Source organism: Planococcus glaciei (assembly GCF_900099655.1).
Classification (GTDB): Bacteria; Bacillota; Bacilli; order Bacillales_A; family Planococcaceae; genus Planococcus; species Planococcus glaciei.
On the sequence record NZ_FNDC01000004.1, the window covers coordinates 1 to 56,551 of the forward strand.

The following is a 56,551-nucleotide window of genomic DNA, read 5'->3' on the forward strand; positions in this document are numbered from 1 at the left end:
ATATTCAACTGCTAATTTTAGATGAGATGGGTTACGTACCTTTCAGTAAGGAAGGCGCCGAAATTCTCTTTCAACTCATTACCGAGTTTTATGAAAAGAAGAGTTTGATTGTCACCTCGAACCTGGAGTTCAGCCAATGGAACCGCATCTTTATCGATAGCCGGCTAACGGCAGCACTAGTGGATCGACTGATCCACCATGCGCACATCATCACCTATACGGGCGAAAGCTATCGTTTAACCAATGCATTATCACGCATTAACTAACACCCCACCTTTGGCGGCAACACTCTGTAAAAAACGTTGCAACACTCTGCACTTTTCTATTGCAAAATACAGCTATAAAATTGATGTGCATCAAACCCTTTTTCTTGCCTGAATTGAATAGGGTTTTTAATGGATATAGGACCTACTATATCGAAGTCAATCTCCCATATTTTTTTGTTCATTTGAAAATCTCCTTACATAGAACATTTAGTCTTGTATATATTATACCTATAATATCCAATTAAAGGAGATTTTAATGAGAACTATAAGAGCTTTAACCGAAAGCTATGATGAAGCGTTCGGTACAAAGACACAAGTAAAACATTTATATAAATATTCAAAGACGGCCAATTGGAAAGTGAAAACGGTATTTCTTCTTCTCCCACTTTTACTAATGACAGCTTTTGTTTTCTTTCTTTTAGAAAAACCAACTTATTCTACATTAACAATAATCTTTGTTTATATACTTCCAAACGCTAGCAAGGTATTAATTGAGAAAGATATACAACAGAATGAGCTTTTAGATTTCAAAGATTTTGATAAAGGACTCAAGCAATGGAAAGTTTTAATAAAAGAAAAGTCTACAATTAATTTGGATATACTTGAAAATATTTTAGCAGTTGAAGAGATTGTCAGGTATGAAATAGAATACGAAGTAAACAAGCCAACCTTTTTAAGTTACGTGGCAATTCCAACTAAAAATCTTATGTTTCCTATTGCATCATTTGTTACAGGACTTTATATTTCAGAGTATGTTACCGATACTATGATTTCTAACGTAGTGATGCTACTAGTAATAGGTTTTTTGGGTGTTTTTGCTGTCAATTATATGAGATTTAGCTACTACGATTTTACGAAAATATATAAGATCCAAGATATATTAGCACTAATTCACGAGTGTAAAGTTCGCAATAGTATAGTTTGATAAAATTGTGCCTTTATGCATTTAACGATTCAGTTTATAAAACGTAATTAGATGGAAGAAAGCCACCTTCGAAACCGATTGGTCTCGAAGGTGGCTTTCGTTGTTTCTAGCAGTTTCTTGAGTGCAAAGCCTTTAAAAAGGGTATGTTAAAATCAGGTAGTCGTAAGAGAAAAACCATAATAGAAATATTTCTAAGAAAGAGATGAGGAGAAGAATATGGAGTATGTTTTTCCAGTGGCAGTAATTTTATTGATTTCGGCAGCTCTACTATTATTTTATTTCAGCAGAAAAAAATCGTCCACTCCACTTGCTGATAACATAACTGATCAAGAAAGCGTTACGAAAACCATAGATAGTGAGCCACAACCAGAAGCGAATCCTTATGTTGACTTGATGCCGCACGTTTCGGAAGTGCAAAACGAAGAAATAGTGAAAAGACATTATAAAAGGATTGAAGTTCCTGCTATTCTGAAATCCGATGTCCTAAGAACTCTTGCATCTGGGGCAATGGTGATCCGCGATAGTAAAACGTATAAGGTGGAATTCAGTCCGGACGTTGTAAAAGGCTTGAAAGATAAAAGCATGAAGCTGATAGAACGAGTGGATGGCAAGGGATTTCTGCCTGTAGTGAAAAAAGATGGGGTGTCTGGCATCTATAAACAAGCCGTGCTAGTGAAAAACGTAAATCCGGCGCTTGTGGTACACGCCAGTACCAACCTGCTAACTGCAGTTGTTGGGCAGCAGCAGCTGGTCGAAATCCAAAGATCCTTAAAGAACATGGAAGAAAAATTGAATACGATCATCCAGCACAGGGATAACGACTTTTTCGGCAGCATTGAATCGCGGTTTACGTATTTCAAGGAAATAATCGAGCGGTTCAGAACCAACGGTATCATCCTTGGAGGCGTGGAAGATCAGAAAATAGAAGATTTTTACGCGGCGACGCTTCAGGATTTAAAGGTGCTAAACAAAGACCTTAAAGACATTGGCGACAGCATTGACCGGTTAAAGGAACACGAAACGATTCGCAAATGGGGCGAAGCAGCCGTCATAAAGGACTATCGGAAACTGATCGAAGCGTTCAACAGCAAGCAGGAACTCGTGCTGCTGAACATCAAGTTTATTGAAGAGTCCTACGAGCCTTATTTGACGGCTATAAGAAATTATCAGGAAGAGGCTTCAAAATCCCGGACATTGGACGAAATCGTTGCTGACAACGAAAATATCATTAGTGCGATTGAAACGAAAGTGAAAAACATCGAAGAAAACTATAAAGTAAAAATGAACTTTGGCGTGAAAGCTCTGAAATACAGAAATCTGGAGAGTTTAAAAGAAGCGGCTCCGTTGAGAATCAGCCAACAAAAGACTGCCACAAAAGAGATTCCTTCCGAGCTGCTGTTTGAAATCACGGATGATGAGAAAGTGTATGCGTATGTACCTGAATAAGGAGGGTGACCACTTAATATTCAGAGTTAAAAACATAAAAAACCCCGATCTAGTTGGAATCTTCCACACTAGATCGGGCTCTTCAAATTAAACCGTAATCCTCGATTTTTGAACAGTGAAATCGGTTTCCGGATAATAGGCATCTTTCACTAATAAATTTGGCCCCAGGCATTTTGCCGCCGGGCAATGGCAGCCGATCGTCTTCGCTAACGGTCGTTCCAGCCAGCGGTCAAGCATGGCGGGAAGCGAATCGTTTTGGATATTGCCCATCGCAGGTGTATCGCCAAAATCGGTTACGATGACTTCGCCGGTGAAAATATTGACGTTTAACCGGGAGCGGCCGTCCGGATCATTGCGGACGGTGACATTTTTGCTTGAGTGGATGCGGTTCAGCAGTTTGGTATCTTCTTCGTTTTGGCTGCACGGGTAAAACGGCAAGGTACCGAATAACATCCAGACATTTTCATCACGCGCATCCAAGAGGTCATGAATCGCTTTTCTCGTTTCATCGAGCGATAACACTTCCAATTGGCTGGCAAAATCGCTTGGGTACATCGGATGCACTTCATGGCGCGCGCATTTCATTTCTTCAACAATCTGCTTGTGGATGCTCTTCAGATGAGGCAATGTCCGTTTGTTCAGCATCGTTTCTGCCGACACCATAACGCCTGCTTCCGCCAGCGCGCGGCTGTTGTCGATCATGCGCTGGAACTGTTCAGCCCGGCGCTCCCTGGAAGGCTTGCGTTCCATATTGGCAAATCCGCCGTCGACAAAATCATCGATGGTACCCCAGTTATGGGAAATATGCAGGACGTCCAAGTAAGGCGCGATTTCCATATAGCGGTCAAGCGGCATCGTCAAATTCGAATTCATCTGGGTGCGGACTCCGCGTGCATGGGCGTATTTTAATAGCGGCAATACATAATTGGCGACCGATTTTTTTGAAAACATCGGCTCTCCGCCCGTCAAACTAATCGTCCGCAAATGCGGTATTTCATCCAACCGCGCAAAGAGCAGCTCGATCGGCAACGCATCTGGATCTTTATGCGCCAGCATATAGCCGACAGCGCAATGCTCGCAGCGCATATTACATAAATACGTCGTGGTAAATTCGATGCTGGATAAGGTCAGTTTCCCATGTTCCTGAATATCCATATACGCTTCCCACGGATCGTACATTGGGGTGATTTTGCTGAGTGTTGTTGCAGTGTTTTCCATATATACCGAACTCCTAATAATTTTCTCGACTATTAAGTATGCGCTTTTCGATTTGCTTGCGCAAGGGCAGGTTTTAATTCTTGATCTAGTTGATTATTGCGTACCGAGATGGAATCTTTAAAAGGTTCTAAAAATTAATGGTAATTGTACAAAAAGAAAACCCATTCGAATGAGAATGGGGTCTAGGTAATAGAGCTATGATAGTTATGAAAAAATCGAAATCACCGTGAACTGCGCCATGCCCAGAGAAGCTAAATTTATTCTTACAAATTTTTTGAAATTGTGATGTCCAAAAGGAAAAGAAGTCTAAGACAATTTATCAAGATTTTAGAGCATTTTTGAGGCTGGTAATTAGCCTAAGCTATTTATCATTCCTCTTAAACCTTTTCATCAGATTTTCTTCAGCTTCTCTCACGATTTTTTGCTGTGCTGGAACGGCAAGAGTTAATAAGGCGATAAATATTGATAAAAGTCCAATTGTATTAGAAGTATTAATAAAACCCATATTGATTAAATAAAATTGCATGTCAGCAAACTGAGGAATAGCAGTGAAATTAGCATTTTTTAAAATCATTAAGCAAAGATAGAAATAAAATCCATAGAAAATTGTTCTTGTACCGTAGCTAATAATGAAATATGCTTTTTGTTTTTCTATAGATATATAAGGAGATAGTTTTTTTAGGGAAAATTCTAATGATTTTTTTTCCTTTCCTTCAAAAGGGAAAACACTTTTTAAACGCCAATAAAATAACATTTTTAATGGGAAACTAAAATTTATATAGCTCATTATAAATAAACAGATTAACCAACAGATTCCTATAATCTCAATATAGAGGTTTAAGGACTGCATTCTATACAAGGAAAAGATAAAAGAAATAAATGAGAAAATTTGGAGAAAACTAATTAATATGTATGACTTATATTTACCTGAATATAAGATTTTTTTATGACGTGAGCAAAAAATAAATAGTTGGATAAAAATTATAATAGTCACTAGCAAAATCGTAACTGATCTTATTCCTTCAAGAAAAAGAGAAGTGCTAACCAAAAGTACGATCAGTAAGGTTTTAAGGAATAAAAGTCCTATTTCAATATTAGTTAAAAAGGCAACATCACTGAGTTTTAAAATTTTTCTTTTTAATTTCAATATCTTTCGTCCCTTAATTGAGTTTTAAAATCATTTCACTATGTGGCATCACAAATAGTAATTGTCCTTGTATCAAATACTATTCAAACTAAAACTAAACCCACCTAAAAATTCCGTCCAATATTGACTATTGAGCGGATTTTTTGGCGTTAATATTGAAAAAATAATAGAAATCTGATTTATTTAGAAAAATCAATGCAACGTATCTATATAAAGCATTGCTGAATGAATTGATTGTCTCATTCGCTATTACACAGTATATTTACAGCATGCAACAAATAAGATGTTAGTGTTTTATCATTCTTACACCGAGACAAATTGATACCCTCTCGACCGACCTGGCTGGGAGGACTCTATATTTACAGGGCATTTTCCAATTCTTTTTCCGTATACCCAAACATGTAATCTTCATCTTTCCCGTTTGAAACCCAAATCTCTGCAGCTTCGTAAACACTTAAAGATTCAGAACTATCGTCATCATCATCTAAACCAAAGTTACAATTTGTACAATATGTGTCACTATATTCATATTTTTTAGTTAGCGCCTCTCCACATCGTGGACATGGTGGAGTATCACCTGTATAAGCATTCTTTTCTTCCCAACTTTTCCCTTTAAAGATATCAAATATTCCCATCCTGACTTCCTCCTTTATTACATAACTTAACATTAAATAGCTAGTGTTTATTCTGATTTGTTAAATTATACCACGTTTAAAGATTGAATTTATACGCAAATATAAAAAATCTTACAGTACAAGAAATCAAGAAGGAGAAACCAAGTCCCAGGGAAAGAAGAAATTCTAAACGATTCTTACTACATACGACAGTTCATACTTTAATCGCTGTATTGAAATTTTGTCACACGCTGAAAACAAATTCTATTTTAAATAAAATGAAAAAAAGAGCTGCCATCCGAAGTTGGATGGCAGCTCTTAAATTTCCCTTATTTGAATCTATGTGATTAATTACTGATGAACACCCGTAATCTCTTCCATCAATTCAATCCAGTCTTCTCGCTTGAAATCATACATATCCAGTTCAATCTTCCGCAGAACCAAATGGATGCTATCGAACTTTTCGTCTGACCGGAATCTCCACCAGCTTTTCACATTTGACGCCTTTGTACCTGGCTCATAATACATCAAGGTGCCTTCCGGATTGATGACTTCCTCGACCCGGTCAACGTCCAAAAGATTATGCGGGAAATCAATGTAAAGGCCGAGGGACGCTTTATGAGGCGCGATAGATCCGATTTTGTGCATCGATTCCGCGTCCGTTTTTTCAAGGGAATCGCTCCAGGGAACTGGGTTGGGGCTGGCAATCAAGATCTTGCCTTCTGCATTCGTTTCAATCTTGCAGTTCGGAAGACTGTTAAAGACTTCGAGCATTTCGTCCATTTTTTTCGTTACTGATTTGTTCACTTTGCCACTCCTTCAACTAACCTATTCGTCCTATCATAATTCAAAACTCCACTGCTGTAAATATGAACAACATCTTTCGCATTTTCGTCCCGCTGTGTAAAAATCAATTCCGAACGATTTAATGATCCGCTGCACAGGTAACAAGGAGGACTACTAGAAATTAAGACTGCGCTGATATGCAATCACTTTTAGAGCAATATTTTTTATAAAAAGCCGATGGGTGTCCAGCACCCATCGGCCTTCTTACTGAGGACTATAAATTATAACAACTGCTGTGCCAACAACCGATAGACATCCAGCCGCTTTTCCTGGGAATGCGGGATGCTGCAGATCATGGCTTCTTCAAAGCCGTATTGCATTTGCTCCTGCTGCAATTGATCGGCGACGTCTTTTGCAGAACCGACCAAATGGATGTTTCGGCTTGCCTGGATTTGCATGCGGTCCATTTCCGTCAGTGCAGAGTTTTGCGCTTCTTCCGGGGTCATGAGCGGCATGATGCGGCCCTTCATGAGCATGAGGCGCGAAATGTCCTGCGGCAACGCTTCGTATTCCGCTTCTTCGGCCGTCTCCGCCGTAGTCACTAAATACGACACCGAGATTTCAGGTTTCTCCATAAAAGAGGAAGGGACGAAATTTGCCCGGTAGGAATCCAGAATGTCTTTTGTCATGCCGCCGTTAAAGAACTGGGCAAACGAATAGCCGACGCCCATGCGTCCCGCTTCCAAGGCACTATTGCCGCTCGAACCGAGCAGCCAGGCTTCCGGCAGTTGGATATTTGTCGGAGAAGCGATGGTTTTATTGTACAGATCGTCTTCCGGCGCTTCGTCATTAATCAGTTTCAGCGCAGTGTCGAATTTGCCGTACATGTCGTCCATCATGGCCCGCCGTCCTTCAGACAACGCGTAGATGGAACTGTGGTCGCCGCCCGGTGCACGTCCCACGCCGAAATCAATGCGGCCCGGCGCCAGTGCACTGAGTGTTTTGAACACTTCGGCCAGTTTCAACGGCGAATAATGCATCATCATCACGCCGCCCGTGCCGATCCGGATGTTTTCCGTTATGGCGCTTAAGTACGCGGCAGTGACTTCAGGAGCGGAGCTGGAAAATGCGCCGGAGCCGTGGTGTTCCGCCATCCACATCCGGCTGTAGCCTAACTGATCTGCGAGAACCGCGAGTTCCACCGCTTTTTTCATGGCAGCTTCTGCCGTGTTTCCTGTCGTTACAGGAGCTTGGTCCAATACACTTAACTTCATCTATATAACTTCCTTCCTTATATTGCAAGTTTGCACATTAAGGAGTATAGCAGTCGGGCATTGTGAAATCACTCTATCTGCCTGTACTTGTATTTAAGGTAAGTGCCGGCTGCAAATCTTTCCTTGCCGGTCTTGCGGAAGCCCGGTACGATGGAAGAAAGACTGAAGAAATGGAAGGGGCGAACGACTTGAAGGAAAAGAAGCAGGAAGTAATTGATGGCTTGACGATTAAGTATCACGCGAACGGGAAGACGATCTGGTCAAAAGGCAAAATCGCCGACGAACAAGCAGAAGGGTACTGGGAATGGTACCGGACAGATGGGACCCTCAAGCGCTCCGGCCATTTTGAAAAAGGAGAACCTGTCGGGGAATGGGTGACTTATGACAGCGAAGGGAAGACGTATAAAACGACGAACCGGGATAAGTGAAATCGCGCCTATGAAAATCTTGAATCTTTTCAGCAAGTGTTCCGTATAATTAAAGCAAGCTAGAAAAAGCTTTCACTTATTCTTTTCGAAAGGCATGATTTAATGGGCACCGTTGCACTTGTCATCTTACTCTTTTTTCTTCCATACGCCTGGTTTCTCTGGTCCAGCCTGAGTTCAAAAACCAGGAAACCACACTGGAAAAAACCTTTGACTGTTCTTTTGGCATTGGTACTAATCAGTGCGGCTTTAAACTATTATTTTTCCGATACATATCAGCTTTCTTTTTTCCAAAATGGATTCGAAACCAAAGTGGCCATCATTGTTTCGTTGGCGTTTCTGCTAGTTGTTTCAATCATCAACGTGATCACAAGGATCCTTTTCAAAGGGGCGCCGAAGTCTTTCCATAACCCGAAAGTGGCCTGGGTTGTTACTGCGGTGCTCTGCGGGACCATCCTGTTTTTCACCCTATGGGTGTATCCCTTGGCAGAGAAAGCATCTTATATCAATAAAGTCGAGAATGCTTTAGCGCAGTCCGAGAAGCAGCAAGCCGATGAGGAAATCACCGTCCTGTTTATGAGTTCTGAAAAAGAGTGCTTCCGGACTTCCACGAATAATTGCACCAACGATACGTACAAAAACGCATTTTTCCTCAAAAACAATTTGGATACACAAAAAGAGGTTCAAGTGCGGATTCGGGCACTGGATTCCGACGAAAAAGAATTGAAGGTCATCGAATCGGACATCATGACGCTGGAAGCAGGAGAATTGAAGCTGGTCGAGACGGAGGAATCGTCTGATCTGGAAAGCATCTGGAGCCGGACTTCTTTTGAAACGGATAAACGGGTTCGTTCCTATGAATCGTTGTTCCGGTACCGGGATGCCGAGTAAAAACCTTTCCTTGTGTCAAACCGCATTCCATCTATACAAAAAATCCGCCCTCTTCAACGAGAGGGCGGATTTCTTTTTGACTATCAGTGTATTCGTTTCGGGCTTACTCACCGACCATACCGTCATGGTCGTTATCCCGCATATACGGATATAACCAGTGGTCGCTCATGATTGGCATAGAGAAACCGGCATCTTTTGCTTCTTTGATTGTCACTTGGCCGTTGCCGTTTGTATCCACACTCGAAACATCTCCGCCTGTGTTGGCAGGAACTGACTCCACAGGGGCACTCTCGGTGGCTGCAGGGCTTGATTCAGCAGGTTCACTGTCGGTCAAGCCGAGTGATGCGTTGACTTCATCCGGGTTCACGTTGTCGAACGTATCAACGACTTCATTGCCCGCTACCGTGTACGTGTACTGGTAGCTTGAAGGAATCTGTGTGTCTGTATCCGGGTAGGTGATGATGGCTTCGAAATTCGTCGCTCCGCCAGCATCGCGGATGACGTCTTCCATATAAGCCTGGTCACCATGGCGGTTGAGCGTGCTTTCCTGCGGGGTGATGTTATAGGCATTCGATACCCCGCCGAGCGAATCCGCAATGACATGCCCTTCGTCTAACATGTCGCTTTCGACGCCAGGAACCTTCGCTTCATCCGAGTAATACCTGCCGTCCGATGTTACAGGTTCGCTGTTATCGTCCTGTAGAATGATTTCGGCAGCCACGACACGTTCCAGTTGCCCGTGTTCGTTCGTGAAAGCCCAATATTCCCGGTCTCCAAACCCGATATCAACAACAACGTTGGCTTCGCGGGTTCCAGAGAGATCACCGCCGTCCACTTCGATAAGAGAGTATCCTGCGAACAGATCATTCTTTTGTTTGGCCGCGGCTTCCGCAGCTGCTTTTTCTTTGGCTGCCAGTTCCTGCGCAGCTTTCTCTTTCGCAAGCTTCTCGGCCTTCGCTTTTTCTTCGGCTGCTTTCTCTTTTGCCAGCTCTTCAGCCGCCGCTTTTTCCTGGGCTTCTTTCTCGGCCGCCAGACGTGCTTCTTCTTTTTCCTTTTCCAGCTCCGCCTGTTTCTCAGCTTCTTCCTGGGCAATCCGTTGTTCTTCAGCTTTTTCCACGGCCGCTTTTTCTTTCTGTGCTTCCATCTGTTCGCTTTCGACGTCAGCAGCAGTTTCAACTTCTTCCGCTGTCATTCCTACGCCGACAAAAGAGCCAATGATCACGATAAATGAAGCACCCGCCGCTAAAGCATTTTGCTTAACCGTCAGCCCTTTTTTGAACAAAGCGCTGAACAGTAACATAACGATGCTTGCAGCAAAAGCAAGCATAGCCAGCAGCAACAATACTAAAAATAAATTGCTCATTTTGTATTTCCCCCTATTTTCTAACTAGATCAATATGACTATTTTACAAAGTTGACTATAACATGATTGAGAAGGTAAATACTAGGGGGTGATAAGTTTTTGTATGGAATTATTTGGATTTATTAATTTAAACGACTTACTCTTTATAAAATGTTTGTTGTTAAATGAAACTCATTTTATCTAACAAACGCTAAAAAATCCGCTCTAGTGTTGAATAGAGCGGATTTCTTCAGGAATAGGAAATATATATCGGGTGTTTTCGAACTCGATCGCATTCTCATGAGCCAATTATTTTTCCGCTTCCAGTCCAGCCTTCACGCTGTTCGGATCAAAAAACTTATCCACCAAATTGTAGATCGTGATGAGCTCGTAAAGAATCGTAAACTCTGGCGGGAACAGGGTGGGCTCAATAGCATCGCTAGCCGTGACGCCTTTGCTGTTCTCCCAAAACAGATCGGTAATCCGTTTTAATTGGTGCTGATGCGTTTCATGGTCGTAGTCGAGGGAATGCTGCAAGTCGTCCGCAAGCTCCGCAACGGCCTGCATAATGGTATTGCGCTCAGCTGGTGTCCACTCCAAATCATGCAGCGGGATCCGAAGCAAAGCGTCCAAATGGAACTCGAGGTTATGCAGAAAAAGCAATTGCCTTTCTGCCATCTGAAGCTCGGCTTCCCGGTTGCGAACCCACGGGTATAAGCTGAAATCGTCCCGCTGGTAATGGATCAATTTCTCCGTCTTTTTGATTTCTGTTGTCAGCCCTTTAACTATCTCCCGGTCTTCTTGAAGATCCGCATCTCCTTCAAAGAGGATCGTATGGAATGTGTGTTCCAACAATCTTCCTGCACGTTCGCTGATGCTTTGGATGCTGCGTAGAATATCGGCCCGGTAATTCGGCGGGAACACGAGCATGTTGACAGCGGTAGACACGAGCAGGCCGATTGTTGTGGTGCCTAAGCGGATGAAGAACGCAATCAGAAAATGGTCGTGGATGACTTCGACCATCGCGACGGAAGTCAATGTCGCGACGAGCAATCCCGCGTGCAGATTGAGTCGATAACAGACGGCAATCGTGGCAACCGCGGCGAGTGTATAGGTGATCGGGGAATTCCCGAAGAAAGTAATGAAGAGAACCGCGAACGCAGAACCGATCGCAGATGCCGGGAACCGGACAAGCCCTTTTTTGATCGAATCGCTGACGGTCGGCTCAATCGTCACAATGGCCGTGATGACCGCAAAGACAGGCGGCCAGCCGAACCATCCGCAAATAATGGCGGTTAAAAAGATCGCTATCCCGGTTTTCACAATCCGGCTGCCGTTGAAATGAAAGGATCGCATCATTTGTTAACCATCCTTTCTTTTATGAAGTATTTTGCCGTAGTTTAGTATATCATCCATTTCTAACTGGATTCCACGGCAATTCTGGTGACGGAGCCAATGAAATCTAGGTGCACCGGGAATTTGAGTGGCTGGAGAAGCAGCTGGGCAGCGGCCAAAAAGGCATGGAAAAATGCCCATCCATTTTCGGGTGGGCATTCCTTATGGCAGACATTGCATATAAATTTAAGAGAGTTTCTTCCATTAACAAGTTCTACTGATGTTCCCCGTATATCGCGACCCATGTATTGACGCCGACAATGCCATCGACTTTCAAACCTTTGTCCCTCTGGTATTGCCGAACATTTCTGTTGGTCTCGGGTCCAAAAACTCCATCAACCGCTGTTTTTAATCCGTACTCGTTCAATGTCCATTGGAGAAGCAGCACTTCCATGCGGTTCCTTCCTTCGCGCAGGATGAACTGATGCTCCGGTGCAATGTCCATCAAGTTTCTGAGTTCGGCCGGAAGTTCACCGTCTGGATCTGTTGGTTTTTTATGCTCTGCGTAGATGGCGACCCACGTATTCACGCCGACGATGCCATCGGCTTTCAAGCCTTTATCTTTCTGGTACTGCCGGACGTTCTTGTCGGTCGCAGCACCAAACACGCCATCGACCGCTGTTTTTAATCCGTACTGGTTCAACGTCCATTGGAGGAGTTTCACTTCAATCCGTGTGCTTCCTTTGCGCAGCGTGTACTGATGTTCCGGGGCGACGGTCATGAGCTTCGCAAGATTGGCTGGCAGCTTGTCTTCCTTGACTGCAGTTGCATAGCTTACAGCCTCCACCGGCTGAGAGGAGAAGGGAGAGGCAAGCAATAACCCGAATACCAGCAACATGGGAACCCATTTTTTCTTCACGGCTGATTCCTCCTGAATTTGTAGTTGCCCCCTGTGTACCCAGTTTTTGGCTACATGAAACAGCCGGGCAGAAAAATAAAATCCATCAAAATTACCGCTTTTTTGGCCAGCCGAAAAAGGAGACGGCTTCCCAACTATGGAGGCATTTATTATTTCTAATACTTTACATTTATAGGGAACTGCTGTCATTGTGACTACCGTGAAGGTATACTTTAGAAAAAGAAGCATCTAGGGGGCGAAGGTTTTGGGTTTATTCGATAAAATTTTTAAAAAGCCGGAAAAAACAGCGGATTTAAGCGGCATTTCATTGAAGAAAAAAACGGCAACAATTGTGTTGGAGAAGAAGAAGTTGACTGGCGTTTCGGCCAGAGTCGGCATTGTGTTGGATATTTCAGGTTCTATGCGGAAATTGTACAACGAAGGCGTCGTACAGGACGTGGTGGAGCGGGTGCTTGCAGTCGCGAGCCAGTTCGATGATGACGGGGAGTTGGATGTCTGGGTATACGACAACGAATTCTCACGGCTGCCGGCAGCGACCGAGGCAACATTCATGGGCTATGTGGAAAAGAACATCCTGTCGAACTCGGGCGTCCACAAATTCGGCCGCAACGATGAGCCGAAAGTGATGGAAGACGTGATCCGCAAGTACACGAAACAAGACCCGAGCGGTGAGCCGGTGTTCCTTGTCTTCATCAATGATGGCGGATGCAAACCGGGCATCAAGAAATTCATCGTCGAATCTTCAAACCAGCCGATTTTCTGGCAGTTTGTCGGCATCGGCGACTCGAATTTCGATGTCCTGCGGAGACTTGATACGATGGAAGGGCGCGTCGTCGACAACGCGAATTTCTTCCATCTCGACGACATCAGCCAAGTATCGGACGCGGAATTGTACGACCAGCTGTTGAATGAATTTCCGATGTGGCTGAAGGAAGCGAAAGGAAAAGGAATTTTACGTTAAATCAATAGATTCCTCTTTTATTAACATGTACTGCTTTCATGAAGAAATGATTGCTGAATTTGCAAACCTCTAATTAACAGGAGTAAAATTAAGTGGTGATTGATATCAGATTAAATGGGGAGGAATTATTCATGATTACTGTAACAAACCGCATTCAAGTGAAAAAAGGAATGGGAATGAAAATGGCGCCTGCTTTTACAGCAAACCAGCGGCTATTGAAATTCGACGGATTCGAAAAAGTGGAAGTGAACGTTTCCACTCAGCACGAAGATTACGATGAAATGCAAGTGATGATGTACTGGAACTCAAAAGAGGAATTCGAAGTTTGGCGCAACTCGGACGACTTCAAAAACGCCCACAAACGCGATGGCGGAGATGCAGGGGAGTCACCTGTCATCAAAAGCGAACTAATCGTTGCAGAAGTCGCGGCTGTCTTGACGAAGTAAACTCCAACGAGCTGGATGCATGTTTCAAACCGAATCTTTGTTCAATTAAACAAGGCCTGCCTTTCCGTTTTTGCGGAGGAGTAGGCCTTATTTTTTGGTTCATTCATTTTCTTCGAGTAATTTCTATGCGCATGCAAGGTTAGCGGTAAATTTGAAGGTACAGAAAAGTGGAAAAGCTATCCATACTTCCGGTTTACAAAACTTCGCGCCATTGATATAGTGAGCGTGAATGCAATGTTTTACAAATACGCCTAAGGAAAGAGGTTGGACAAATGGATGTGCAATTCCCCATTGGAAAATTAGAAGTTCCTGAACACGTAACAACTGAACATGTGCAAGAATGGCTCGGAAAAATCAGCAGCTACACGGCGCGCTTAAGAGAAGCAGTCGATGGCCTAAACGACGAGCAGCTCGGCAAAAAGTACCGGGAAGGCAGCTGGACGGTGCGCCAGCTGGTGCACCATATCGCCGATTCGCAGCTGACGATGTATCAGCGCCTTAGACTGGCGTTGACGGATGACAATCCGACGGTCCCGGCTTTTGACCAGGAAAAATGGGCAGAGCTGCCGGACAACGACTTGCCGGTGGAAAGCTCGGTCCGCATTTTGGAAGGCTTGAATGAACGGATCGTTGCGATTGGGAAGCACGTGACGGACGAGCAATTGACGCGCGTTTTCACCCACGAAACGAACGGCGAAATCAGCGTCGCGACCAAACTCGCCAAACTGTGCTGGCACGAAGAGCATCATTTGGAGCATATCAAAATCGCCTTGGCGAAGTGACGATTAACAACTTGAACCTACAGACAAAATCCGTTCTATTCATCGATAGAGCGGATTTCTTTTACAAAAAATGAGTCATTTGATTAGAGAAAAAAGATTTCTCATTTGTGGCCCCGGAGTCGAAACACTCAGGAAGGGAGTTTTTAGATGGAGCCGGTTATAGACATCATCCTCATTGTGTTGCCAATTGTCATTGTAGGAGCAATCGCTTTATTTGTAATCAGTCGGCTGAAAGCGAAACAGAAGCGAGGCATGCTCGGCAAGAAAGAAACAACGGAAGCTCAAACGCTGTTGGACAGCTTGATTCCGCTCGGTCTGATTGTCGGAAGTGCAGGCGGAGTGCTAATCAGTCTCTTCTTCCCCGTTTCGTTGTCCATGGCTATTCCGCTCGGTGCTGGAATTGGGCTGCTGGCCGGCTACTTTGCTTACGAATTTTACAGCAAAGCAGAAAAGAGCCATTCCTAGAAAATGCCGATACAGATGCAAAGAGATTGAATCGATTGAGTTTGGAATCAAGGAAGCGTACGCTTAAAACAGAAACGAGAGGAGTGGTTGGGAATGGAAGGAACAATACCAGAATGGACGTTGAATGATGGAACGGTGCTGCCGGTTACTGGACTTGGTACATACGGGCTTTGGGGAAATGCCGGGGCGAACGCCGTCAGCAGCGGCATCAATGCCGGCTACCGGCTGATTGATACGGCTTATAATTATGAGAACGAAGGTGCTGTCGGGGAAGGCATCAAGCGCAGCGGCATTTCCCGTGAAGACATCTGGGTGACGTCCAAACTGCCGGGCCGCTACCACAATTACGAGAAAGCCTTGGTGGCGATTCAGGAATCCTTGTACCGTTCGAACCTGGATTATTTTGACCTGTATGTGATCCACTGGCCGCTTCCGAATCAGGACCAATACGTGGAAGCGTGGCAAGCCTTGATTGATGCGCAGAAATGGGGGCTTGTCCGGTCGATTGGCGTCAGCAACTTCCTGCCGGAACACTTGGAGCGCATTATTGGAGAGACCGGGGTCACGCCGAGTCTGAACCAGGTGGAACTGCATCCGTTCTTCAATCAGGAAGAACAACGGAACTTTCACCAGAAACACAATATCCAAACCCAGTCATGGAGTCCGATTGCCCGGGCTGCGGATATTCTGTCGAATGAAACGGTCCAAAAAATCGCTGGAAACCACAACAAGACGGTTCCCCAAATTGTGCTGCGCTGGCAGTACCAGATCGGCTCTGTTTCAATTCCGAGATCCACTTCGCCTCAGCGGCAGCGGGAAAACCTGGAGATTTTTGATTTTGTTTTAAACGAAAATGAAATGGCTGAAATCGCTGCTTTGACACGTCCGGATGGTCGCTTGTTTGATATGGACCCAGCAACGCATGAAGAGTTTTAAGATAAGCAATAACACACCCGTCGCAAGACACTGGCGGGTGTGTTTTTTATTCCCTTTTGGCAGGGTTTTGCTGGAAAACAGTTTTGCCGCAAAGCCAATAAGGGAAGAGAAGGGAGAGGAGGGGTAAAGACATGAATAATTTTAAAGCGATCGTTGTGAAAGAACAGGAAGACGAAGTGGTTTACGGCGTGGAACAAATAGGCGAGGACCAATTGTCAGAGGGGGATGTCACCATCCAAGTGGCGTATTCGTCGATCAACTACAAAGACATGCTGGCGGTGCAGAAAAAAGGCGGCGTCATCCGGAACTATCCGATGATTCCGGGCATCGATTTGAGCGGTACGGTAGTCGAGTCGGCCGATTCCCGTTTACAAAAAGGGCAGGAAGTCATCGTTACCGGATTTGAAATGGGCATGAGCCATACCGGCGGATTTTCCGAATATGCCCGCGTGCCTGCAGACTGGGTGGTCGCATTGCCGGAAGGCTTAAGCTTACGGGACGCCATGGTTTTCGGAACCGCCGGATTCACGGCGGCCTTGTCGATCCTGGCATTGGAGAAAAACGGCATGGATCCGAAAAACGATCCGAAAATCCTGGTGACCGGTTCGACCGGCGGTGTCGGCAGCGTTGCGCTGCAGCTGCTTGAAAAAATCGGCTACGGAAACATCACGGCATTGGTCCGAAAAGACCATCAAGAAGAAGTGGCGAAATCTCTCGGCGCGCATGCGGTCATTTTCCCGGACGACTTGGGCGAATTGAAAAAGCCGTTGAACAAAGAGAAATTCGATTATATCCTGGATACGGTTGGCGGGGACATCACTTCCGTGTTGATCCCGCAGCTTTCCTACGGCGGCAGCATGAGCATGTGCGGCATGGCAGCGGGTGTTGAGCTGAAAGCGACTGTCTTGCCGTTTATCCTGCGAGGCGTCAATTTGCTCGGCATCGATTCAGTCAATGTGCCAATCGACAAGCGCCCGGCGATTTGGGCGAAAATGGCGAAAGACTGGAACATTGCCGGAACGACGTTGGTAGACGAGATTTCGCTCCAAGAAGTGCCAGGCACCATTGATGCCATCAAGAACGGACAGCATCTCGGACGGACGATTGTAAAATGCTAATGAAAAGCTTTAGGCAACAAAAAATAAGGAAAGGATGGGGTCATCATGAATGACAGCACGCTGAAAAAAGTAACGCTGTTTACGATACTAAATCTGGTTTTTTATTTTTTGACGCTCGGCGTCAATTACCTCGGCTCTTCCGGTTTTTTCAACGGACAAAGCCAAGGGGACATCTCTGACCAGTACATGACGCTGATTTCTCCGGCGCCGTTTACGTTTTCGATTTGGGGCGTCATTTATAGTCTGGTGTTGATTACGCTGGTTTATTTGTTGATCAAACGGAAAGATGCGGGAGTCAGCAAGCTTGTGCTGTTGATTTCGCCGTGGTTTATCTTGAGCTCGGTATTCAACATGGCCTGGATCGTCGCATTCTCGTATGAGAGATTATTCATCTCGACGCTTTTGATCATCGGCTTGCTGTTCTCGTTGCTCGTCATCATCGGGAAAATCTATACGCATCGCTTTGAAGTCCCAGCGACCTTGGCAGGGCTTAGCTTCACGCTTTACTGTGCATGGGTGACCATCGCGACTGTCGTCAACACTTCGCTGTTATTGGTACAACTGGAGTGGAACGGTTTCGGCATTTCCTATTCAGTTTGGACGCTGATCATCTTGGTGGTTGCGATTGCGTTCGTGCTCATCTACATCTCGCGGTACAAAAACGCTGCCTACCCGCTGCCTTTGGCATGGGCGTTCTTCGGAATCTACGGTTCGTATCGAAGCGGCCGGGTCGACCCCGAGCTGGCGACAGCCATCCAAGGACTTTTGATTGCCGGCATCGTCATCTTTTTGATAGCAGCGGTGTGGAGATTTATTAAGAACGGGAATGCACTTTTCTATAAACATACGGGAGAAGGGCGTTCTTGACTCTATGAGACAAATAAAAGCCGCCATTTCAGAAGTTGGCAATTCTGAAATGGCGGCTTTTAAGTTTTATTAAGGCTATAGGACAAAAGGATTGATAGTTGCAGGCAGGGGTATAATTCCTTATAACGAAGCAAAGGAGGAAGAATATGGCGGCAGATGGTCAACTTTCACCGAAAGCAGCGGTACACGGAACAGCAAACGGCGTGTTTTTCATGGCGATTTTTGGTGTATTATGGGCTTATACAGGGATCATGGGTTTGCAAAAACCGGCAGGCACAACACGCTGGTTACTGGCAATCGCCATTTTGGTGGGGGTGGGCTTCTGCGTGGCCGGTTTCTTATTGATGCGCTCAGCGCGCCGGTTTCCGGGAGGCGGCCAAAAACCCGGCAAGCGGCATTTGCTGAAGTTCAATTTAATTTTTGCTGCTGAAGGAGTCTTGATTGCGGCTGTCATCGTTCTCTGCAATGCCACCGGAAATTTGAATTTGATTCCGATTCTTGTCGCGGTAATTGTCGGTCTCCATTTTCTTCCCCTCGCATCTCTTTTCGGGGTAAAGCTCTATTATGCTACAGGCCTCTTACTGTGCTTGCTCGCTTTGTTTACATGGCTTTTTATTCCGGAGAATCTGGTATTTGGAGACGATGAAGCAAACGCTTATATGGTGATTGTCGGCTTCGGTTCTGCATTGATCTTGTGGGTGACTGCCTTTCTCATACTTGGGATTGGAAGGAAAATCATCGGTGAGGTGAAGAAGGTTCCTGCATGAAAAATACCTTGAAATAATTTCGATACTGCACTTCAGTTTATATTTAATGCTTTGCCATACCCGCTTCTTTAATATTTGGCGTATGGTTTTTTCTTGTTATTTAAGGAAATAGATTGTACGGAGTCTATGAGTTATTTAGAGAATAAGAGAAATTGGCTCTTTCTGGATAGGAGAATCAAGACCGGGTGGTGAATTTAAGAAAGAAGGCCAAATGTCTGGAAATACCCTATTTATTCTTAAAGGTAGAATAGCTATGGAAAAGCAGGGCTGCAAGAAAAGCGGCTATTCCGAGTTTTACAACAAGAAAATTACAAATGCTGAGAGCGCCTTAGATATATTCTTGGTATGATAAAGAATAACGTTCTATTTTAAAAGTGGAGGAAACTCATAATGAAATCTTACATCATCAAAATCGAATTAGAACATTCCGATCCGCTGATTTGGCGACAAGTGATTATGCCGGCAGGAGCGACTTTCAATATGCTGCATGACATCATCCAGCAGGTGACGAATTTCCAAAGCGGCTATCCTTATGAAGCATATCATCTGTTTGAGTTCGATTTAGAAGAGGACAACATTCGGGTGACGAATGATGAGGAAGCGTACCTCGAGCATCAGTATTTCAAAAAAAATCGCACAGAGTTCTCAGAGCGGCTGAAGAATATGGAGCCGGCGCATAAACGCTTTGAAGAAGCTTATCAAAAACGCCTTTCGACAACGGTAAGGAAACCTTCAGGCATCAAGATTGATGAATATTTAGAGAAGCATGGCGAGCTTCTGTATCGGTACGATTTTGGGGACGGCTGGGAATTTCGGATTCAACTGGAATCGATTGTGGAAGACTATTATTTCGGATTTCCAACACTGCTGGACGGAGCAGAGACGGCACCACCGGAAGATGTGGGCGGCATTCATGCATTTTATGAGTTCCTCCAAATTTACCGCGATCCACAGCATCCGGAGCACCAAGAAATGAAGACTTGGGCAGACAGCCAGTCCTTCAAAGAATATGACCCAGACCGCATGAATGGAAGACTGAAAAGCCGGATGTACAAAAAAACGGAGTGGGATAAGATCCATCATGAAAACCATAGGGTGATTGAAGATAAATACCGGAAAAGTTGATTCACTGTTTCCACATGTGGGGTACTACTTCTGAACAAAAAGAATGAAGAGCATATCCGGTATTTTGCCGGATATGCTCTTCGTTTTATTCATCGTGTTCAATTCACCAATTCCAGCTCCACTTCCACCCCGAAATGATCCGATATCACCGGCTTATGGCTCCCATTAAAAATGACCCGCGACGACTTAACGCGCACAGCTTCCGTTGAAAGGATCAGGTCGATGCGAAGGTCTTCCTTGTTCTCGCTCCAGCCGGTGATTTTCCCTTTCACGGTGATGCCGTCGTCTTTTTCTTCCGCCAGTGTATAGGTGTCGTACAAACCGTGTTCCATCAAGTACGCATAGCCTTCGCCTTTAAGTGCGGCGTTGTTGTTGAAATCGCCCAGCAGGAACACCGGCACATCTTTTCGGATGTGCTGAAGCAGCTGGTCGGCTTGGTATTTGAACGGTTCTTCCGGGTCATGCCACCAGCCGGTGTGGCAGGAGTAGAAGGTGAGCGGCCGGCCATCGAAGCGGATGGTGGCTCCGACAATTTTACGGGTACTATGGGAATGCTTGTTGGTGTCTTGGCTGACGAAGAACGAATGCTCTTCAATGACCGGATGGCGCGTCAGGATCACCAGGCCTTCTTCATACTTGCCATACACGAGATGGGAAAAGCCCCAGACCATCGTATAGCCGGTCACACCGAGCTTCTCCATTTCCTGAAGCAGCACCAATGCGTAATTGTCGGGTTCTACAATGTGTTCTTCCGATTCTTTTCCGAGCGACTGATTGACTTCCTGCAGCGCGATGACGTCATAATCGTTTTCCTGGATGGCTGCCGCCAAGTGGCGGATCTTCTCCAGCTGGTTTTCTTCATGCCAGGCATGGGCATTCAATGTCAGTAGTTTCATGCTTGTCATCCTCCAAATCATTTTGATGGCCGAGCTTCTTATTGAAAAAGCCGGATCGATACGAATAGATTCGCGCCGATCCGGCTTTGGAGTTGTTAAATTGCTTTAGATTTCTTCGGTTCCGCCAGTGATTTCAACGATGTTTTTGGCGTTTGCCTCAACATGGCCGGATGTTTTGATCTTTACGGATTGGCCTTCTTGAAGGTTCGTGAAGACAATCGGCGTGATGATGGACGGTGCATGTTCTCCGATATAGGAAAGGTCCATTTCCATCAGCAATTGCCCCTGTTCGATCAAATCGCCTTGTTCGACGCGGGACGTGAAGCCTTCGCCTTTCAGGTGGACGGTGTCAATGCCGATATGGATCAAGAGTTCCGTGCCGTCGTCCGCTTTAATGCCGATTGCGTGTTTGGTCGGGAACAACGTGACGATTTCACCGTTCACGGGAGAAACGACTTTGCCTTCTGAAGGTCTGATCGCAAATCCATCTCCCACCATGCGTCCGGAAAATACCTGGTCCGGCACATCAGTGATCGGCAGGATGTCTCCCGTGATCGGGCTTCTGAAGTCAAGCGCATCCAAACGGACGATTGCGTCTCCGCCGTCTTTTGCCTGGTTGATCACATTGGATGCAGCTGTTTTCGTGCGCGGCGTTTTGCCGTTGATGATATCCTGTATTTGTCCGCGCAAATTATCCGAGACAGGGCCGAAAATCGCCTGGATGTTGTTGCCGACTTCCATGACGCCGGAAGCCCCGAGCTTTTTCAAGCGGTTCTTGTCGACCTGGCCTTTGTCCTCTACACTGACGCGCAGGCGTGTGATGCAGGCATCCAGATGGGTGATGTTCTGTTGGCCGCCCATCGCTTCCAGGATTTCATACGGCAGGTCGCCGACAGCTTCTCCGCTTTCTTCGTCTTCTTCTTCGTCTTCACGGCCAGGTGTCATCAAATTGAACTTCTGGATGGCAAAGCGGAATCCGAAATAGTAGATGACGGCAAAGAATAGACCTACGACAATGACCCAGAACCATTCCGTTTTGCCCGGCATGACGCCGAAGAGCAGGAAGTCGATCAGGCCGCCGGAGAAGGTCATGCCGATTTTCACATCAAGCAAATGCATGGTCATGAACGACAGTCCCGCGAATATCGCGTGGATTCCGAACAAGACCGGTGCAACAAATAAAAACGCAAATTCAAGCGGTTCGGTGATGCCTGTCAAAAAAGAAGTCAGAGCGGCTGACGCCATGATACCGCCAACCACTTTTTTGCGTTCCGGACGTGCGCAGTGGTAAATGGCAAGCGCCGCTGTCGGAAGGCCGAACATCATGAACGGGAATTTACCGGTCATGAACGTGCCGGCTGTGAAATCCACACCGTCCCGCAGCTGCTCAAAGAAGATGCGCTGGTCGCCGCGGATGATTTCGCCTGCAGCATTTGTGTAAGAGCCGAACTCAAACCAGAACGGCGAATAAAAGATGTGGTGCAGCCCGAAAGGAATCAACGCCCGTTCAATCACCCCGAAAACAAAGGCAGCAAGTGTGCGGTTGGTTTCCAGCATGAAGTGGGACAGTGCATTCAAGCCATTCTGTGCGAACGGCCATACCAGGAACATGGCAATGCCGAGAAGCAAAGCGGAGAACGCCGTGATAATCGGAACAAAACGCTTTCCTGCAAAAAAGCCGAGAAATTGCGGCAAGTTGATATTGAAGAATTTATTGTACATGGCGGCTGCCAGAATCCCGACAATGATTCCGCCAAATACGCCGGTCTGCAATGTGGGAATTCCTAGGACCATGGCGTATGCCGGGTCCGTCGTCATCTCCGCAGTAATGCCGCCGAACGCTTTCATGGTGACGTTCATGATCAGGTAGCCGATGATGGCAGCGAGCCCTGCGACACCGTCTCCGCCGGCAAGGCCGATTGCGACGCCGACTGCAAAGAGCAGCGGCAAATTGTCAAAAACCACACCGCCGGCTTCCGCCATGACGTAGAGCAGGGACTGGATCCAGGAAGCACCGAAGAATGGGACCGCTTCCACAAACGTGTCTTGTGAAAAGCTTGTGCCGAAAGCCAGCAAAATTCCGGCTGCAGGCAAAAGTGCCACAGGCAGCATCAATGCCTTTCCGACTTTTTGAAGTGTACCGAATAAATTAAAAGACATTATAATTCCTCCTTATTGAATGGGTAGAGCGGATAAAGCGGGATGGCAATTCAACCACAAAAAAAGGCATGAGCAGAAAAGGCACGGGTAAAAAGAGGGAGGTCCCCCTTGGATTAACCGTTGCACCTTTTCATACTCATGCCTGATCGAATCAGTAACACGTATGAATTAGTTTGGGTGGGTCAAGCGCTGCAGATGAATCGTCAGATAAAGCACTTCCGCTTCGTCTACGGGCTTGTTCAATTGGTTTTGCATAACTTTTATCAGCTTCCAAGCCAGATTATAGCATACGGGGTATTCGGCTTTCAACACCTCTTGGAGTTTATTTTCTTCGCCAAGCGCTTCGCCTTGATGGACGCGGTCGATTGCCCGGTGCAGATGCTGGATTAAGCGGTGGTAATTGACGTTGTCTTTGACCAGGTCGACTTTCAATTCACTTTGGATCAGTTCCGTCAGCCGGGAGATGAGTGCGTGGTCCCGGTTGATATCGCGCAAGGCTTTGTCGGTCACCGCACTATGGATATGGAGGGCGATAAAACCGATTTCCCCTTCAGGAAACACGACGCCCATACGGGTTTCCACTTCTTTTACCACGTCTTTTGCCACCCGGTATTCTTTGGGGTACAGCGTTTCAATCTCCAGCAGGAACGGATTGGAGAACTGGATGTTTTTCTTTGCCCGTGTAATGGCGAAAGACAAGTGATCGGTCAAGGCCACATGAATGTGTTCGTTGAGCTTTTTGCCCATGTTCTCCTCGATGAACACCAGCCATTCATTGATGGAAGCAATCAGGTCTTCATCAATATGCGGAATCAGGTTGACGTATTGTTCTTTTTCCGCCTCATCCTGCAGCAGGAAGGTTTTGTCGGCATGGCCAAACGAAATGACGTCTCCTTTTTTCCGGTTAAAGCCGAGGCCGTTTCCGATCAATACGACTTCTTTATAAGCATCGTGGCGGGCAATCACCACATTATTATTCAATACTTTTTCGATGGTCAATAATTGCTCCATTTTATCTTCCATTCAAGTGAACCTCGCTCTCTGTTGCAAAAAGACTGATCTTTTTTCAGGACATGTTGGGCTGTAAGGGCCAGTGCTTACGCCATTACTGCGGCTTCTTTTTCGCTGATCTCCTGTAAGCAGCATTCGATCTTCCGTCTGTTTATCTTCATTTTACATTAGCCGGCTGAATTCCGCCTTCTGTCCGGCCTCTCTTATTCCATTGTAAGGGATGGAGGCGGCGGGGAGAACCATTATGATGAGCTTAAGTGCGTATACTTTATCCCCATCAACTTTCACCGTTTTCCAAGCCGAGCTAGAATTCTTGTAGTCACTGGGAGCTTATGCTAATTTGGATAAATGACCCAATAAAAGAAAAGAGGAATTAATTACTATGAATCCACAATATAAAGCATTATTCGAAGAAATCACCTTGCCGAACGGTGTCGTATTAAACGACCGGTTAGGCGTTGCGCCCATGACTACATACTCCGGAAATCCGGACGGCACGGTATCGGACGAAGAACTGGTTTACTACCGCCGCCGCTCGAACATCGGCAGCTTGTTCATCTCCGCGTGTATCGCAGTTTCGGAAAACGGCATCGCGTTCCCGGGGCAATTCGTGGCATTCGATGAAGACGTCATGCCGCGTTTGACGCAGCTAGCGACAGCGATGAAAGCAAATGGCAACAAAGCAATCCTGCAAATGCAGCACGGCGGACGCCAAGGGCAGCCGCAATTGATCGCGGCAAACGAAACCGTGGCACCGAGTGCTGTCGGAGGTTCTGCTGAAAAGCCGGCACCGCGTGCACTGACAGGGGAAGAAATCACAGCGATCATCCGCGACTTCGGCGAAACGACGCGCCGCGCGATTGCAGCCGGTTTTGACGGAGTGGAAATCCACGGCGCCAACACGTACCTGATCCAGCAGTTCGTATCGGAAGTGACCAATCTCCGGGAAGACGAGTGGGGCGGCAGCCTGGAAAACCGCATGAAGTTCCCGCTTGCGGTTCTTGCCGAAGTGAAGCGTGTGGCAGCGGAATTCGCCAACGACGACTTCATCATCGGCTACCGCCTGTCGCCGGAAGAATACGGCGAGCTGGGCATCGGCTATACAATTGAAGAAACAAAAGTCCTGACAGAGAAGTTGATCGAAGGCGGCATCCATTACCTTCATGTCTCGCTAATGGATTTCAAAAAGCGTCCACACAATGAAGAAACAGAAGGCAGCATCGTAGAGATCTTGTCCAAGCAAATTGCCGGACGTGTGGCGTTTGTGGTTGTCGGAAGCATCACTAAATCGGAGCACGCCGTCGCAGCGCTCGAAGAAGGCGCCGACATCGTCGTAATGGGACGCCAAGTGCTGGTCGACCCGGAATGGGCCGAAAAAGTGAAGCAAGGCAAAGAAGGCGACATCAACGAAACCATTCCGCATGATATGATCGGCAAGCTCGACATTCCAGGACCGCTTTGGAACTTGATGTCTACGTACAAAATGGTGGCGATCGAAGAACCGGAAAACGTTAACGCTGAATAAGCATGTGAAAAGCTCCTTGGCCATTTTGGCCAAGGAGCTTTTTTTGTTATGCTTTTGCTGTTTTTCGGTTCTTTTCATTTTCATCGATCAAAGCAGTTCCGACCAGGTCGCCGGTCACGTTCAAAGCGGTGCAGCCCATTCCGACGAGTGCGTCAATCGCTGTGAGCAGCGCCACGGCTTCGATTGGCAAGCCGAGCTGGACAAAGACGGTTGCAATCATGACAATGCCGGCTCCAGGAATGCCTGCCGTTCCGATGGACGCAAGCGTTCCGACGAGTACCACCATTAGCATATCCGAAAGGCTCAGCGGATCGCCGACCAAGTTGGCGGCGAACACCGCGGAAACGGCGATCCGGATTGCGGCACCGTCCATATTGATCGTTGCCCCAAGCGGAATGCTGAAGCCGTAAAGGCTTTTCGACAAGCCGAGATTTTTCGCCGCGGTCAAGGTCAGCGGCAGGGTGCCGGAGCTGCTTTGCGTAACAAACGCCGTAAGCATCGGCGTACGTGCATATTTATAGAAGCGGCCCGGTTTTATTTTGAATAGGATCAACAGCACCGTGTAGATGACAATTTGTACCGCAAGTGCGGCATAGAGCACAAGAATCATCTCGCCTAAAGAAAAGAGCGTATCCAGCCCCTGGCTGCCGACCGTTTTTGCCATGATGGCAAATACCCCGATCGGCACATATTGAAGAATAACTTTTAAAATCAGCAGCGTCGCTTCGTTCAAAGCATCGATGGATTTATAAAGATGGTTGCCCAGTTCGCCGAGTTCGTGGGAGCTGCGCATATAGGAAATGGCAATTCCGAAGGCGAACGCCGTGAAAATGATGCCAAGCAGATTCAGCTCACTGAACGCTGTAAAAATATTGGACGGGACGATATTCAAGAGTACACTGACGATGCCCGGATTTTCAGGCACATCAAAGGTTTCGCTGCCATCGAGCTGCATGCCGGTGCCCGGCTGGAAAATGCTCGCGACTGCAAGGCCGACGATGATGGCAAATGCGGAGCTTAAGGTGTAGTAAATGAACACTTTGCCGCCCATGCGTCCGAGGTCGCCGATGTGGGTCTGGTTCACGCCGACAATCAGTGTAAACAAAATAAGCGGGATGATCAGGAACGTCAATAAGCTGAGAAGCAGATCGCCAAACGGTGCAAGCACCGTGGCATCTTCTCCGAAAACGAGCCCGACCCCAATGCCCAGAACAAGAGCGATAGTGATTTTTAAAATTAACGATGTGTCTAAATAGGCTTTCCAAATTGCTTTCATAATTTCCTCCAAAAGTTTAACGTATTCTAATAAAAGTTGATAAGTTTACTAGGGATTAATTCTAAAGTTATATTAGGAAAAGAAGTTTGTCAAAATGAATGCTCAAAAGTGAAACAGGAGAAGGAACTTTTTGCTTATCAGAAAAGAGCGCGAGAACTGCCGAGACTGTAAGAAATCAGTTTTTCATTGAGCGTAATCAGTTTTTAATAAAAAGAGAAGGGTATGGGTAAAAGAGAAGCCAGTCACGCAGGAGGGATTTTTTGAACAAACGGGTTAAAGATACCGTCCTTGGAACAGTCGTATACGGCGTAATTGCGATTATTGTATCAGCTATATTGAATGGCGGGGAACCATCTTGGACTTTGGTGATCGGGATGGCCATCGCCGGATTTCTCACTTATGCATTCATTTATCCAGCATTGGATAAAAGGAAACGCAAACAGGTTTGATTGCAAAGGAGGCGCATATGGACAACAAAACGAAAATCATTCGCTGGCTGAAAGAGCCGATTTTCTCAAAAAAAGTGGATCCGTTCATTAATTTCCTGCTCGCCTTTTCAGGTGCAATGCTCGGCACATTTGTCTATCCAAGAACCGAAATGCCTTTTTGGCAGTTCTTGCTCTGGATGATTCCGATTGCTATTTTGCTAGTCTTTTTCCTTAAAGTGATTGGCAGGGTTTGGAAGAAAAACAAGGGACCGCGTGGTGCAGCAAAAAACGACTGATAAATCAGTATGCTGTGGTACTCCAACCCAAAAGTTAGGGTTAATAATCTGGTTTTGGGATGTTTTTTATGGCGAAATACAGTGAAAAATAGAGCATAGGAAAAGCCAACTTCGGGATGGATACCGAAGTTGGCTTTGTGTTGTTTATCTGGAATGAATTTCGTACCCGGGTCAGAAGGCACCCGATCCACCGCCACCGCCGCCGACTCCCGCACCGGAACCAACCGATCCGCCGCTTGCGCTGGCTGTAGTGGTCGAACCGGCTGAGACAAAAATGGCAGTCATGAATATCGGGTTCATGACAAAGCTGGAATCGTCTGCGGCCGATTCGGCGGAAGTGAAGGTCGCCGCTTTCCGTTCCGCGGTTTTCGGGTCGCTGCCGAGCAGGTAAGCGTAGGCACGCTGTTTTTCATCCGTCTTCAGCCGGTCCCACTGGTTAGCTGGCAAGTTTTGCATGGCCTCTTTCATTTTACGCCAGTTGCGGCGGATTTCATGCCCCTCGAATGTGATAGGCGAGTAGCTGATGGCAATGCCAAAAGCTGCCATCGCAAGGACAATTGAAGCAGCCATCCAAGGGAACAGCTCGTAGATGCCGCTATAGATGGCGAGGCCGATGAACGCGGCACTCAGGAGGCCAGCCGTCCAGCGCAGCATCGTGTGCTTCTCGTAAAAGCCTTTCGCTTTCACTTCCTGGGCAACGCCTTTATTCCATTTGGCAATAGCTTCGTTATAAGCGGCATGGTTGTCTTCGTTTTTCGTGAATTGTTCCACTCCGCTGAGTTTGAATTCCCGGCCATCGCCAATTTGGTCGAATAAAAGCTCAATCAGTACAGCTTCATGGTCATGGTCGGTTTTCCGGTGGACCAGCTCGAAATGGTCTTCCGCGAGCTGCCGGATATTGCCTTTACGCATAAGCTCCAGAATGGCTGCCGAAATCGCGTTCGGCGACAGGAATACCGAGTTTGTAAAGTAAAGCAGGGCCGGAATGCTCATCGATTCTTTTGGTACGAAAAATTCGTATGGGTAATTGCGGATTTGCCGTTTCCGTTTGTATGCGCGGAACCACAAAGCAAATGTTCCAATCAGCAGGAACACCCCGCCAATCACAATGGCTGGAATTCCGACATTGCGTGCGGTCTGCTGGTTCTTGGCAAAAGCCGCCGCTTCGTTTTCCAGGTTCTCGCGGTCCTTCGCGATATCGTCCCGGACTGTACCGGCTAGCGTCTCGGCACCCGGAAACAGTTCGGGCTCAAAGACTGCCCGCACATCGGCGTTTTCACCTTCCGGCACGTAGCCCAGTTCGAACAGTGCGGTGCCGTCGTCTGCAATGCGTTCTGTGCCGTACGCTTCTTCGTAGCCGAGAGCTTCTGTATTTTCAGCGGGAGCGGGCGGAGTGACGGCAATCGTCAAGTCGCCGTATTCGCTTTCGTTGCTTTCGTCAAAGAATGCCCAATAAAACTGCGCCCCGTCTTCGAACTTCTCCACTGCGTTCGAAATCTCATAATTCAACTCAATTTGAATCGTTTCGCCGTCGTCCCCTTCGCGGTGGATCTGGTAAACGCCGTCTTCGATTTCCACTTTCAAGGGTTTGCCGTTTTCGGAAGCCGAGAAATTAGCGATCGTTGTTCCTTTTTTCTCGATTAGGCTGCGGGTAATGCCGTTAAAGTCGTCGTCGAATTCGTACGTGAATTGCTCCATGACATCGGCGGTGCCGTCTGCGTTCAATTGCGCATCAATCTGCACTTCTGAAATGTCAAAGTCGATCGCATAGACTTGCGCCGGAATCAGTCCCACTAAGAAAAACGCTAGTACATATGGAATAATTTTTCGTTTCATGATCCATCACCTCTTGTATAAGCATACGGATGGTGCTTTGAAAAGTTTCACGGAAGGAAGGCTAAGGCTCCTGCTTAGGGATGAATAATGGATTGGGAAAAAGGGATTGAGCAAGCCCGTCTTGAATTTTATTAAGAAGAAAAAGGCAAAAACTTTAAGAAGGAGGAATTGCCATGCTGTTTATGCTGATAATCAAAGCATCACCCACTTCAGAAGCAGGGAAGCTTCCAAGTAATGAGCTGATGGAAGCCATGTCGCGGTATAACAAAGAATTGATGGATGCGGGGGTTCGGGTGATGGCAAAAGGGCTTCATCCCAGTTCGAATGGAATTCGCCTTTCGTACGCAAATCCTGGAGAAAAGCCGGTGGTGACCGAAGGGCCGTTTCCAAATCCCAACGAGCTTGTTTCCGGTTTCTTTTTGATTGACGTGGCATCGAAAGAAGAGGCGATTGAATGGGCGATGAGGCTGCCGGATCCAATCGGCAATGGTGAAGGGATGGCCGAATTGCGTCAGGTGTTCGAAGGGCCGGTAGAGAGTTCGGAACCGCAGTCCGATTAAGTATTCGTCAGGTTTTCGCTTAGAAAAGGGGGATGGAATATGCGAGCCATGGTTTGCACCCGGTACGGTCCGCCGGAAGTGTTGGAGCTTCAACAGCTCAACAAGCCGGTGCCAAAAGCCGGTGAAATTCTGATCAAAGTTCACGCATCCACCGTCACGGCCGGAGATTGCGAAATCCGGAGCTTTAAATTTCCGGTGCTGCTGTGGATTCCGCTGCGGCTGTTTTTCGGTTTGCGGAAACCGAGAGTGAACGTACTCGGACAGGAATTTGCCGGGGAAGTTGAAGCCCTAGGAAGCGGACAGACGCTATTCAAGAAAGGCGACCGTGTCTACGGTGCGACGGGTTTGAAGCTCGGGGCGTATGCCGAGTATTTGTGTCTTTCCGGCAGCTCCGCAATCGCCCGGATACCGGAAGCAATCGGTTTTAAAGAAGCAGCCACGATCCCGACTGGTGGAATGAATGCCTTGTTTTTTCTCCGAAAAGCGAGAATCCAGGCGGGCCAAAAAGTACTGGTCATCGGAGCCGGCGGCAGCATCGGCACGGTGGCTGTTCAGCTCGCCAAATATGCAGGCGCTGAAGTGACGGCCATCGACAGCAAGGAAAAATTGGATAGGCTCTTATCCATTGGTGCAGACCGCGTAATGGATTACCGGCAGGAAGACTTTACGGCAACTGGCGAAACCTATGACGTAATTTTTGATGTCGCGGGAAAGAGTCCCTTTACCAAAACCGTCAACGCATTGACACCGAAAGGCATTTACCTGATGGGCAATCCGAGCCTTAGCCAAATGTTCCGGAGGCTATGGCTGACGAAAAAAGGCGGCCGGAAAATCATAGCAGGGGCAGCTAGCTACAACTCCCAAGATTTGCGCGAGCTGAACCAACTGTTGGCAGAAGGCAAGCTCAAGGCGGTTGTTGATCAAGTATTTCCGCTGGAACAGCTGCGCGAAGCACACCGCTATGTAGAGAGTGGGGCGAAGAAAGGCAATGTGGTGATTGCTAATCAATTGGAATTCCGGGAGATGAAGCAATTAACAGGTGGGAGAGAAAAGCATAAATGAAAAAGGTGAGCCGCCGTTTCGAAAAGAAAGGGCGGCTCTTTAAATGGATTGTTTTCAGCGTAGTCAAATGAATAAAAATATCCACCTCCCATTAGAAGTTCAATCCAGGATAATCGCTTTTCCTTGTTCCCGCAAAGCCTTTAGGGAAGAAAGCATGTGATTGATTTCGTCATCAGTATGCCGTTCCCAAGCACCAAGTTCCGCAACGATCTTCAGCGGCGACTTCGAACGGTACGAACGGGTCGGGTTGCCGGGAAAGCGTTTGTCAGTCAAATTCGGATCGTTCTCGAATTCTCCCAGAGGTTCGACAAGATAGATTCTCTCTTTAGCATCAGTGGCAGCGAGTTCGGCGCCCCATTTTGCCGCTTCTAAGGTGGCGGTGAAATAGATGTAATTGGATTTCTTGTCCTGGTAGTTGGATTGGTTTTGCGCCTCCAACAAATCGCCAATCGCCAACTGGGCTTTCGTTCCGTGGAAGAAAGGCCCGCGGTCTAAGGCTTCTTTGTTCTCATTCATATGGATCTGCCTCCTTTGATGCTTACAGTATAGGGCACGAATTCACGGAAAGGTAGTCTATAAATTGATTTTTAGATGGGGTATAATGGAGATAGGGAGAACGCAGCCCGTTAAACGCAAGGTCCGTTATCAATGATTCTGAAATGAAAGCCATAAAAACTTTTAATAACAAAAGCGCCGAATTCTCTTGAAACAGAGAATTCGGCGCTTTTTTGTTCTGTAAATCAGTGGATGTCCCGCTTCGTAAAGCTGCCGCCTCTGACTTCGGCGACGTCGTATACGGCAATGAACGCGTTCTTGTCGATTTCGTAGATGATTTCTTTCATCTTGCTGTCTTCAAGACGGTTGATGATGCAGGTGATTTCTCTGTATTCGTCGTTCGTGTAGGCACCTTTGACAAGGCTGTACGTAGCATTTCGGCCGAGGCGGTCGTAGATGGTCTGCACGAGCAGCTCCGGCTCTTTCGAAATGATTTTATAAGTTTTGGAGCCGCTGAATCCTTCTTCGACCAAGTGAATCACTTTGGATGCGATGTAATACGCGATGCCGGAAAGAAACGCGCCTTTCAAGCCGAAGACAAATGAAACGACAATAAAGACGAAGACGTTCAGGAACAGAATCATGTCACTCGTTCCGAACGGCAATTTGCGCGACAGCAGCACAGCAAGCATATCGATGCCGTCCAGTGCTCCGCCGTTCCGGAGGGCAAGCCCCATGCCGACGCCGATGATGATCCCGCCGATGACGGTGACGAGTAAGGTATCGCCTTCGACAATGGTTGGGACGTGGTGCATGACAGTCGTTGCATAGGCGAGGGAAGCGATGCCGATGACCGAATAGATGGCAAAGCTTCGTCCGATTTGCTTATAGCCCAAATAGACGAAGGGGATGTTTAAGACGGCGATCAATAAGCCAAGAGGCAATTCAAACAATTGCGAGCCGACGATGCTGAGGCCTGTGATGCCGCCGTCCGATACATTGTTCGGAATCAGCACGGCTTCAAGTCCATATGCGGTGATGAACGCTCCGATGATAATAGGCAGCGCCTTCATCAGTATTTTGGCACGGCTCTTCTTACGTTTTGTAATGGTTTGGTTCATATTATTTTCTCCTTCTATGTAGTTTCAGGATGGAACTTTTTTTCACTTAACTATTAAATATACCCTTTTTTTGGCTGTTTTCCTAGCGATAGCTCGACATGGAACGTCGAATGGATCTGCAGCAAATTTTCAGGCACGAAAAAAACACCTCCGAAGTTGTCGGAGGTGTTCTGAAAAAACTATTACGGGTTGGTTGACCAAAGGCCAGCTGATTTCAATAGCACGCGGGGATGAAGTTTCAACTGCGCTACCATCATTTCTGCCAAGTCTTCCGGCTGAAGGACATTGTCCGGGTTGCCGTCAGTCAAGTTGCTTTCAATTGCCAAGTCCGTCGCTACGGTGCTCGGAGTTAAGGCAGTGACGCGGATGTTGTGTTTTCTGACTTCCAGCATCAACGATTCTGTCAGCCCCATGACGCCGAATTTCGAAGCGCTATAAGCGCTTGTCACCGGTGCGCCTTTTTGTCCGGCGGTGGATGCAATATTGATGATTTCGCCTGACTGGCGCTCGATCATTTGCGGCAAGACGGCATGCGTTACGTAGTAGACGCCCATCAAGTTTGTATCGATGATGCTTTTGAATTCTTCCGGCGACAGTTCCAGGAACTTGCCGAATTTGCCGATGCCGGCATTGTTGATCAAAATATCGATCGATCCGAGTTCCGCTGTGATGTGCTCAACGGCTGCGTTGACCGCTTCCGGGTCTGCAACGTCCGCTACAGCGAATACTGTTTTAACGCCGTATTGATCAAGTTCTGCCACTACCTTTTCCAAGTTGGCTGCCGTGCGTCCGACAAGCCCGACGTTGATGCCTTCTGCTGCGAAAGCAAGCGCAGTTGCCCGGCCGATGCCTCTTCCAGCTCCTGTGATTAATGCGTTTTTGCCTGTTACGTTTTGCATATGTACCGCTCCTCTATCGTTAATCTGTTCCATTCAACAGTGTAGCAAATCGACGCATAAAAACCTTAGTGAAGTGCTCAGGAAAAAGGCACTGCCCGCAAAAGCCGGGTTTCCGGACTTTCGGGGCAGTGCCTATCGGATGTTCCTGCAGCTTATTGTTTATCGTTTTTATACTGCATGTAGACGACTTGCGTTGCCAGGAAGTCTTCCATGCCGTGCTTGCCGTCCGCTCCACCAAGGCCGGATTGGCGCATGCCGGCATGATAGCCTTGGATGGCTTCAAAGTTTTCGCGGTTGACGTACGTTTCGCCGAACTTCATTTCATTGACGACGCGCATCGCTTCGTTCAAGTCATTCGTATAGACAGAAGAAGACAGGCCATAGACGGTGTCGTTCGCTTTTTCAATCGCTTCATCCAATGTTTTGAATGTCGTAACCGGCAGCACCGGCCCGAAGATTTCATCCCGGATGATGGCAGAATCGTGTTTCACATTTGTCAGAATGGTCGGTTTGTAGAAAAAGCCGCCGCCAAAATCCGGACGTTCGCCGCCCGTCGCAACGGTTGCGCCTTCTTTCATCGCTTCCTGCACCATTTCCTCGACGGTCTCCAAACGGTCTTCGCTGATCAGCGGACCGACTTCCACGTCTTTGTCTTTCCGAGGATTGCCGAGTTTTTTCGACTCGAATGCGCGGATCAGTTTTTCCGTCAATGCTTCCGCCACGCTTTCATGGACGTAGACGCGTTCAGCGTTCGTGCAGGCCTGGCCGCCGTTTGCGAGCCTTGACTTAGTGATGGCTTCAGCTGCCAGATCCAAATCGGCGTTTTGCGTCACGATGGCCGGCGCCTTGCCGCCCAGTTCCAGATTGACTTTGGTGATGTTCTGCGCCGCCGCTTCCATCACTTTCGTCCCGGCCTGGACGCTGCCGGTCATCGTGATCAGCTGCACTTTTTTGTGGGAGGCGAGGGCGTTGCCGATTTCTGAACCGGTGCCCATCACCACGTTATAGACGCCTGCCGGAATCTCTTCCATCGCATCCACGATTTTGGTGAATTCCATCGTTGTGTTCGGTGTCTGCTGGCTCGGCTTGATGACAATTGTACAACCTGTCACCAAAGCCGTCGCCACTTTACGCGCCAAGATGAAGACCGGGAAGTTCCACGGGATGATGCCGGCTACTACGCCAATCGGCTTTTTATAAATAAGGATATTTTCATTCGGCCGGTCGCTCGGCACGATTTCGCCTTCGATTCTTCTGGCCCATTCGGACATATAATGGAAGTAGTCGATCGCCAGATCCACTTCGCCGCTTGCCAGTTCGTAATCTTTCCCTTGTTCTTCCTGCAATAAGTCGATGAACGTATCGCGCCGTTTTGCAATTTCATCGCCGAGCTTCCGGACGATTTTTCCGCGTTCGATATTCGGCGTCAGTTCCCACGCCTTTTGTGCCTGGTCAGCAGCTTCTACCGCCTTGTCGACGTCTTCTTTTGTTCCTTTCGGAATTCTGGAAATCACTTCTTCGGTTGCCGGGTTGAGGATGTCGATCCATTCCGTTCCTGTGGACTCGATGTACTTGCCGTTCACATACAGTTGGTGGTTTTGCAAAGTATTTCCTCCTAAAATTAGTGTTTCTCTAAGTGTTCCCTTTGCCTCGATTGTTAAACGAAGGACAATAGGACGAACATCTTATACAAAACTGAAAAGAGAGGTATTTATCTTTGATTTTCAGTAACTAATCCAACTCTTCGACTTGCTAATGGCCGTTTATTCAAATTGACAGCGGGTAGATACTTGTATGTGTTTTTATTTAAAAACAACTTTCCAAAAGAGGTGTCCAATGATGAAAAATGATGTAACGATTAAAAATAAACTCGGTCTCGGGACTGCGCCGCTTGGCAATATGTTCAGAGAAGTACCGGAAGACGAAGCGATGGAAACAATCCAATCGGCCTGGAACGAAGGCATCCGGTATTTTGATACGGCGCCGTTTTACGGGGCAGGCCTCGCCGAAATGCGGCTCGGGGAGATTTTATCTTCCTATAAGCGCGACGACTATTTGCTGAGTTCGAAAGTCGGCCGCATCATTCTGGATGAAGAAGAGGAAAAAGAAGGATTGTTTGAATATGGCCGCAAGAACAAAATTCGGACGGATTATACCGAAAGCGGCACGCTTCAATCGATTGAAGACAGCCTGAAGCGCTTGAAAACCGACCGCTTGGATATGGTGTTTGTACATGACCTTTCGCCGGATTTCTTGGGCGATGAATGGATTACGAAATTTGACGAAGCCCGAAAAGGCGCCTTTAACGTGCTGGACCGCCTCCGTGACGAAGGGGTCATTAAAGCATGGGGCCTTGGCGTCAATACAACGACACCGATCGAAGTGGCGCTGGAGCTGGAAGAAGCGCATCCGGATTTGAGTTTGTCTGCTACTCAATACACGCTGCTTCAGCACGAACGGGCGTTGGAGCGCATGATGCCGCTGGCGCAGAAAAATGACGGCGGACTCATCATCGGTGGAGCCTTCAACTCAGGTGCCTTGTTTGGCGGGGACTATTTCGACTACAAGGAAATCACACCGGAGATTAAAGAACGCGTCGCCCGTTTTCACGACGTGGCGAAAAACCACGGCGTGAATTTGAAAGATGCCGCGCTGCAATTTTCGACTGCGCATCCGGCAGTCAAAGCGGTCGTGACCGGATCGACTCGGCCGGACCGCATCAAGGAAGACCTGCAGGCACTGGAAGCGAAAATTCCGGCTGCGTTCTGGGAAGAGCTGGTCGAGAAGGAGCTCGTTTCTGCGAAAGCCGCATTGCCGGGGAGTCGGAAATAATTCAAGAGCATAACAAAAAGGTTCCGGTTTGATGGCCGGAACCTTTTTGCATGATTTCATTTTCACATCTAGGGGATTGAGACCGCTCAGCTTATCGAACCTTTTGTGATGTCTGTCAACGCCGAATTGATCGCAAAGATTTTGGCATTGACCGTGTTGATGCCGAATCCGCCGAGCCGCTTCGCGTGCATATCGATGTACGTTTCAGCGCTTTCCTTTGTTTCAAACAGGTAGATGCCGCCGGCTTCACCGGCTTCGGGATTTTCTGTCCAGATTTTCCATTTGAAGCCGGGTTCTTCGGTGATGCTTGTTGCGAGCTCAGCGAATGCTTCAGCCATTTCATCTCCAAAAGGTCCGTCCATTTGGAAGTCTACTTGCAGCAGGTATGCCATGTTGTTTCCTCCTTATTTTGTAATCGGGGTGAAATAAGACTCCCCGAGAATTTCTTTTTGTTCGAATTGTTCCGATGGCAATTCTTTCTCAATAAAAGCCGTAAGACCACTCGGGTCCACTTCATACATCACTTCAATTTCCTTGGCAAAAAGCAGCCCTTCTTGTTTCAGCAAAGCGGATAACGCCTTCGGCTGCTTGGCGTGCAGCTCTTCTTCGCCCAGGACTTTCTGCAAGCCGTCGACATACGATTCATACGGCCGGCCGCCGACCAGTTTGACGCCTTTGTTGTCTTCGTTGACCAGGATGATTGTCGGGAACCCTCTGGCACCTAAACTTCTGGCCAAGCTGAAGTCTTCCGACAGCAGCTGTTGGCCGGCGGGTTCATTGGCTCGTTGGATGATTGCCTGTCCGTCGAGCCCCATGCCATTGACGATGTCGATCAGGACCGCATCTTCTGAGATGTTTTCGTTGAATGCGAACAGGGCTTCTCGCGCACGGCGCAGGTATTCATTCGCTTTGGTGTCTGTAAATTGTTCCTGGATCACTTTAAAGACACGGGACGGAGGATAGGACGACTGGACCGGATTGTCGACCATCAGAGATCCGTCAATCGGCATCCGGGAATGTTCGCCGACTTCGCGCCAATGCGGTGCCACATCCGCGGGTTTGTAGATGCCGTTCGCCGGGTCGATCGGGCCGTCATGCCATTTTTCCAGCAAGCCGCCCATCACGGTCTGGAACTTGAAATAGTGGCCGTACTGTTCCGTGAAGCGGCGGAGCACCGGTTCGATGGCCCAGCAATGCGAACAGATCGGGTCTGTCACGTAATAAAGCGTAATTGTCTTTTTCGGCTGGCCGAAATCAATCAGCCCCATTTCCTCTTCGTCAGCGGGACCGCAGACGCCGGTTTCCAGGTCGCATACAAAATTCGGTTTGTTTGTCATGTCGTTTTCCTCTTTTCTATGGATTTATAAGCTAGCTTGTTTGCTTTACACCCAAATTCTAAGCCATAATGAAAAGCAACAACACCAATAGTTTCCGGGATGTGTCGCTTATCCGACACTCCGGAGATATTGTCGGAAAAGGAGTGGCGAACATGGTGCAAGTGAAAACGGATCCCCGGGTTGTCCGCACGCGGAAGCTGATCATGGATTCGTTCATCAAGCTGTCGGAAAGCAAGGAGTTTCGGGACATCACGGTCAAAGACATCACAACGGAAGCCATGATCAACCGGGCAACCTTCTATTATCACTTTGAAGACATCTACGATTTGCTGGAAAAAGCCTTGTCGGAAGTGCTGCTGATCAATCTGAATTCAGCGGAATACGAGCACAAGAAATTGGACGAAGACGTGTTCAACCACTTGTTCAAAGCCGTCACCGATTTCCAGCAGTCGCTGTCAAACCGCTGCCACCGGGGCTACGAAGACACGATTGCCCAGATCATCCGGGACCAGCTTGAAGTGGTTTTCAATAAAATGCTGAAAGCGCAATACGGACTGGAAAAAGAAGAGACGCTCAAAACCACGGCCGTCATGCTGAGTTGGGGGCTTTACGGCGCATCGCTTGAATGGAAGCGGAACGGTACGGCGGCGCCGGAGGAATTCCTCAAAACAGCGACGCCGTTTCTGTTGCACGGCCTTCAATTTGATCTGCAGAAATAGCGGTCCCGCAAAAAATGCAGAGCGGCATTCCGTTGAATAAAGCGCATAAAAAAGGCACACTCAAGTGAAAATGAGTGTGCCTTTGGTGTTTTTAGTATTTGTAAGACTGACCGCCGTCAATCGGAATAACAGAAGCGTTGATGAACTTCGCTGCGTCCGATAGCAGGAATGCCACCAGGTTGCCGACTTCTTCCGGCTTGCCGAAGCGCTTCATCGGGTTGACGCTGACAAATTCTTTGCCGGCTGCTTCCCAATCGTCGCCCGCCATTTGTTTCAACGAACCTTCAACCATTGGCGTCATGATGGCGCCGGGTGCGATGGCGTTGATGCTGACGCCGAACTGGCCGTATTCAATGCCTGAGTTGCGGGTCAAGCCGACAACGCCGTGTTTGCTTGCTGCGTAGCCGGACTGGTTGCCGACGCCGCGGATGCCGCCGACCGATGCAGTGTTGACGATCGAGCCGTAGCGTTGTTCTTTCATCACTTTCAATACGTGCCGCATGCCGTAGAAGACGCCGTTCAAGTTGACGCTGACCACTTTTTCAAACTCATCCGAAGCATAGTCTTCCGTCAGGTTCTGTTTGCCTTCGATGCCCGCGTTGTTGAAGAAGCCGTCGATCTTGCCAAACTTGTCCATCGTGAATTGAACGTAGTTTTTCACTTCTTCTTCATTGGTTACGTTCGCTTCAACGATTTCCACTTGAGCTTCCGGAGCTGCCGCCAAAATTTCGTTCCGGCTTTCTTCCAGGCCTTTCGTGCTCATGTCGACGAGCACAAGTTTGCCGCCTTGTTTGGCGATGGAAAGGGCAGCGGCGCGTCCGAGTCCGGAGCCGCCTCCTGTGATGACAACCACTTTGTCTGTGTAATTAATCATGCAATATCTCTCCTTTTTTATGGGTATGCTAAACTGGATTTATGTTTCACACTCAGTGTAAGCCTTTGCAGAAAAGGGTTCAATCAGTAAAAAAATCGAAAATGTTGAGTAATTCGACAGTTTGGCGTGAAGTGTCGATTCTGGAGGAAAAAATATATGGCAGATAAGAAAGAAAACCTATCACCGCAGGTGGAACGGACAAAGCATCATTTCAAACAGGCGTTCACCGAACTGATCAATGAAAAAGGATTCAACCATGTATCGGTGACGGATATTGTGCAGCGTGCCCAGTATAACCGGGCGACGTTTTACCTCTACTATTTGGATAAACCGGACATTACAGAAGAATTGAGAAGTGAGATGTTCCGGCAAATCAAACAGACCAGCAAAGACCGCTACATTCCCGGAAAAGAAGTGGCCACCGAGTCCATGAACGAGGATTCGTTCGCGCTGGTGACGTTCATCTATGACAATCGCTCTTTCTTCAATCTTTATTTGAAAGAGGACACCATCCCGGGCCTGTACCAGGATTTGCCTCGCGCGATTTTTGAACTGTTTGATGAGCAGTTCACTTTTACTCCTGTAGGCGACCATGACATCAATTCCCCGGCGTTTAAGCTGTACATGGCCCATGGCACGGCTGGACTCATCTTGGACTGGGCGAAAAACGGCTACCAGAAGTCGCCAAGAGAAGTGTCGAGAGAACTGATCGGGATTTTGCAGGCGATTGCTGTTGGGTTTCGGGTGGAGTAAAGAATTCCTAAAAGAGGAGCTTGTTTATGGAAATCAACTATGTCGAAGAAAGCGACCTGTTACGGTGCACGGATGTGTTTATCGAAGTCTTCAATAGAGAGCCTTGGAACGACGAGTGGGAACCGGAAAAAGCAAAACAGTATCTTCTTGATTTTTACCATACGCCTGGCTTTCTAGGGTTAGTGGCTCAAGAAGGCGAAGAGGTAATCGGTTTTCTTTTCGGCGTCCACCGCGTCTGGTGGAGCGGCGATGAATTCTTTGTCCATGAGATGTGTGTAAAAAGCAATTTGCAGAACAAAGGAATCGGCAAGGCCCTGATGGACCGGCTGCTTGGAGAACTGGAGGCGCGTTCAATCACCCATCTTTCGCTGCTCACCGACCGGGGGATACCGGCTGAAGTATTTTATAAGAAAAATGGATTTACGGAAGTGGAACGTCTTGTGTTTTTAAGCAGAGGCGTCAATTAAATAGCAAGAAGTTCAAAATTCAGAAGAAACCACATCCGCTAGCTTACATGAGCGGGTGTGGTTTTTGTTGATTCCAAGAAGAGATGGGAAGATAATTTTTTCTCCATGCCTACTCAACATACTCGGCAAGATTTTCAAGTGAGGAAGCCAGGCCTTCATCATGGTCTTCTTTTCGTATGCCTTTCGGAACATGTTCGCAGATGATGATGACTTTGGTTCCTTCCCGGACCGCTTCCAAGTACCAAGTCTGGATCATCTCCCCGGAAAACACCGGATCTTCCGAATCAAATTTCCCGGCCAGGACAATTTTCGTGTCCGGCACCAGTTCCAGAAACTTGCCTCGCGAGACGTCTTCATTTTCCGAAGTCTTCCCGGCGTTTGAATGATCGGTTTCGTAGGTAAGCGTCAACCGGTATGCACCGCCTTCTTTGGCATCAAATTCGTCAATGCGGGCCGACATGCCTTTTGGCGGCAGCCAGGAACTCAAAGCGTCAGGATTTAAAAATGCTTCGTAAATGGCATGGGGGGATGCTTTAATCACCCGGGAAGCGGAATCGATTCGGTAGCTTGATGGGGTTGTCATGAATGATGTCCTCCTTATCAATGAATCGTATTTTAATCGTCGGCCCAAAGTACACGGTCGCCAACATAAACTGGCTGAAGTAACCGAGTCGAATCAACCACTCGCAATCCCATATTCGACATAATTGATCTACGCGCATTGGCCATCATTCCTTGGATGGCTTTTCCACATGTCCGGATTCGCTAGAAGGGAAGTTCGGAAAGTGCGCTTCATTCTCTTTTATGCCGTGTTGCCAGAAGTTCAGCTGCTTTCGGAACCTGTCTTTTTTTAAACCTGATCACCAAAGTTTTTTTCACTTCTGTTTTTGGATATGTATAGAATTCCATGTTGAAAGCAAAAAAACCTTTAAGAATAAAGGCTGAAAACAGACTAAAATATTATATGAGTTAATCAGTTTTGGAATTTGTAGCAATATGTTGCAACGGAAAAATTTGTATATTTAATTTTACTAAAGGGGTACTATATACTTATTAGATTGGATAGAAATGATAAGCATTAATCTAAAAAAAAAGTTGTTTTAGCAGAAAGATTTAGGTTTCATAATCTGAAGACTTACTATTAAATGTATTCTTTTAAGAGTTACTAAGCATGAAAGCAGTTTGAATTTAAAAATTTTACTGTTAAGGAGATCCAAATGAAAATTACAATGGCGATGAGTAAAGAAGCGTATAATACAGCAAAAAAAGTATATAGAAGGCAATTATCGAGAAGTGAAGGGAAAATCGAAATTCACCGATTGTCTGGAATGAGTGAAGGATCTGCTCAAGCTTTCATTACAATATTTTTAGCCATGATGGATGGAGAAGAATACAAACGTGCTTTTAATAACGCTACCAATAGGTTTTTAATTGAGAGTATCCGAGAAGATTTTGGAGAACATTATTATTTGAATGCTTTAAATGCTGCACAAAAGCACATAAACTATTACGCAACCTTAGGAAAAGGCAATTTGTCAGGTTTTCAGAGCATTATAGATGAAATGAGACCATAATTTTTAGTGATTAGAATAGAAAAATTAACTAGTGTATACTTCTTTTAAGCCATACTGAATTTTATAATTAGCTTTCTATATAAAGGAGGGCACTCATGAACATCGGAATCATTGGGACAGGCAATATTGCATCGTATTTACTGGAACAGATTAACCACAAGCAACTGGCGAGCGGAAGAGTCACGGCCATTTTCGGGCGCAACCAGGAAGTGGGGCAGCGTCTGAGCGAAGATTTTGAAGCTGATTTTTATACCGATTTGAAAAGCTTTTTGAACTTGCCGCTCGATATTGTAGTGGAAGCGGCGACGGTGGAAGCGGCCGGGATCTATGTAAAAGATGTAGTCGCAAGCAAGAAAGACCTCGTTGTCAGCAGCATCGGCGTCTTTAAAAATGTCGCTTTCCTTGAAGAACTGACAGCTTTGGCGGAATCCAAGGGGACGCAGATTTTCTTGCCATCCGGCGCGATCGGCGGTCTGGACGTTTTGCAATCAGCGAAGGCGGCCGGTGGATTGGATCGGGTTCAAATCACCACACGGAAATCGCCCGCATCACTCGGCATCGAAGCGGACGAAGAGCGCGTAATCTTCAACGGTTCGGCGTTTGAAGCTGTCGGGAAATTCCCGAAGAACGTTAACGTCGCCCTGGTGCTCGCAATTGCTGGAATTGGCGTTGAGAAAACAAAAGTAAGAATCATTGTTGATCCAGAAATTGAACAGAATACCCATATGATTGAAGCCGAAGGGGATTTCGGCCGGATGCAGCTGCAAGTCGAAAACAACCCGATGCCGGGCAATCCAAAGACGAGCCTGCTTGCTGCTTTGAGTATTCTGAGCGTGCTGCAGAACAAAGATCGGGCACTGCGGATTGGCAATTGAATTTTGTTTTAGAAAAGAACTCTATACTTAATGGATTTATCTGGATCTACCCGGAAAACAAAAGGCCGGCTTTCTTTGGAAAGCCGGCCTTTTAGTGGCTGAAAATACTTAGTAGGCCGAAGTAAATAGGCAGCCCTGTATCTTTTGATGCAGAATTTTTAAACCTTTATATACTACAACATTACTTATGAACTGAATATTCTAAATATATTTACTATTATTTCTTTTATTGCTAAGCTAATTTTGGTAAAACTATTTAAACTGATGGGGAGTGGATGTTTTTGAAGAGAAGATGGGCGAGTACGGTAGGAGTTTTGAGTTTGTGTACAGCATTAGCGATGCCGGTTTATGCGGCTGAACCAGTCACCAAAACAACTGAGCATCACCATGACAACAGCATTTCCGGATTTATCGATTATCAGGAACTGCAAAAAAGCTTGAAGCAAATCGCGGCCTCCAGTAAAGGCGTCGTCCAATTGGATGTAGCCGGGCAATCCCATGAAGGGCGGGATATTTATACTGCGCGGGTAGGTACTGGAGACAAGGTTCTTCTTGTTCAAAGTGAAATTCACGGAAACGAGAAAACGGGCACGGTAGCGATTCTTAACCTCTTGAAAACCTTATCGAATAACTCAAAACAATCCCAGCAAATCCGCGAAGAAGTGACGGTCGTTTTCATGCCGATGATGAATCCGGATGCTTCGGAAGCGGATAAGCGCCGAAATAGCCTGACATGGAGCGAAGTTGTGGAAAGCTATCCGCAATTGGCAGACGCCAAGCCTTCTTGGAACTACCTGGACCGCGGCATTAGCCAAAGCTACGATTACGGGGCAAATCCTGGATTTGACGTAAACCGTGACTTCAATCCGGATCTGGATTATGTGCCGGAAGCGCAAGACTTCCCGGGTGCTTCAAACCAGCCAGGCTGGTTCATCACGCCGGAATCGCAAACTTCACGTGACGTCTATAAATCCCTGCAGGACGAATTTGGCAACGTGGACGTCTTTGTCGACTTGCATCACCAGGGCCTTTACTACGTAGACGGCACGGCGGATCCTGTCACGCTTTCCTTGTCGGCTCAATTTGTGCCGGACCCATCCTCTCCTGAGGGAGCGAAATACGCAGAGTTTGCAGACGGCTACAACTATGATTTCTCGCGCCAACTGAACTTGCTGGCGTATAACGAACTGCAGTCCTACGGCAACTCGAAATTCACCAATATCTCGCTTTACGAACAAGGGCTCGACCTTCCGGGAACGGCGCTTGGCACATATGCCTTGAACGGCAGCGGCACGGTTCTCTTTGAAGTTAGAGGACAGACGCAGAGCCTGGGGCAAAAAGAAAAAGGGCAGTTGGTCAAATCAGTTGAACGCGGCCTTTCGGGAATCATCGAAGGCGTCGCTGACGGTTCGGTCGAACAACTGGATCCGGAAGCATACGAAGACATTCCGCTTACAGCTTACCGTCCGGCATTTTGAGGCTTGTTGAAGTAAGCTTTAAAATTACTGAATAGCGACACAGAACACCTGCAAATTCTTAGTCAGAATTGCAGGTGTTTTTCGGTTTGTAAAAGAGCAGACCTTAGACAGTAGTTAAAAAATGAGCTATGCTTAGCGCAGTTTAGCTCTCCATTTCAATGGAGAGTAGAACGGGAGGATGGTTCATATGGCATTTCTGGAAAAACTGAACGCATTGAAAGACAAGACCGTTGAAAAAGGCAAGATTCATTGGGAAGAAAACAAAGACGACTACAAAGAAAAAGCGGCAACTTACAAAGACAAAGCCATGGTATTGAAAGACGATGTCGCGAATAAGATTAAAGAGAAAACGCAGAAATAAAAGCTGCGCTTAGCTGAATGTATACAAAACCTTGAATGTCAGGCACTTGTAAAGTGGCCAGACTTTGAGGTTTTTTTCTATGTAGAGGGCCTATTCAAAAGCTTTTTTAAGTGGAGAAGCGGCAGGTATAAAAGTTATACAAAGATTATACACTAAATGTTTCATAATTTTTATTGGAGGGAATAAAGGGTAATATTACGATGAGTCTCATGCATTGCTACTTCTTCAGAAACGCCTTCAAAATTATACATACCTCTAAAGCCAAGGAGCGTTCATTCCATTTCCCATACGAATTGCCTGATTTCAGAGAATCCGAATCCACACCCGTTGAAAGGGGGAGCTTTCCATGACTGCTCAAATGCAAGTCCAAGACGACTTTGATTACTGCGAAAGTGTTATTAGACGCCATTCGAAAAGTTTTTATTATGCTTTTTCAAAACTTCCTGAGGAAAAAGCCCAGGCGGTTTACGCCATTTACGCCTTTTGCCGGACAGCGGACGATAGTGTGGATGAAACATCTGGGAACGCAGCGCAATTGCGTGAATTGGAGCGGTTAAACGCAGAACTCGACCGTTTTGCGCGAGGTGAGTATATTGACCATCCGCTATGGCGGGCGCTGCGTGTGGTTTTCAATACGTATGACATGGATTTGGAGCCATTTTATGACCAGATCAAAGGCCAGCGGATGGATCTTTCGTTTGAAGCGCCACAGACATTGGAGGACGTCGAGACCTACAGTTATTACGTGGCAGGTTCGGTCGGCCGGATGCTGCTGCCGATTATTGCGTCCCGATCGAAAGTGGATTGCACCGATGCAGCAGTCAACTTGGGTGTTGCGATGCAAGTGACAAATATATTGAGGGATGTGGGGGAGGATTTCCGCGAAAAAGGGCGAATCTATCTTCCAACAGAAGAACTTGAACGGGTGGGCTACCGCAAGGACCAACTGGCCCATTCGGAAATCAACGATGGCTTTATCCAAGTTTGGGAACTGATGGCCAAGCGGGCAGAAGCCTTATACGATGAATTCATCGAATGCATTTCAAATTTTGATGCAGATAGCCAAATCCCCATTGTGGTGTCGGCGCAAGTGTATCGGGAAATTTTAACAAGCGTCCGCCAAAACAATTACGATTGCTTTAAACAGCGTAATTTTGTAACCAAACAGGAAATGATCCGGATTTTGACGGATTCAGTAAAGTGAAAATTATTGGGGGAAGAAGGTCGGTAGAAGTATGGCAAATGTGAAAAAATCCGTAATCGTAATTGGAGGAGGACTTGGCGGCTTATCGGCTGCTATTTCTCTTGCACAAAACGGTTACAGCGTCTCTTTATATGAAAAGAACGACCATATCGGCGGAAAATTGAACCGCCTGGAACAGGACGGTTTCGGCTTTGACCTCGGCCCGTCCATTTTGACGATGCCGCATATTTTCGATAAATTGTTCCGCGGCAGTGGCAAGCGCATGGAAGACTATGTGCCGATCAAACGGCTCAACCGCGAATGGCGTTCGTTCTTTCCAGACGGCACCGTGCTGGATTTGTTCCACGACCTCCGCTTGATGGAGCGCGCGAATCCATCGCTTAGCCGCAAAGACATGAAGGAGTATTACGCTTTCTTAAAATACGCCAAGAAAATATACGAGACGACGGAAGACAGCTATCTCGGTGAAGGCTTCGATACTGCACAGGAAGCTGTGGCACAGAACGGCATCATTGCCACTTTGACCGGCTTTGATTTGACTTCAACGGTGTATGAGGCAGTGTCCAAACGGATCTCCAATCCGCATCTGCGCGACATGCTTTCATATTTCGTCAAATACGTCGGTTCATCTCCTTACCAGGCGCCGGCCGTTCTTAATATGATGATTTACATGCAGCATGCACAGGGCTGCTGGTACGTGCCGGGCGGCATGCACAAATTGGGTGAAGGCCTGACGCGATTGGCTAAAGAAGAAGGCGTCCGGATCCATACCGGCCAAGCGGTGGTGCGTGCGCATACGGACAACAAGCGGCAGATTACGGCGATTGAACTGGAAGACGGTTCGATCAAAAAGGCGGATTATTTCGTTTCCAATATGGAAGTGATTCCGTTCTATAAAAAAATGGTCGATGCGAAACCGAAGTACGTGGAGAACCTCGAGAAGAAATTTGAACCGGCGAGCTCCGGCTTGGTGCTGCACCTGGGCGTGAACAAAACCTATCCGTTCTTGAACCACCACAACTTCTTCTTCCCGGAAAACCTGGAGGACCAGATGGAAAAAGTGTTCGTAAAGCATGAACTGCCGGACGACCCGACGATTTACCTCGTCAATACGAATAAAACCGATCCGACCCAGGCGCCGCCAGGGCATGAGAATTTGAAAATCCTGCCGCATATCCCGTACATCCAGGACAATCCGTTCACCCCGGACGATTACTTGAAGTTTGAAGCACGCGTATACGAAAAGCTGGAACGCATGGGCTTGCATGGCCTTCGGGACCATATCGTCACGCGCGACGTTTGGACGCCGCATGACATTGAACGGACCTACGGATCCGACCGCGGCGCCATTTACGGCACCGTATCCGATAAAAAAGGCAACGGTGGATTCAAAAACAAGAAAGAAAGCGAACTGTACGACAATCTGTATTTTGTCGGCGGCACGGTGAACCCGGGCGGCGGCATGCCGATGGTAACGCTGAGCGGCCAGCAAGTGAGCCAAAAGATTGTGAAGCGGGATTCACTGGTGAAGCAGTAAACGCCACAGGACAGCCTGCAACGATGGGGAGGGTGTTTCGTTTGAATGCATCTACTCGGGAAGATATGCTGAAGCGATTGGATTTTTTCATCGGCCATTGGAACATGGAAGTGATTCATCCGCATCTTGAACCGAATCCGATAACGGGCCATACCAGCTTTGATTGGCTAAACGAAAAGTATGTTATCCAGCGCACGCATATCGACAAAGCGGAGTTTCCGGACAACACGGTTGTTTACGACTGCAATCCGGAAACGGGACAGTATTTGCTGCATTATTTTGATACGCGCGGAGTGACGCGGTTGTATCAAATGAGCCTGGAGAACCGGCTATGGAAATTGTGGCGGGATAAAGCTGATTTTTCGCCATTGGACTTTTTTCAGCGTTTTACTGGAAACGTAGATGAAACGGGAAACGTCATTGACAGCAAATGGGAACAATCAGAAGACGGTATGGACTGGAAGCACGACTTTCAAATCGTCTATCGAAGAGCATGAAAAAGGCGCACTCTGCTAAAAGAGTGCGCTTTTCGTATGCCTATTTTTCGCTTTTCACCAGCGGGCAAGCGGGATCGCTCGTCCATTCGTTCATTGAGCCGTCGTAGACCGCGACGTTGTGCTGCCCGAGTTTATTCAAAATCAATGCATTCCATGTAGCGGCGATGCCGCCTCCGCAATACGTGATGACTTTCTTATTCGGGTCGAGTGCGCCGGTTTCTTCGAATAATGCGCGCAGCTGTTCGTCGTCGTGCAGCGCTTTCGACTCTTCATCGGCATGCAGGCCGAAAAAGATGTTTTGGCTGTTCGGAATATGGCCGCTATGGAATTCTTCCGGCGCTAAGCTATTAATGAGAATGATTTGTTCATCATCGATCGCTTTTTGGACATCTTCTTTCGATGCCAGCATGTCCGTGTGGCGTTTTCCAGTGTAGTTGGCGTGCGGATAAGCCGCTTCTTCGGTCGACAATTCCCGGTTTTCCGCCTGCCATTTTTGCAAGCCGCCTTCAAGAATGGCCACTTGTTCGAATCCTTCGTAGCGCATCTGCCAGGCAAGGCGCGATGCCCAGTACGAAGCGGCGATCGGTTCACCCACAAGTGCGTTCTGGTCATAGATGACCGTGTATGTATCGTCGCCGACTCCAAGCGCCGTCAGTTTTGCTACAAACTCTTTGCGGGATGGCACCATAAAAGGCAGGTCAGAGTCTGCGTCTGATAACTCTCCCACCAGGTCGGCGTAGACCGCTCCAGGGATATGCCCTTCTTCATATGACGTCCGGCCCGACTCGACATTGGGCGGTCCGCCGCCTTCCGGAAATTTCATGAAAACGGTTGCATCGACAATGCGCAGTTTCGGATCGTCCAGTCGTTCAGCGAGCCACTCGGTTGTTACGATTAACGGGATGTCGTTCATTTGAATTCCTCCTAAGCCTCATTTCCTCTAACTTTACCTGTTCGGGAAGAAGAGCGTCAAAGTTTATGCACAGGAAATTACTTTAAAAGGCAAAGGAGTGCCTATGCATAAATATCAGTAAAAATAAATGAACAAATTTTCGTCATTTTAAAGCCACTCTCCCAGCATACCGGGATATTGCTATGTGATAAAAGCCACTAGATTATTTTGAATTTTGCTGTAATATGTATTAAAACTGTATAGAGTAGGGGTTATGGAGCATGAAGAACAGACAAAATGAGATTGAAACACCATTTCTATTAGCCATTATTCCTTTAATCATCATGATTGCGGTTATGGCGATCACAGTTGTAGTGTTTGAAGGCAGCCCGCATGTACCGCTGGCTGTTGGGAGCATAGTTGCGGCATTTATTGCCTGGCGCCTCGGCTACAAATGGCAGGATATCGAAGAAGGGGCCTACAAAGGCATCCGCTTGGCGCTGCCGGCCGTCTTGATCATCATTGTCGTGGGCATGATTATTGCGTCCTGGATCGGCGGAGGCATCATTGCGACAATGATTTACTATGGCCTGCAAATCATTACTCCATCCTTATTCCTGATGACGATCTGCATCATTTGCGGCATCGTGTCGCTTGCCATCGGCAGTTCCTGGTCGACGATGGGGACTATCGGAGTTGCAGGGATGGGAATTGGCATAAGCATGGGCATCCCGGCTGCAATGGTTGCAGGAGCAGTCATTTCCGGTTCGTATTTCGGCGATAAGATGTCGCCGCTGTCGGACACGACAAATATGGCGGCCGGCATCACCGGAACCGATTTGTTTGACCACATTAAACATATGACGTACACAACGATTCCAGGTCTGATCCTGGCATTGATCGTCTACTTTATCCTGGGCCGCCAGTTTGGCGGAGGAGAAATCGACCAGGCGAACATCCAAAGCATCCTGGCATCGCTCAACAGCAGCTTCGTCATTTCACCTTGGCTCCTGCTTGTGCCGCTGGCGATTGTCGTTATGGTCATGATGAAAGTGCCGGCGCTCCCGGCATTGATTGCCGGCGTCTTTCTTGGGTTTATGTGCCAGATTCTGGTGCAGGGCGGAAACATCGGCGATGCGGTCAATACGCTTCACGACGGCTTTGTCATTTCTTCCGGCAACGAAATGGTCGACAACTTGTTTAACCGCGGCGGGATTGAAGCGATGATGTTCACGGTGTCGCTGACCATTTTCGCCATGGTGTTCGGCGGGATTTTGGAACATACCGGCATGCTGAAAGCCATTGTGACGCAAATCCTGAAAGTGGCGAAATCCGCTGGCAGCTTGATTGCCGCGACGATTCTTTCGGCATTCTTCACCAATGCGACGGCTTCGGAACAATACATATCGATTCTTTTGCCGGGCCGGATGTATGCCAGAGCGTATCAGGACAAGGGGCTCCATTCCAAAAACTTGTCGCGTGCGCTGGAAGACGGCGGTACGTTGACGTCGCCGTTTGTTCCATGGAATACATGCGGCGTCTTTATCCTTGCAACGCTTGCAGTGCATCCGTTTGCGTATGCACCGTATGCGGTGCTGAATTACGCCGTGCCGATCATCGGCATCATCATGGCGTTTGTCGGTTTTAAAGTTCAATTTTTGACCGAAGGCGAAATGAACGAGCTGAAAGTCAAACAAGAGCGGGTTGACCGTGAAAATGAATTGAGTGAAGGCGTGTAAAAGAAGAATCAAGATAGAAAAGGCCTCTTCAGCAGTTGCTGAAGGGGCTTTTTCTTGTTCAGATAGTTGCGTGCTGTCGACCGATTCCATAACGGAGTTTTTGACAGCTCCTATCGCAGTTTTTTAAGTTTTAATCGGTGTTTCTGCAATTTCTATCGCTGTTTTTGAAGTTCCTATCGGCGTTTTTAAACTTTCTATCGATGTTCGCTTCAATCAAAGAAAGGTGGCTGCTGTCTGAAAATGAAGAGTTATACCCCATTTCCAATCGGCTTTTACCATTTGTTCAAAGTTCCGAAACCTACTTGCCCCAAATAGATGATATGATGTTTAAATGACAAAAAGATCAGGTGGAAATACTCGATGAGGGATTTCTTCAGTTTTACAGAACAGGTGAGATGAAATGGTATTAGCAAAAGCAGATACATACAGAACTTCCCTAAGAATGACAAAGACCGCGGCGGAAAAGATGAGAGGGTTCGGCATCAGCGAACGCTCGGTTTTCCAGGCAGACGGCGCGTTTAACGTCTTTATCGAGAGGTATCCTTCCAATCCGGATGCCTCTCTTTCGGTTGCGCTGATTTTCGGGAAAGCTGAGAACAGCCGCTTGACGGACGAGGAACTTGATGGGCTCGTCGTTTTCCACTGCGTTGTGGCGAACCATCAACTGCTAGTAACGAATGTGACGCTCCGAAAAGCATACGGCGCGCTCGGGACGAACTGGCAGCGCGAAGAGTCGATCCGTTTTGACAACTCCCGCGACCCGGCTCCGGTAGCGCTCCTCAATTTGATCAACCGCATGACGCCGGCGAAGGAAAAGTCCGATTACGTGAAAAAGCGGATTTCGAGCTGGGAAGGCTATTTGAAAATCCAAGAGCGCGGCATGGACATTCCCGATATCAAAACGGCTTATTCGAAACTGGCGTTCAGCCACGATTTCAGCCGCATCACTTTGACCGGCTGCCAAATGAAAGACACCGAGTGGAAAGGGCTGAAGAACTTAAGCGTGCGTTTGGCTGGCATCGACGGCGATGTTGGAACGGTCCTTAAGGCATCAAACCGGATCGTCGAAATCGAACTGCAAAACTACATCGTCAAACAGCTGCGCGACAAAGAACATTCGCTGGCGAAAAAAGAAGTCACCTTCAGCAATTTTGCGGCACTTAGCCAAATCAGACGGCTGCGCCAAGGCTTCACGAATCTGGAAAAAGGCCATGCGGTGAACCCGAACCTCGACCGGCTGTTGTTTGAAGAAAAGCCGCCGGTGAAGCCGGTCAACCCGATTGGAAAGCTGCCGTTCCACAACCGGCTGAATGAGTTTCAGCAGCGGGCGGTCACCGGTGCAGTGGCAGCGGAAGATTTGTACGTCATTCAAGGGCCTCCCGGAACCGGAAAGACGACCGTCATTGCGGAGATCTGCCTGCAGAATGCCCGAAAAGGATTGAAGACGCTCGTTGCCTCGCAGTCGAATTTGGCTGTAGACAATGCGCTCGGGCGTTTGTTGGCGAATAAAGACATTCGTATCCTTCGCGTCGGCCGGACCGAAAGCATCGAAGAAGAAGGCAAAAAGTTCATCGAAGAAAACGTCGGCCAATACTGGAAAGACAATACCTTAAAAGAAATCACCGCGCAGTATGAAACGCGCAAAAACCGCGAGCCGGAACTGGAACGGGAACTCGCCGCTACGGAACAGGCGTACGAAGAGCTGCAGCCGATTTTTGAAAACCTGGCACAAGCGGTGGAAACGAAAAAAGCCGCACAAGGCAAACACCGTGCACTTGAAAAGCTGTTGGCTGAAGAACAGAACAAACTGGCGGCGTTCGAACTTGCAAAGCAAAAAGCCGTGCAGGAGCAGCAAGGCACCGAACAAAAACTCCAGATGCTCGAAGAATCCATCCGCAGCCAGCAAGGTTTGATGGACAGCAAGAGCCTGCAATGGTTCGAGGAAGAAAACGAACGCATTTCCTATGTTATTGAACAGCTCCAACGTGCGTTGCGGTTGCGGAAACTGGAAGAAGAGCTGGCTGCTAAAAAGCGCGACGTTGCTGCCATTTTAGACAAGCGCGAGCAAGTGACCGCAGTGATTGATGAGAAGAACGCCTTGGCGGCAAATACGGAACGCGTGAAAAAGATGGACGGCTTGCTGCAGGTGATGGCCGAACAAAAGATCGAAGAAACACCGGCGATTACGTTTGGCATCAATAAACTCGAAGTGATCCGCGAGAAAATCAACGAGTTTGAAAAGCTGCGCACCTATAACGAACAGTTTGCGGCAGCCATTTCTTATGTAGAGCCTTTGCTGACAAGTGCCCATGTGCCAGTGAGTGAGCTGAAAGAACATGCTTTGGCGAAACCCGAATCGTTCACTTCGAGTGACATGGATTTCTTTTTGGAACGCTTGCGAACGGTGCTGAAAAGTACGCGGCGTGATGAGCCGGGTGTATTGGAAAAAGCGCTCACCGGTTTGTATAAACGGCAAAACAGCTTGTGGAGAAGAGGCGCGAAGCTGAAGTCGGCGGAAGCGTATATCGAAGACTCCAAGCGGGCATTCCAAGGCGTGAAAAAAGCGGTGTGTGACGAGCTCATTAAACAGCAAGCGCATTACCTGGAACTCGACCGGAAATGGCAGGCGGACCTGGAACGGAAGCAGCAAGAGTTTGAAGCACTGGAACAGCAGTGCGGAGAGCTTGCCGTTGCTATCGACATTCCTTCCGATATTGAAGGGGCCATCCAAGAACGGAAAGCCGAACAGACCGCTCTCCTGGAAGACCAAGCTGCTTATGAACAGGCCGAGAAACAAATCGCCCAATTTGAAACGGAACGTACAGCGGAAACGACCGCGTTGGAAAAACAAAAAGCCCGAACGGCTGAAATCCAGTCGGAAATGGAAACGGTACAAGAAAGTTTGTCGATGAAAGAACAGAAACGGGCTGCTTTGCAGGAAATCCTCGCAACTCATCCCGAAAAGGAATACGAAGAAACGGCGAAAAAGATGGCCAGCTTGTCGTTTGATTTGGAATCGCTCAAGCAGGAAAAGAAAAACCTTCCTTTGATGCAGACAATCCAGAAGAAATGGCTCGATTTATTGAAAGATGCAAACGATCACGACTTGGACGAAATCCGTAAATTGTACATTAAGCACGCCAACGTGATTGGGACGACGTGTGTCGCTTCGGCGCGCAAGGATTTCATCGACAACTATCCGGAATTTGACGTTGTCATCATCGACGAAGTGTCGAAAGCAACGCCGCCGGAACTCCTGCTGCCGATGCTAAAAGGCAAGAAAATCATCCTGGTCGGCGACCATCATCAATTGCCGCCGCTGCTCGGGAACGACACGCTGGAAGAAACGCTGGAGGAAATGATCAAAGAAAACAGCGGCTTTGAAGAAAAGCGGGAACTTGAGAAACTGCTGGAAGAGTCTTTGTTTGAGCGCCTGTACAAAAACTTGCCGGAAGCGAACAAGACGATGCTCGCCATCCAGTACCGGATGCATGCGGACATCATGGAAACGATCACGCCGTTCTATAAAGGCGAAAACAAGCAATTGCAATGCGGGCTCCTCGATTCTGACCGGGAACGCGATCATTTACTGGAATCAAACACCGTGAAACGCAGCAACCACTTGATGTGGCTCGATGTGCCGAACGAACCGGCGTATTTTGAAGAACGCATGAGCGGCGGGAAAAGTTTGTATAATCCAGCCGAACTGCGTGAAATCAGCGCGCTGCTGGTCGAAATGAACGATGCGGTGGCAGAAGCGAAAGCAGCCGGACGAATTGCTCCAGACGAATTGAAAAGTGTCGGCGTCATTTCGTTCTACGGCGAACAAGTCAAACGCCTGCAGCGCATGATCGACCAGGAACTGCGCCTGCCGCATTTGACGATCCGGACGGGAACCGTCGACCGCTTCCAGGGAAGCGAAATGGAAGTCATCCTGCTCAGCATGGTGCGCAACAACGGGAACAGCCACGGCGACATCGGCTTTGCGAAAGATTACCGACGCCTGAACGTGGCGCTGTCGCGCGCCAAGCAATTGCTGGTATTGGTCGGCAGCTCGAACATGTTTACGCAGCGTGCGAAAAAGAACGAAACGAAACAGATGTACCGGCATGTACTTGAAACCGTGAAACGGAAAAACGGCTTGAAGCTGGTGCAGGAAAGCAGGGGATGAACGTATGGAGAAACTGAAAAGCGAATTGCGGTCGAGCCTGCTTGCTGCCTCAGATGTGTCAATCACCGACGAACGGGTTTGGAAGCTGCCGGTTGTGCTGTACGACGTGAGTTTTGACCGTGTAAAGCGCTTGAAGATGGATATTTTGATGAAAATGCTGCTATTTGCGTTTCAGGAATCAGAGATCCGCCGAGCCGCAACGCTCGCGGATATGCTTATGGTAGAAGAGCTGTTTGTCCGTGACTTGATGGAGAAGATGCAGCGGACAGGGTTGATTGAACTCCAAAAGAAGGGCTATGGGCTGACAGCGAAAGGCTTTGATTACCTGGAAAAAGGCATTTTCGATGAAGAGATAGAAGGCGAAGCGACTGTGATTTCCTTCAGCGCCGTGCACGATGAATATTTGCTTCCGTCCCTTCAGGAATATCCGGAAGCGGAAGAAAGAACGCCGCGTTACCGCTACGACGGGGTACGGGGAAGTTTGAAAAAAGACCGCATGCAAAAGCTATTGGCGAAGGAAATGGTATACCCGGCAGAAGATAATTTCCAGATTATCGCGACGGACATCACTGCCTGCATCGAGCAGGAGACGGTGTTCGTTCCGTGCCTCGAATTCCAATTGTACGACCGCAAGCAGGACATTTTTTATGCCCGCGTCTGGAATACGTTAAAAGGCAGTTGGGACGAAACGCTTGCCAAACAAATCGAAGAACGCGAAGTCGTGAAATGGCGCAAAGCGATGGAAGATCGAGAAGCGGCACTGGCCAGCACTGAATAAAATTCAAAAGGAATCCGGCTCATTGCGATGAGGCTGGATTCTTTTTTGCGTAAAAGACAGAAAATTTAGAATTGACACCACAGCTGTTTATCGGAATACTGTAAATAGAAAGCCAGCGAAATCAGAAAGGGTGAATGTGGTGAAGAAAACCATTTTCGTAAGCGATATTTCTTCAATTAAACACAACCATTTTTCATTTAAAAACAAAAAGGACGTCATCAAAGAGTACCCTTTTGTCGTTAAAACAGCTCCTGACGGCAGCTCTTATCATTTTGATCAAGAGGATCTGGCTGCAATGAGCAATTACGAAAAGGATCTTGCGCCGCACGATGAGAAAGACAGGCTTACGAAAACTGAATACATCGGAAAAATGAAACAGGAATTCTACCATCAAATTCGTTCAGGAAATATGGATGAAATCCTCGCCTTTTTATACAAGATGGAAAATAAGGATTTTGAATTGAAATGGGAAGGGATGATAAAACCCAAATTCAAAACTTAATAGGGGATGGTCAAGGAGAAGTTGAAAAAGAATAACAACTTCCAACAGAGTGAGATATCTTCCGTTTCCGAATTGTGATTCTTATTTAAAGGGGATAGAGAATGAACCCATATTGTAAAGGCATCATTCAGCAAATGGATTTGGCGGTCGACTCGGTTATTAAACTAATGGACACGTTGAGCGATGAAGATTTGCTAATCAAACCAAATGTGGAGAAATGGTCGATTGGTGAATTGTTGGCGCATATGTCCGTTATAGGCAAGGCTGATTTCCTGATTGGCTTGGGAGCGTCAGAGGAAGAATTGGACCAGTATTACGAGGAAACAGCACCTCAAATGAAT

The 56,551-nt window shown here is 47.4% G+C and carries 58 protein-coding genes (1 of these 58 cut by a window edge); 36 read left to right on the top strand and 22 right to left on the bottom strand.

Features of this window, described 5'->3' with window-relative positions; all coding sequences use genetic code 11:
• The 3 genes from BLQ32_RS06710 to BLQ32_RS06720 form a co-directional block, all read left to right on the top strand.
• Window positions 1–266, top strand: a 266-nt coding sequence (locus tag BLQ32_RS06710) for an ATP-binding protein (protein ID WP_175557079.1), incomplete at its 5' end; no start/stop codon positions are given.
• 256 nt (window positions 267–522) lie between these two features.
• Window positions 523–1,191, top strand: a complete 669-nt coding sequence (locus tag BLQ32_RS06715; protein ID WP_074509593.1) for a hypothetical protein — start codon at window positions 523–525, stop codon at window positions 1,189–1,191.
• 216 nt (window positions 1,192–1,407) lie between these two features.
• Window positions 1,408–2,637: a DUF1572 domain-containing protein gene (locus BLQ32_RS06720; protein ID WP_074509595.1), complete on the top strand. Its 1,230-nt coding sequence runs from the start codon at window positions 1,408–1,410 to the stop codon at window positions 2,635–2,637.
• Between the two features lie 87 nt (window positions 2,638–2,724).
• On the opposite strand, the gene yfkAB is transcribed toward BLQ32_RS06720, so the two are convergent.
• The 5 genes from yfkAB to BLQ32_RS06745 all read right to left on the bottom strand — a co-directional run bounded on the left by yfkAB (window position 2,725) and on the right by BLQ32_RS06745 (window position 7,676).
• A complete protein-coding gene (gene yfkAB, locus BLQ32_RS06725) occupies window positions 2,725–3,855 on the bottom strand; it encodes a radical SAM/CxCxxxxC motif protein YfkAB (protein WP_074509597.1) in 1,131 nt (376 codons plus the stop codon).
• Between the two features lie 361 nt (window positions 3,856–4,216).
• A complete protein-coding gene (locus tag BLQ32_RS06730) occupies window positions 4,217–5,002 on the bottom strand; it encodes a hypothetical protein (RefSeq protein ID WP_074509598.1) in 786 nt (261 codons plus the stop codon).
• A 359-nt stretch (window positions 5,003–5,361) separates the two neighbouring features.
• The gene (locus tag BLQ32_RS06735; protein WP_074509600.1) at window positions 5,362–5,637 is read right to left on the bottom strand and encodes a hypothetical protein; all 276 of its coding nucleotides are present in this window, start codon (window positions 5,635–5,637) and stop codon (window positions 5,362–5,364) included.
• A 330-nt stretch (window positions 5,638–5,967) separates the two neighbouring features.
• A complete protein-coding gene (locus tag BLQ32_RS06740) occupies window positions 5,968–6,423 on the bottom strand; it encodes a hypothetical protein (RefSeq protein WP_074509602.1) in 456 nt (151 codons plus the stop codon).
• A 260-nt stretch (window positions 6,424–6,683) separates the two neighbouring features.
• Complete coding sequence (locus BLQ32_RS06745) at window positions 6,684–7,676, bottom strand: MsnO8 family LLM class oxidoreductase (RefSeq protein WP_074509604.1); 993 nt, start codon at window positions 7,674–7,676, stop codon at window positions 6,684–6,686.
• A gap of 62 nt (window positions 7,677–7,738) precedes the next feature.
• Between BLQ32_RS06745 and BLQ32_RS06750 the strand changes: the two genes are divergently transcribed.
• Entirely contained in the window at window positions 7,739–8,104 is a 366-nt protein-coding gene (locus BLQ32_RS06750) for a toxin-antitoxin system YwqK family antitoxin (protein ID WP_244890327.1), read from the top strand.
• A 207-nt stretch (window positions 8,105–8,311) separates the two neighbouring features.
• Entirely contained in the window at window positions 8,312–8,992 is a 681-nt protein-coding gene (locus tag BLQ32_RS06755) for a hypothetical protein (RefSeq protein ID WP_139150510.1), read from the top strand.
• 103 nt (window positions 8,993–9,095) lie between these two features.
• On the opposite strand, the gene BLQ32_RS06760 is transcribed toward BLQ32_RS06755, so the two are convergent.
• The 3 genes from BLQ32_RS06760 to BLQ32_RS06770 form a co-directional block, all read right to left on the bottom strand.
• Window positions 9,096–10,136 (bottom strand): DNA/RNA non-specific endonuclease, encoded by a 1,041-nt coding sequence (locus BLQ32_RS06760; protein ID WP_244890335.1) that lies wholly within the window; start codon window positions 10,134–10,136, stop codon window positions 9,096–9,098.
• Between the two features lie 507 nt (window positions 10,137–10,643).
• Window positions 10,644–11,690 carry an aromatic acid exporter family protein gene (locus BLQ32_RS06765; RefSeq protein WP_074509891.1) on the bottom strand — a complete coding sequence of 349 codons (1,047 nt, stop codon included), beginning with the start codon at window positions 11,688–11,690 and terminating at the stop codon, window positions 10,644–10,646.
• A gap of 253 nt (window positions 11,691–11,943) precedes the next feature.
• Entirely contained in the window at window positions 11,944–12,588 is a 645-nt protein-coding gene (locus BLQ32_RS06770; protein WP_074509610.1) for a peptidoglycan-binding domain-containing protein, read from the bottom strand.
• A gap of 244 nt (window positions 12,589–12,832) precedes the next feature.
• Between BLQ32_RS06770 and BLQ32_RS06775 the strand changes: the two genes are divergently transcribed.
• The 10 genes from BLQ32_RS06775 to BLQ32_RS06815 all read left to right on the top strand — a co-directional run bounded on the left by BLQ32_RS06775 (window position 12,833) and on the right by BLQ32_RS06815 (window position 20,055).
• Window positions 12,833–13,549, top strand: a complete 717-nt coding sequence (locus tag BLQ32_RS06775) for a vWA domain-containing protein (RefSeq protein ID WP_083335274.1) — start codon at window positions 12,833–12,835, stop codon at window positions 13,547–13,549.
• Between the two features lie 131 nt (window positions 13,550–13,680).
• Window positions 13,681–13,995 (top strand): heme oxygenase, encoded by a 315-nt coding sequence (locus BLQ32_RS06780; RefSeq protein ID WP_074509895.1) that lies wholly within the window; start codon window positions 13,681–13,683, stop codon window positions 13,993–13,995.
• 272 nt (window positions 13,996–14,267) lie between these two features.
• Window positions 14,268–14,777, top strand: coding sequence for a YfiT family bacillithiol transferase (locus BLQ32_RS06785; protein ID WP_074509612.1), 510 nt, complete (start codon window positions 14,268–14,270; stop codon window positions 14,775–14,777).
• A 147-nt stretch (window positions 14,778–14,924) separates the two neighbouring features.
• On the top strand, window positions 14,925–15,242 hold the full coding sequence (locus BLQ32_RS06790; RefSeq protein WP_074509614.1) for a hypothetical protein: 318 nt from the start codon (window positions 14,925–14,927) through the stop codon (window positions 15,240–15,242).
• Window positions 15,243–15,335: 93 nt separating this feature from the next.
• Window positions 15,336–16,178 carry an aldo/keto reductase gene (locus BLQ32_RS06795; protein ID WP_074509616.1) on the top strand — a complete coding sequence of 281 codons (843 nt, stop codon included), beginning with the start codon at window positions 15,336–15,338 and terminating at the stop codon, window positions 16,176–16,178.
• Window positions 16,179–16,309: 131 nt separating this feature from the next.
• Window positions 16,310–17,296 (top strand): YhdH/YhfP family quinone oxidoreductase, encoded by a 987-nt coding sequence (locus tag BLQ32_RS06800; RefSeq protein WP_074509618.1) that lies wholly within the window; start codon window positions 16,310–16,312, stop codon window positions 17,294–17,296.
• Between the two features lie 45 nt (window positions 17,297–17,341).
• Complete coding sequence (locus BLQ32_RS06805; RefSeq protein WP_074509620.1) at window positions 17,342–18,163, top strand: tryptophan-rich sensory protein; 822 nt, start codon at window positions 17,342–17,344, stop codon at window positions 18,161–18,163.
• Window positions 18,164–18,309: 146 nt separating this feature from the next.
• The gene (locus BLQ32_RS06810) at window positions 18,310–18,930 is read left to right on the top strand and encodes a DUF7010 family protein (RefSeq protein ID WP_053167408.1); all 621 of its coding nucleotides are present in this window, start codon (window positions 18,310–18,312) and stop codon (window positions 18,928–18,930) included.
• A gap of 253 nt (window positions 18,931–19,183) precedes the next feature.
• Entirely contained in the window at window positions 19,184–19,279 is a 96-nt protein-coding gene (locus tag BLQ32_RS20200; RefSeq protein ID WP_412178104.1) for a zinc ribbon domain-containing protein, read from the top strand.
• A 41-nt stretch (window positions 19,280–19,320) separates the two neighbouring features.
• Window positions 19,321–20,055: a plasmid pRiA4b ORF-3 family protein gene (locus BLQ32_RS06815; protein WP_053167410.1), complete on the top strand. Its 735-nt coding sequence runs from the start codon at window positions 19,321–19,323 to the stop codon at window positions 20,053–20,055.
• A gap of 98 nt (window positions 20,056–20,153) precedes the next feature.
• Here BLQ32_RS06815 and BLQ32_RS06820 read toward each other — a convergent pair whose 3' ends face one another.
• From BLQ32_RS06820 to glcT, 3 genes are all read right to left on the bottom strand, one after another.
• Window positions 20,154–20,951 (bottom strand): endonuclease/exonuclease/phosphatase family protein, encoded by a 798-nt coding sequence (locus tag BLQ32_RS06820; protein ID WP_074509622.1) that lies wholly within the window; start codon window positions 20,949–20,951, stop codon window positions 20,154–20,156.
• Window positions 20,952–21,056: 105 nt separating this feature from the next.
• Complete coding sequence (gene ptsG / locus BLQ32_RS06825) at window positions 21,057–23,111, bottom strand: glucose-specific PTS transporter subunit IIBC (RefSeq protein ID WP_074509624.1); 2,055 nt, start codon at window positions 23,109–23,111, stop codon at window positions 21,057–21,059.
• A 168-nt stretch (window positions 23,112–23,279) separates the two neighbouring features.
• Complete coding sequence (gene glcT / locus BLQ32_RS06830; protein ID WP_074509897.1) at window positions 23,280–24,122, bottom strand: glucose PTS transporter transcription antiterminator GlcT; 843 nt, start codon at window positions 24,120–24,122, stop codon at window positions 23,280–23,282.
• 382 nt (window positions 24,123–24,504) lie between these two features.
• On the opposite strand from glcT, the gene BLQ32_RS06835 reads away from it, so the two are divergent.
• Entirely contained in the window at window positions 24,505–25,647 is a 1,143-nt protein-coding gene (locus BLQ32_RS06835; RefSeq protein WP_074509626.1) for an NADH-dependent flavin oxidoreductase, read from the top strand.
• A 46-nt stretch (window positions 25,648–25,693) separates the two neighbouring features.
• On the opposite strand, the gene BLQ32_RS06840 is transcribed toward BLQ32_RS06835, so the two are convergent.
• Window positions 25,694–26,923, bottom strand: a complete 1,230-nt coding sequence (locus BLQ32_RS06840; RefSeq protein WP_074509627.1) for a dicarboxylate/amino acid:cation symporter — start codon at window positions 26,921–26,923, stop codon at window positions 25,694–25,696.
• Between the two features lie 260 nt (window positions 26,924–27,183).
• Here BLQ32_RS06840 and BLQ32_RS06845 point away from each other — a divergent pair, with 260 nt between their 5' ends.
• Window positions 27,184–27,372: a hypothetical protein gene (locus BLQ32_RS06845; protein WP_074509629.1), complete on the top strand. Its 189-nt coding sequence runs from the start codon at window positions 27,184–27,186 to the stop codon at window positions 27,370–27,372.
• Window positions 27,373–27,389: 17 nt separating this feature from the next.
• Window positions 27,390–27,647: a hypothetical protein gene (locus BLQ32_RS06850; RefSeq protein WP_074509631.1), complete on the top strand. Its 258-nt coding sequence runs from the start codon at window positions 27,390–27,392 to the stop codon at window positions 27,645–27,647.
• A gap of 171 nt (window positions 27,648–27,818) precedes the next feature.
• On the opposite strand, the gene BLQ32_RS06855 is transcribed toward BLQ32_RS06850, so the two are convergent.
• Window positions 27,819–29,483 (bottom strand): DUF2207 domain-containing protein, encoded by a 1,665-nt coding sequence (locus tag BLQ32_RS06855; RefSeq protein WP_074509632.1) that lies wholly within the window; start codon window positions 29,481–29,483, stop codon window positions 27,819–27,821.
• 173 nt (window positions 29,484–29,656) lie between these two features.
• Between BLQ32_RS06855 and BLQ32_RS06860 the strand changes: the two genes are divergently transcribed.
• Together BLQ32_RS06860 and BLQ32_RS06865 are read left to right on the top strand one after the other, a co-directional pair.
• Window positions 29,657–30,043, top strand: a complete 387-nt coding sequence (locus tag BLQ32_RS06860; protein ID WP_074509634.1) for a YciI family protein — start codon at window positions 29,657–29,659, stop codon at window positions 30,041–30,043.
• A gap of 39 nt (window positions 30,044–30,082) precedes the next feature.
• The gene (locus BLQ32_RS06865) at window positions 30,083–31,105 is read left to right on the top strand and encodes an NAD(P)-dependent alcohol dehydrogenase (RefSeq protein WP_074509636.1); all 1,023 of its coding nucleotides are present in this window, start codon (window positions 30,083–30,085) and stop codon (window positions 31,103–31,105) included.
• 99 nt (window positions 31,106–31,204) lie between these two features.
• Here the strand turns inward: BLQ32_RS06865 and arr are convergent, their stop codons facing one another.
• The 4 genes from arr to aldA form a co-directional block, all read right to left on the bottom strand.
• Window positions 31,205–31,621 (bottom strand): NAD(+)--rifampin ADP-ribosyltransferase, encoded by a 417-nt coding sequence (gene arr / locus BLQ32_RS06870; protein WP_074509638.1) that lies wholly within the window; start codon window positions 31,619–31,621, stop codon window positions 31,205–31,207.
• 224 nt (window positions 31,622–31,845) lie between these two features.
• Entirely contained in the window at window positions 31,846–32,721 is an 876-nt protein-coding gene (locus BLQ32_RS06875) for a YitT family protein (protein WP_175557080.1), read from the bottom strand.
• 182 nt (window positions 32,722–32,903) lie between these two features.
• Window positions 32,904–33,620, bottom strand: coding sequence for a 3-ketoacyl-ACP reductase (locus BLQ32_RS06880; protein ID WP_074509641.1), 717 nt, complete (start codon window positions 33,618–33,620; stop codon window positions 32,904–32,906).
• Between the two features lie 152 nt (window positions 33,621–33,772).
• Window positions 33,773–35,224 carry an aldehyde dehydrogenase gene (gene aldA / locus BLQ32_RS06885; RefSeq protein WP_074509643.1) on the bottom strand — a complete coding sequence of 484 codons (1,452 nt, stop codon included), beginning with the start codon at window positions 35,222–35,224 and terminating at the stop codon, window positions 33,773–33,775.
• A gap of 235 nt (window positions 35,225–35,459) precedes the next feature.
• On the opposite strand from aldA, the gene BLQ32_RS06890 reads away from it, so the two are divergent.
• A complete protein-coding gene (locus BLQ32_RS06890; protein WP_083335289.1) occupies window positions 35,460–36,452 on the top strand; it encodes an aldo/keto reductase in 993 nt (330 codons plus the stop codon).
• Between the two features lie 86 nt (window positions 36,453–36,538).
• Here the strand turns inward: BLQ32_RS06890 and BLQ32_RS06895 are convergent, their stop codons facing one another.
• Both BLQ32_RS06895 and BLQ32_RS06900 read right to left on the bottom strand, forming a co-directional pair.
• Entirely contained in the window at window positions 36,539–36,844 is a 306-nt protein-coding gene (locus tag BLQ32_RS06895) for a monooxygenase (protein ID WP_074509647.1), read from the bottom strand.
• Window positions 36,845–36,856: 12 nt separating this feature from the next.
• The gene (locus BLQ32_RS06900) at window positions 36,857–37,789 is read right to left on the bottom strand and encodes a DsbA family protein (RefSeq protein WP_074509648.1); all 933 of its coding nucleotides are present in this window, start codon (window positions 37,787–37,789) and stop codon (window positions 36,857–36,859) included.
• Between the two features lie 152 nt (window positions 37,790–37,941).
• On the opposite strand from BLQ32_RS06900, the gene BLQ32_RS06905 reads away from it, so the two are divergent.
• A complete protein-coding gene (locus BLQ32_RS06905) occupies window positions 37,942–38,508 on the top strand; it encodes a TetR/AcrR family transcriptional regulator (protein ID WP_074509650.1) in 567 nt (188 codons plus the stop codon).
• 91 nt (window positions 38,509–38,599) lie between these two features.
• On the opposite strand, the gene BLQ32_RS06910 is transcribed toward BLQ32_RS06905, so the two are convergent.
• Window positions 38,600–39,382: an SDR family oxidoreductase gene (locus BLQ32_RS06910; protein WP_074509652.1), complete on the bottom strand. Its 783-nt coding sequence runs from the start codon at window positions 39,380–39,382 to the stop codon at window positions 38,600–38,602.
• Between the two features lie 156 nt (window positions 39,383–39,538).
• Between BLQ32_RS06910 and BLQ32_RS06915 the strand changes: the two genes are divergently transcribed.
• Window positions 39,539–40,135, top strand: coding sequence for a TetR/AcrR family transcriptional regulator (locus tag BLQ32_RS06915; protein ID WP_036802532.1), 597 nt, complete (start codon window positions 39,539–39,541; stop codon window positions 40,133–40,135).
• A gap of 26 nt (window positions 40,136–40,161) precedes the next feature.
• Window positions 40,162–40,602 (top strand): GNAT family N-acetyltransferase, encoded by a 441-nt coding sequence (locus tag BLQ32_RS06920; protein WP_074509653.1) that lies wholly within the window; start codon window positions 40,162–40,164, stop codon window positions 40,600–40,602.
• A 109-nt stretch (window positions 40,603–40,711) separates the two neighbouring features.
• On the opposite strand, the gene BLQ32_RS06925 is transcribed toward BLQ32_RS06920, so the two are convergent.
• Entirely contained in the window at window positions 40,712–41,185 is a 474-nt protein-coding gene (locus BLQ32_RS06925) for an SRPBCC family protein (protein WP_074509655.1), read from the bottom strand.
• A 634-nt stretch (window positions 41,186–41,819) separates the two neighbouring features.
• Between BLQ32_RS06925 and BLQ32_RS06930 the strand changes: the two genes are divergently transcribed.
• The 7 genes from BLQ32_RS06930 (at window position 41,820) to BLQ32_RS06955 (ending at window position 48,128) form a co-directional block, all read left to right on the top strand.
• Window positions 41,820–42,176, top strand: coding sequence for a hypothetical protein (locus tag BLQ32_RS06930; RefSeq protein ID WP_074509656.1), 357 nt, complete (start codon window positions 41,820–41,822; stop codon window positions 42,174–42,176).
• A 95-nt stretch (window positions 42,177–42,271) separates the two neighbouring features.
• Complete coding sequence (gene nadX / locus BLQ32_RS06935) at window positions 42,272–43,051, top strand: aspartate dehydrogenase (RefSeq protein WP_074509658.1); 780 nt, start codon at window positions 42,272–42,274, stop codon at window positions 43,049–43,051.
• 338 nt (window positions 43,052–43,389) lie between these two features.
• The gene (locus BLQ32_RS06940; protein ID WP_244890336.1) at window positions 43,390–44,529 is read left to right on the top strand and encodes a M14 family zinc carboxypeptidase; all 1,140 of its coding nucleotides are present in this window, start codon (window positions 43,390–43,392) and stop codon (window positions 44,527–44,529) included.
• Between the two features lie 187 nt (window positions 44,530–44,716).
• Window positions 44,717–44,890 carry a hypothetical protein gene (locus tag BLQ32_RS19810; RefSeq protein WP_175557081.1) on the top strand — a complete coding sequence of 58 codons (174 nt, stop codon included), beginning with the start codon at window positions 44,717–44,719 and terminating at the stop codon, window positions 44,888–44,890.
• Between the two features lie 346 nt (window positions 44,891–45,236).
• Window positions 45,237–46,094 (top strand): phytoene/squalene synthase family protein, encoded by an 858-nt coding sequence (locus BLQ32_RS06945; RefSeq protein WP_074509661.1) that lies wholly within the window; start codon window positions 45,237–45,239, stop codon window positions 46,092–46,094.
• Window positions 46,095–46,125: 31 nt separating this feature from the next.
• Window positions 46,126–47,631 carry a phytoene desaturase family protein gene (locus BLQ32_RS06950; RefSeq protein ID WP_053167469.1) on the top strand — a complete coding sequence of 502 codons (1,506 nt, stop codon included), beginning with the start codon at window positions 46,126–46,128 and terminating at the stop codon, window positions 47,629–47,631.
• A gap of 41 nt (window positions 47,632–47,672) precedes the next feature.
• Window positions 47,673–48,128 carry a hypothetical protein gene (locus tag BLQ32_RS06955; protein WP_051413665.1) on the top strand — a complete coding sequence of 152 codons (456 nt, stop codon included), beginning with the start codon at window positions 47,673–47,675 and terminating at the stop codon, window positions 48,126–48,128.
• 40 nt (window positions 48,129–48,168) lie between these two features.
• Here the strand turns inward: BLQ32_RS06955 and BLQ32_RS06960 are convergent, their stop codons facing one another.
• Complete coding sequence (locus BLQ32_RS06960) at window positions 48,169–49,041, bottom strand: sulfurtransferase (protein ID WP_074509663.1); 873 nt, start codon at window positions 49,039–49,041, stop codon at window positions 48,169–48,171.
• Between the two features lie 260 nt (window positions 49,042–49,301).
• Between BLQ32_RS06960 and nhaC the strand changes: the two genes are divergently transcribed.
• The 5 genes from nhaC to BLQ32_RS06985 all read left to right on the top strand — a co-directional run.
• A complete protein-coding gene (gene nhaC / locus BLQ32_RS06965; RefSeq protein WP_074509665.1) occupies window positions 49,302–50,759 on the top strand; it encodes a Na+/H+ antiporter NhaC in 1,458 nt (485 codons plus the stop codon).
• Between the two features lie 400 nt (window positions 50,760–51,159).
• The gene (locus BLQ32_RS06970; RefSeq protein WP_074509667.1) at window positions 51,160–54,930 is read left to right on the top strand and encodes a DEAD/DEAH box helicase; all 3,771 of its coding nucleotides are present in this window, start codon (window positions 51,160–51,162) and stop codon (window positions 54,928–54,930) included.
• A gap of 4 nt (window positions 54,931–54,934) precedes the next feature.
• Window positions 54,935–55,708: a hypothetical protein gene (locus BLQ32_RS06975; RefSeq protein WP_074509668.1), complete on the top strand. Its 774-nt coding sequence runs from the start codon at window positions 54,935–54,937 to the stop codon at window positions 55,706–55,708.
• A gap of 139 nt (window positions 55,709–55,847) precedes the next feature.
• A complete protein-coding gene (locus tag BLQ32_RS06980; RefSeq protein WP_139150512.1) occupies window positions 55,848–56,210 on the top strand; it encodes a hypothetical protein in 363 nt (120 codons plus the stop codon).
• 101 nt (window positions 56,211–56,311) lie between these two features.
• Window positions 56,312–56,551 carry the 5' portion of a DinB family protein gene (locus tag BLQ32_RS06985; protein WP_074509671.1) on the top strand. The gene runs 234 nt beyond the window's last position, so only the first 240 of its 474 coding nucleotides appear in the window; its start codon is at window positions 56,312–56,314; the stop codon falls past the right edge of the window.

What these genes read in the sequence shown, in the direction of transcription:
- BLQ32_RS06715 (WP_074509593.1), top strand. Translation starts at nt 523, where the DNA reads ATGAGAACTATAAGAGCTTTAACCGAAAGCTATGATGAAGCGTTCGGT.
- BLQ32_RS06720 (WP_074509595.1), top strand. Translation starts at nt 1,408, where the DNA reads ATGGAGTATGTTTTTCCAGTGGCAGTAATTTTATTGATTTCGGCAGCT.
- yfkAB (WP_074509597.1), bottom strand. Translation starts at nt 3,855, where the DNA reads ATGGAAAACACTGCAACAACACTCAGCAAAATCACCCCAATGTACGAT.
- BLQ32_RS06735 (WP_074509600.1), bottom strand. Translation starts at nt 5,637, where the DNA reads ATGGGAATATTTGATATCTTTAAAGGGAAAAGTTGGGAAGAAAAGAAT.
- BLQ32_RS06745 (WP_074509604.1), bottom strand. Translation starts at nt 7,676, where the DNA reads ATGAAGTTAAGTGTATTGGACCAAGCTCCTGTAACGACAGGAAACACG.
- BLQ32_RS06760 (WP_244890335.1), bottom strand. Translation starts at nt 10,136, where the DNA reads ATGGAAGCACAGAAAGAAAAAGCGGCCGTGGAAAAAGCTGAAGAACAA.
- BLQ32_RS06765 (WP_074509891.1), bottom strand. Translation starts at nt 11,690, where the DNA reads ATGCGATCCTTTCATTTCAACGGCAGCCGGATTGTGAAAACCGGGATA.
- BLQ32_RS06780 (WP_074509895.1), top strand. Translation starts at nt 13,681, where the DNA reads ATGATTACTGTAACAAACCGCATTCAAGTGAAAAAAGGAATGGGAATG.
- BLQ32_RS06785 (WP_074509612.1), top strand. Translation starts at nt 14,268, where the DNA reads ATGGATGTGCAATTCCCCATTGGAAAATTAGAAGTTCCTGAACACGTA.
- BLQ32_RS06790 (WP_074509614.1), top strand. Translation starts at nt 14,925, where the DNA reads ATGGAGCCGGTTATAGACATCATCCTCATTGTGTTGCCAATTGTCATT.
- BLQ32_RS06795 (WP_074509616.1), top strand. Translation starts at nt 15,336, where the DNA reads ATGGAAGGAACAATACCAGAATGGACGTTGAATGATGGAACGGTGCTG.
- BLQ32_RS06800 (WP_074509618.1), top strand. Translation starts at nt 16,310, where the DNA reads ATGAATAATTTTAAAGCGATCGTTGTGAAAGAACAGGAAGACGAAGTG.
- BLQ32_RS06805 (WP_074509620.1), top strand. Translation starts at nt 17,342, where the DNA reads ATGAATGACAGCACGCTGAAAAAAGTAACGCTGTTTACGATACTAAAT.
- BLQ32_RS06810 (WP_053167408.1), top strand. Translation starts at nt 18,310, where the DNA reads ATGGCGGCAGATGGTCAACTTTCACCGAAAGCAGCGGTACACGGAACA.
- BLQ32_RS20200 (WP_412178104.1), top strand. Translation starts at nt 19,184, where the DNA reads ATGGAAAAGCAGGGCTGCAAGAAAAGCGGCTATTCCGAGTTTTACAAC.
- BLQ32_RS06815 (WP_053167410.1), top strand. Translation starts at nt 19,321, where the DNA reads ATGAAATCTTACATCATCAAAATCGAATTAGAACATTCCGATCCGCTG.
- BLQ32_RS06820 (WP_074509622.1), bottom strand. Translation starts at nt 20,951, where the DNA reads ATGAAACTACTGACATTGAATGCCCATGCCTGGCATGAAGAAAACCAG.
- ptsG (WP_074509624.1), bottom strand. Translation starts at nt 23,111, where the DNA reads ATGTCTTTTAATTTATTCGGTACACTTCAAAAAGTCGGAAAGGCATTG.
- glcT (WP_074509897.1), bottom strand. Translation starts at nt 24,122, where the DNA reads ATGGAGCAATTATTGACCATCGAAAAAGTATTGAATAATAATGTGGTG.
- BLQ32_RS06835 (WP_074509626.1), top strand. Translation starts at nt 24,505, where the DNA reads ATGAATCCACAATATAAAGCATTATTCGAAGAAATCACCTTGCCGAAC.
- BLQ32_RS06840 (WP_074509627.1), bottom strand. Translation starts at nt 26,923, where the DNA reads ATGAAAGCAATTTGGAAAGCCTATTTAGACACATCGTTAATTTTAAAA.
- BLQ32_RS06850 (WP_074509631.1), top strand. Translation starts at nt 27,390, where the DNA reads ATGGACAACAAAACGAAAATCATTCGCTGGCTGAAAGAGCCGATTTTC.
- BLQ32_RS06855 (WP_074509632.1), bottom strand. Translation starts at nt 29,483, where the DNA reads ATGAAACGAAAAATTATTCCATATGTACTAGCGTTTTTCTTAGTGGGA.
- BLQ32_RS06860 (WP_074509634.1), top strand. Translation starts at nt 29,657, where the DNA reads ATGCTGTTTATGCTGATAATCAAAGCATCACCCACTTCAGAAGCAGGG.
- BLQ32_RS06865 (WP_074509636.1), top strand. Translation starts at nt 30,083, where the DNA reads ATGCGAGCCATGGTTTGCACCCGGTACGGTCCGCCGGAAGTGTTGGAG.
- arr (WP_074509638.1), bottom strand. Translation starts at nt 31,621, where the DNA reads ATGAATGAGAACAAAGAAGCCTTAGACCGCGGGCCTTTCTTCCACGGA.
- BLQ32_RS06875 (WP_175557080.1), bottom strand. Translation starts at nt 32,721, where the DNA reads ATGAACCAAACCATTACAAAACGTAAGAAGAGCCGTGCCAAAATACTG.
- BLQ32_RS06880 (WP_074509641.1), bottom strand. Translation starts at nt 33,620, where the DNA reads ATGCAAAACGTAACAGGCAAAAACGCATTAATCACAGGAGCTGGAAGA.
- BLQ32_RS06890 (WP_083335289.1), top strand. Translation starts at nt 35,460, where the DNA reads ATGAAAAATGATGTAACGATTAAAAATAAACTCGGTCTCGGGACTGCG.
- BLQ32_RS06895 (WP_074509647.1), bottom strand. Translation starts at nt 36,844, where the DNA reads ATGGCATACCTGCTGCAAGTAGACTTCCAAATGGACGGACCTTTTGGA.
- BLQ32_RS06900 (WP_074509648.1), bottom strand. Translation starts at nt 37,789, where the DNA reads ATGACAAACAAACCGAATTTTGTATGCGACCTGGAAACCGGCGTCTGC.
- BLQ32_RS06905 (WP_074509650.1), top strand. Translation starts at nt 37,942, where the DNA reads ATGGTGCAAGTGAAAACGGATCCCCGGGTTGTCCGCACGCGGAAGCTG.
- BLQ32_RS06910 (WP_074509652.1), bottom strand. Translation starts at nt 39,382, where the DNA reads ATGATTAATTACACAGACAAAGTGGTTGTCATCACAGGAGGCGGCTCC.
- BLQ32_RS06915 (WP_036802532.1), top strand. Translation starts at nt 39,539, where the DNA reads ATGGCAGATAAGAAAGAAAACCTATCACCGCAGGTGGAACGGACAAAG.
- BLQ32_RS06920 (WP_074509653.1), top strand. Translation starts at nt 40,162, where the DNA reads ATGGAAATCAACTATGTCGAAGAAAGCGACCTGTTACGGTGCACGGAT.
- BLQ32_RS06925 (WP_074509655.1), bottom strand. Translation starts at nt 41,185, where the DNA reads ATGACAACCCCATCAAGCTACCGAATCGATTCCGCTTCCCGGGTGATT.
- BLQ32_RS06930 (WP_074509656.1), top strand. Translation starts at nt 41,820, where the DNA reads ATGAAAATTACAATGGCGATGAGTAAAGAAGCGTATAATACAGCAAAA.
- nadX (WP_074509658.1), top strand. Translation starts at nt 42,272, where the DNA reads ATGAACATCGGAATCATTGGGACAGGCAATATTGCATCGTATTTACTG.
- BLQ32_RS06940 (WP_244890336.1), top strand. Translation starts at nt 43,390, where the DNA reads ATGCCGGTTTATGCGGCTGAACCAGTCACCAAAACAACTGAGCATCAC.
- BLQ32_RS19810 (WP_175557081.1), top strand. Translation starts at nt 44,717, where the DNA reads ATGGCATTTCTGGAAAAACTGAACGCATTGAAAGACAAGACCGTTGAA.
- BLQ32_RS06945 (WP_074509661.1), top strand. Translation starts at nt 45,237, where the DNA reads ATGACTGCTCAAATGCAAGTCCAAGACGACTTTGATTACTGCGAAAGT.
- BLQ32_RS06950 (WP_053167469.1), top strand. Translation starts at nt 46,126, where the DNA reads ATGGCAAATGTGAAAAAATCCGTAATCGTAATTGGAGGAGGACTTGGC.
- BLQ32_RS06960 (WP_074509663.1), bottom strand. Translation starts at nt 49,041, where the DNA reads ATGAACGACATCCCGTTAATCGTAACAACCGAGTGGCTCGCTGAACGA.
- nhaC (WP_074509665.1), top strand. Translation starts at nt 49,302, where the DNA reads ATGAAGAACAGACAAAATGAGATTGAAACACCATTTCTATTAGCCATT.
- BLQ32_RS06970 (WP_074509667.1), top strand. Translation starts at nt 51,160, where the DNA reads ATGGTATTAGCAAAAGCAGATACATACAGAACTTCCCTAAGAATGACA.
- BLQ32_RS06975 (WP_074509668.1), top strand. Translation starts at nt 54,935, where the DNA reads ATGGAGAAACTGAAAAGCGAATTGCGGTCGAGCCTGCTTGCTGCCTCA.